The organism is Streptomyces sp. UG1 (assembly GCF_049974585.1).
Lineage (GTDB): Bacteria > Actinomycetota > Actinomycetes > Streptomycetales > Streptomycetaceae > Streptomyces.
Genome location: NZ_JBNGGG010000017.1, coordinates 112,678 through 168,764 on the forward strand (window position 1 = coordinate 112,678; position 56,087 = coordinate 168,764).

General features: G+C 70.6%; 51 protein-coding genes and 1 pseudogene (2 of these 52 only partly in view). 28 read left to right on the forward strand and 24 right to left on the reverse strand.

The window, feature by feature from the left end; genetic code table 11:
• From glpR to galU, 6 genes are all read right to left on the reverse strand, one after another.
• Positions 1–570: the beginning of a gephyrin-like molybdotransferase receptor GlpR gene (gene glpR / locus ACP4J3_RS20505; RefSeq protein ID WP_426536410.1), read on the reverse strand. It extends 735 nt beyond the left edge of the window; only the first 570 of its 1,305 coding nucleotides appear in the window; its start codon is at positions 568–570; its stop codon lies off the left edge, out of view.
• Between the two features lie 195 nt (positions 571–765).
• Positions 766–1,413 carry a GNAT family N-acetyltransferase gene (locus ACP4J3_RS20510; RefSeq protein WP_426536412.1) on the reverse strand — a complete coding sequence of 216 codons (648 nt, stop codon included), beginning with the start codon at positions 1,411–1,413 and terminating at the stop codon, positions 766–768.
• Between the two features lie 20 nt (positions 1,414–1,433).
• A complete protein-coding gene (locus ACP4J3_RS20515; protein ID WP_426536414.1) occupies positions 1,434–1,970 on the reverse strand; it encodes a MogA/MoaB family molybdenum cofactor biosynthesis protein in 537 nt (178 codons plus the stop codon).
• Positions 1,967–2,461 (reverse strand): cyclic pyranopterin monophosphate synthase MoaC, encoded by a 495-nt coding sequence (gene moaC / locus ACP4J3_RS20520; protein WP_426536416.1) that lies wholly within the window; start codon positions 2,459–2,461, stop codon positions 1,967–1,969. Before moaC ends, ACP4J3_RS20515 begins: the two co-directional genes overlap by 4 nt.
• An 86-nt stretch (positions 2,462–2,547) precedes the next feature.
• Positions 2,548–3,870, reverse strand: coding sequence for a gephyrin-like molybdotransferase Glp (glp, locus tag ACP4J3_RS20525; protein WP_426536418.1), 1,323 nt, complete (start codon positions 3,868–3,870; stop codon positions 2,548–2,550).
• Positions 3,871–3,874: 4 nt separating this feature from the next.
• On the reverse strand, positions 3,875–4,777 hold the full coding sequence (galU, locus tag ACP4J3_RS20530; protein WP_426536420.1) for a UTP--glucose-1-phosphate uridylyltransferase GalU: 903 nt from the start codon (positions 4,775–4,777) through the stop codon (positions 3,875–3,877).
• Between the two features lie 94 nt (positions 4,778–4,871).
• Between galU and ACP4J3_RS20535 the strand changes: the two genes are divergently transcribed.
• The gene (locus ACP4J3_RS20535; RefSeq protein WP_426536422.1) at positions 4,872–5,486 is read left to right on the forward strand and encodes a 5-formyltetrahydrofolate cyclo-ligase; all 615 of its coding nucleotides are present in this window, start codon (positions 4,872–4,874) and stop codon (positions 5,484–5,486) included.
• A gap of 86 nt (positions 5,487–5,572) precedes the next feature.
• Here the strand turns inward: ACP4J3_RS20535 and ACP4J3_RS20540 are convergent, their stop codons facing one another.
• Positions 5,573–8,389, reverse strand: a complete 2,817-nt coding sequence (locus ACP4J3_RS20540) for a penicillin acylase family protein (protein ID WP_426536424.1) — start codon at positions 8,387–8,389, stop codon at positions 5,573–5,575.
• A gap of 220 nt (positions 8,390–8,609) precedes the next feature.
• Here ACP4J3_RS20540 and ACP4J3_RS20545 point away from each other — a divergent pair, with 220 nt between their 5' ends.
• The 6 genes from ACP4J3_RS20545 to mscL all read left to right on the forward strand — a co-directional run bounded on the left by ACP4J3_RS20545 (position 8,610) and on the right by mscL (position 14,233).
• Positions 8,610–10,157 carry a potassium/proton antiporter gene (locus ACP4J3_RS20545; protein WP_426536426.1) on the forward strand — a complete coding sequence of 516 codons (1,548 nt, stop codon included), beginning with the start codon at positions 8,610–8,612 and terminating at the stop codon, positions 10,155–10,157.
• Between the two features lie 237 nt (positions 10,158–10,394).
• Positions 10,395–11,660, forward strand: coding sequence for an MFS transporter (locus ACP4J3_RS20550; protein ID WP_426536428.1), 1,266 nt, complete (start codon positions 10,395–10,397; stop codon positions 11,658–11,660).
• A 67-nt stretch (positions 11,661–11,727) separates the two neighbouring features.
• Positions 11,728–12,054 carry an FmdB family zinc ribbon protein gene (locus tag ACP4J3_RS20555; protein ID WP_426536430.1) on the forward strand — a complete coding sequence of 109 codons (327 nt, stop codon included), beginning with the start codon at positions 11,728–11,730 and terminating at the stop codon, positions 12,052–12,054.
• 94 nt (positions 12,055–12,148) lie between these two features.
• On the forward strand, positions 12,149–12,991 hold the full coding sequence (locus ACP4J3_RS20560) for an S-methyl-5'-thioadenosine phosphorylase (protein WP_426536432.1): 843 nt from the start codon (positions 12,149–12,151) through the stop codon (positions 12,989–12,991).
• Positions 12,992–13,132: 141 nt separating this feature from the next.
• The gene (locus tag ACP4J3_RS20565) at positions 13,133–13,687 is read left to right on the forward strand and encodes a hypothetical protein (RefSeq protein WP_426536434.1); all 555 of its coding nucleotides are present in this window, start codon (positions 13,133–13,135) and stop codon (positions 13,685–13,687) included.
• Between the two features lie 87 nt (positions 13,688–13,774).
• Complete coding sequence (mscL, locus tag ACP4J3_RS20570; protein ID WP_426536436.1) at positions 13,775–14,233, forward strand: large conductance mechanosensitive channel protein MscL; 459 nt, start codon at positions 13,775–13,777, stop codon at positions 14,231–14,233.
• Between the two features lie 4 nt (positions 14,234–14,237).
• Here the strand turns inward: mscL and ACP4J3_RS20575 are convergent, their stop codons facing one another.
• A complete protein-coding gene (locus ACP4J3_RS20575) occupies positions 14,238–14,420 on the reverse strand; it encodes a hypothetical protein (protein ID WP_426536438.1) in 183 nt (60 codons plus the stop codon).
• Positions 14,421–14,476: 56 nt separating this feature from the next.
• On the opposite strand from ACP4J3_RS20575, the gene ACP4J3_RS20580 reads away from it, so the two are divergent.
• The 4 genes from ACP4J3_RS20580 to ACP4J3_RS20595 all read left to right on the forward strand — a co-directional run bounded on the left by ACP4J3_RS20580 (position 14,477) and on the right by ACP4J3_RS20595 (position 19,144).
• On the forward strand, positions 14,477–15,715 hold the full coding sequence (locus ACP4J3_RS20580; protein WP_426536440.1) for a low temperature requirement protein A: 1,239 nt from the start codon (positions 14,477–14,479) through the stop codon (positions 15,713–15,715).
• A gap of 28 nt (positions 15,716–15,743) precedes the next feature.
• Positions 15,744–16,784, forward strand: coding sequence for a P1 family peptidase (locus ACP4J3_RS20585; RefSeq protein WP_426536442.1), 1,041 nt, complete (start codon positions 15,744–15,746; stop codon positions 16,782–16,784).
• A gap of 202 nt (positions 16,785–16,986) precedes the next feature.
• On the forward strand, positions 16,987–18,219 hold the full coding sequence (locus ACP4J3_RS20590; RefSeq protein WP_426536444.1) for a L,D-transpeptidase: 1,233 nt from the start codon (positions 16,987–16,989) through the stop codon (positions 18,217–18,219).
• Between the two features lie 178 nt (positions 18,220–18,397).
• Positions 18,398–19,144, forward strand: coding sequence for a DUF6227 family protein (locus tag ACP4J3_RS20595; protein ID WP_426536446.1), 747 nt, complete (start codon positions 18,398–18,400; stop codon positions 19,142–19,144).
• A 77-nt stretch (positions 19,145–19,221) separates the two neighbouring features.
• On the opposite strand, the gene ACP4J3_RS20600 is transcribed toward ACP4J3_RS20595, so the two are convergent.
• The 4 genes from ACP4J3_RS20600 to ACP4J3_RS20615 all read right to left on the reverse strand — a co-directional run bounded on the left by ACP4J3_RS20600 (position 19,222) and on the right by ACP4J3_RS20615 (position 24,978).
• Positions 19,222–21,273: a PTS fructose transporter subunit IIABC gene (locus ACP4J3_RS20600; RefSeq protein ID WP_426536448.1), complete on the reverse strand. Its 2,052-nt coding sequence runs from the start codon at positions 21,271–21,273 to the stop codon at positions 19,222–19,224.
• Between the two features lie 247 nt (positions 21,274–21,520).
• On the reverse strand, positions 21,521–22,468 hold the full coding sequence (gene pfkB / locus ACP4J3_RS20605; RefSeq protein ID WP_426536450.1) for a 1-phosphofructokinase: 948 nt from the start codon (positions 22,466–22,468) through the stop codon (positions 21,521–21,523).
• Positions 22,465–23,226, reverse strand: a complete 762-nt coding sequence (locus tag ACP4J3_RS20610) for a DeoR/GlpR family DNA-binding transcription regulator (protein ID WP_426536452.1) — start codon at positions 23,224–23,226, stop codon at positions 22,465–22,467. Before ACP4J3_RS20610 ends, pfkB begins: the two co-directional genes overlap by 4 nt.
• 195 nt (positions 23,227–23,421) lie before the next feature.
• Positions 23,422–24,978, reverse strand: coding sequence for an MFS transporter (locus ACP4J3_RS20615; protein ID WP_426536454.1), 1,557 nt, complete (start codon positions 24,976–24,978; stop codon positions 23,422–23,424).
• Between the two features lie 62 nt (positions 24,979–25,040).
• Here ACP4J3_RS20615 and ACP4J3_RS20620 point away from each other — a divergent pair, with 62 nt between their 5' ends.
• Positions 25,041–26,012 (forward strand): helix-turn-helix transcriptional regulator, encoded by a 972-nt coding sequence (locus ACP4J3_RS20620; protein ID WP_426536456.1) that lies wholly within the window; start codon positions 25,041–25,043, stop codon positions 26,010–26,012.
• Positions 26,013–26,436: 424 nt separating this feature from the next.
• On the opposite strand, the gene ACP4J3_RS20625 is transcribed toward ACP4J3_RS20620, so the two are convergent.
• The gene (locus ACP4J3_RS20625) at positions 26,437–27,435 is read right to left on the reverse strand and encodes a sigma-70 family RNA polymerase sigma factor (protein WP_426536458.1); all 999 of its coding nucleotides are present in this window, start codon (positions 27,433–27,435) and stop codon (positions 26,437–26,439) included.
• Positions 27,436–27,605: 170 nt separating this feature from the next.
• On the opposite strand from ACP4J3_RS20625, the gene ACP4J3_RS20630 reads away from it, so the two are divergent.
• The gene (locus ACP4J3_RS20630; RefSeq protein WP_426536460.1) at positions 27,606–28,136 is read left to right on the forward strand and encodes an N-acetyltransferase family protein; all 531 of its coding nucleotides are present in this window, start codon (positions 27,606–27,608) and stop codon (positions 28,134–28,136) included.
• A gap of 12 nt (positions 28,137–28,148) precedes the next feature.
• Here ACP4J3_RS20630 and ACP4J3_RS20635 read toward each other — a convergent pair whose 3' ends face one another.
• Positions 28,149–28,934 (reverse strand): dioxygenase, encoded by a 786-nt coding sequence (locus tag ACP4J3_RS20635; protein ID WP_426536462.1) that lies wholly within the window; start codon positions 28,932–28,934, stop codon positions 28,149–28,151.
• Positions 28,935–29,054: 120 nt separating this feature from the next.
• On the opposite strand from ACP4J3_RS20635, the gene ACP4J3_RS20640 reads away from it, so the two are divergent.
• The gene (locus tag ACP4J3_RS20640; protein ID WP_426536464.1) at positions 29,055–29,585 is read left to right on the forward strand and encodes a MarR family winged helix-turn-helix transcriptional regulator; all 531 of its coding nucleotides are present in this window, start codon (positions 29,055–29,057) and stop codon (positions 29,583–29,585) included.
• 115 nt (positions 29,586–29,700) lie between these two features.
• Here the strand turns inward: ACP4J3_RS20640 and ACP4J3_RS20645 are convergent, their stop codons facing one another.
• Positions 29,701–31,242, reverse strand: a complete 1,542-nt coding sequence (locus ACP4J3_RS20645; protein ID WP_426536466.1) for an MFS transporter — start codon at positions 31,240–31,242, stop codon at positions 29,701–29,703.
• A 167-nt stretch (positions 31,243–31,409) separates the two neighbouring features.
• A complete protein-coding gene (locus tag ACP4J3_RS20650; protein WP_426536468.1) occupies positions 31,410–32,054 on the reverse strand; it encodes a TetR/AcrR family transcriptional regulator in 645 nt (214 codons plus the stop codon).
• Positions 32,055–32,330: 276 nt separating this feature from the next.
• On the opposite strand from ACP4J3_RS20650, the gene ACP4J3_RS20655 reads away from it, so the two are divergent.
• On the forward strand, positions 32,331–33,611 hold the full coding sequence (locus tag ACP4J3_RS20655; protein WP_426536470.1) for a M6 family metalloprotease domain-containing protein: 1,281 nt from the start codon (positions 32,331–32,333) through the stop codon (positions 33,609–33,611).
• 122 nt (positions 33,612–33,733) lie between these two features.
• Positions 33,734–35,419, forward strand: coding sequence for an IclR family transcriptional regulator domain-containing protein (locus ACP4J3_RS20660; protein ID WP_426536472.1), 1,686 nt, complete (start codon positions 33,734–33,736; stop codon positions 35,417–35,419).
• Between the two features lie 46 nt (positions 35,420–35,465).
• On the opposite strand, the gene ACP4J3_RS20665 is transcribed toward ACP4J3_RS20660, so the two are convergent.
• Positions 35,466–36,053 carry an NADPH-dependent FMN reductase gene (locus tag ACP4J3_RS20665; RefSeq protein ID WP_426536474.1) on the reverse strand — a complete coding sequence of 196 codons (588 nt, stop codon included), beginning with the start codon at positions 36,051–36,053 and terminating at the stop codon, positions 35,466–35,468.
• A 186-nt stretch (positions 36,054–36,239) separates the two neighbouring features.
• Positions 36,240–37,091, reverse strand: coding sequence for an NmrA family NAD(P)-binding protein (locus ACP4J3_RS20670; RefSeq protein WP_426536476.1), 852 nt, complete (start codon positions 37,089–37,091; stop codon positions 36,240–36,242).
• A gap of 405 nt (positions 37,092–37,496) precedes the next feature.
• Here ACP4J3_RS20670 and ACP4J3_RS20675 point away from each other — a divergent pair, with 405 nt between their 5' ends.
• From ACP4J3_RS20675 to ACP4J3_RS20690, 4 genes and pseudogenes are all read left to right on the forward strand, one after another.
• Complete coding sequence (locus ACP4J3_RS20675) at positions 37,497–39,464, forward strand: sensor histidine kinase (protein WP_426536478.1); 1,968 nt, start codon at positions 37,497–37,499, stop codon at positions 39,462–39,464.
• Entirely contained in the window at positions 39,461–39,880 is a 420-nt protein-coding gene (locus ACP4J3_RS20680) for a roadblock/LC7 domain-containing protein (RefSeq protein WP_426536480.1), read from the forward strand. Before ACP4J3_RS20675 ends, ACP4J3_RS20680 begins: the two co-directional genes overlap by 4 nt.
• Before the next feature lie 1,750 nt (positions 39,881–41,630).
• Positions 41,631–41,957 (forward strand): annotated as a pseudogene (locus ACP4J3_RS20685) (helix-turn-helix domain-containing protein); the annotation flags it as partial.
• A gap of 356 nt (positions 41,958–42,313) precedes the next feature.
• Positions 42,314–42,865, forward strand: coding sequence for an ISL3 family transposase (locus ACP4J3_RS20690; protein ID WP_426536482.1), 552 nt, complete (start codon positions 42,314–42,316; stop codon positions 42,863–42,865).
• Here the strand turns inward: ACP4J3_RS20690 and ACP4J3_RS20695 are convergent.
• Positions 42,862–43,431 (reverse strand): hypothetical protein, encoded by a 570-nt coding sequence (locus tag ACP4J3_RS20695; RefSeq protein WP_426536484.1) that lies wholly within the window; start codon positions 43,429–43,431, stop codon positions 42,862–42,864. The two genes, ACP4J3_RS20690 and ACP4J3_RS20695, sit on opposite strands and share 4 nt — an antisense overlap.
• A gap of 528 nt (positions 43,432–43,959) precedes the next feature.
• On the opposite strand from ACP4J3_RS20695, the gene ACP4J3_RS20700 reads away from it, so the two are divergent.
• Both ACP4J3_RS20700 and ACP4J3_RS20705 read left to right on the forward strand, forming a co-directional pair.
• Positions 43,960–44,658 (forward strand): hypothetical protein, encoded by a 699-nt coding sequence (locus tag ACP4J3_RS20700; protein WP_426536486.1) that lies wholly within the window; start codon positions 43,960–43,962, stop codon positions 44,656–44,658.
• A gap of 49 nt (positions 44,659–44,707) precedes the next feature.
• A complete protein-coding gene (locus ACP4J3_RS20705) occupies positions 44,708–44,845 on the forward strand; it encodes a hypothetical protein (RefSeq protein ID WP_426536488.1) in 138 nt (45 codons plus the stop codon).
• A gap of 273 nt (positions 44,846–45,118) precedes the next feature.
• Here the strand turns inward: ACP4J3_RS20705 and ACP4J3_RS20710 are convergent, their stop codons facing one another.
• Positions 45,119–46,561, reverse strand: coding sequence for a HAMP domain-containing sensor histidine kinase (locus ACP4J3_RS20710; protein WP_426536490.1), 1,443 nt, complete (start codon positions 46,559–46,561; stop codon positions 45,119–45,121).
• Positions 46,558–47,181 (reverse strand): response regulator transcription factor, encoded by a 624-nt coding sequence (locus ACP4J3_RS20715; RefSeq protein WP_426536492.1) that lies wholly within the window; start codon positions 47,179–47,181, stop codon positions 46,558–46,560. Before ACP4J3_RS20715 ends, ACP4J3_RS20710 begins: the two co-directional genes overlap by 4 nt.
• A gap of 303 nt (positions 47,182–47,484) precedes the next feature.
• Here ACP4J3_RS20715 and ACP4J3_RS20720 point away from each other — a divergent pair, with 303 nt between their 5' ends.
• The 5 genes from ACP4J3_RS20720 (at position 47,485) to ACP4J3_RS20740 (ending at position 53,153) form a co-directional block, all read left to right on the forward strand.
• Positions 47,485–48,561 (forward strand): DUF3500 domain-containing protein, encoded by a 1,077-nt coding sequence (locus ACP4J3_RS20720; protein WP_426536494.1) that lies wholly within the window; start codon positions 47,485–47,487, stop codon positions 48,559–48,561.
• Between the two features lie 10 nt (positions 48,562–48,571).
• Positions 48,572–49,894, forward strand: a complete 1,323-nt coding sequence (locus ACP4J3_RS20725) for a HupE/UreJ family protein (RefSeq protein ID WP_426536496.1) — start codon at positions 48,572–48,574, stop codon at positions 49,892–49,894.
• 276 nt (positions 49,895–50,170) lie between these two features.
• Positions 50,171–50,491, forward strand: coding sequence for a hypothetical protein (locus ACP4J3_RS20730; RefSeq protein WP_426536498.1), 321 nt, complete (start codon positions 50,171–50,173; stop codon positions 50,489–50,491).
• 458 nt (positions 50,492–50,949) lie between these two features.
• Positions 50,950–51,705, forward strand: a complete 756-nt coding sequence (locus ACP4J3_RS20735; RefSeq protein WP_426536500.1) for a dienelactone hydrolase family protein — start codon at positions 50,950–50,952, stop codon at positions 51,703–51,705.
• Between the two features lie 242 nt (positions 51,706–51,947).
• On the forward strand, positions 51,948–53,153 hold the full coding sequence (locus tag ACP4J3_RS20740) for an FAD-dependent oxidoreductase (RefSeq protein WP_426536502.1): 1,206 nt from the start codon (positions 51,948–51,950) through the stop codon (positions 53,151–53,153).
• 452 nt (positions 53,154–53,605) lie between these two features.
• Here ACP4J3_RS20740 and ACP4J3_RS20745 read toward each other — a convergent pair whose 3' ends face one another.
• Positions 53,606–53,848: a transposase family protein gene (locus ACP4J3_RS20745; protein WP_426536504.1), complete on the reverse strand. Its 243-nt coding sequence runs from the start codon at positions 53,846–53,848 to the stop codon at positions 53,606–53,608.
• Positions 53,849–54,203: 355 nt separating this feature from the next.
• Between ACP4J3_RS20745 and ACP4J3_RS20750 the strand changes: the two genes are divergently transcribed.
• Entirely contained in the window at positions 54,204–54,584 is a 381-nt protein-coding gene (locus tag ACP4J3_RS20750; protein ID WP_426536506.1) for a hypothetical protein, read from the forward strand.
• Here the strand turns inward: ACP4J3_RS20750 and ACP4J3_RS20755 are convergent.
• Together ACP4J3_RS20755 and ACP4J3_RS20760 are read right to left on the reverse strand one after the other, a co-directional pair.
• Entirely contained in the window at positions 54,546–55,409 is an 864-nt protein-coding gene (locus ACP4J3_RS20755; protein WP_426536508.1) for a triphosphoribosyl-dephospho-CoA synthase, read from the reverse strand. The genes ACP4J3_RS20750 and ACP4J3_RS20755 overlap by 39 nt on opposite strands.
• A 9-nt stretch (positions 55,410–55,418) precedes the next feature.
• On the reverse strand, positions 55,419–56,087 hold the 3' portion of the coding sequence (locus ACP4J3_RS20760; protein ID WP_426536536.1) for an intradiol ring-cleavage dioxygenase. It continues 276 nt past the right edge of the window; the window shows 669 of its 945 coding nt (coding positions 277–945); its start codon lies off the right edge, out of view; it ends in the stop codon at positions 55,419–55,421.

The following is a 56,087-nucleotide window of genomic DNA, read 5'->3' on the forward strand; positions in this document are numbered from 1 at the left end:
GCCGAGGGTGAAGGCGAGGAACAGGACGACCGTCGTACGCCTGCGGCGCGCGAGCACCTTCGAGCGCCGGGCCCGCGCCGCGGCCGCTTCCCCGGAGGGGGGACGCCGGGCGGCGGGGACCCGCTTGCGTGCCTTGGCCGCCGCCGGGCCGGGGCCCGGTTCGGCCGCGGGTCCGCCGGCGCGCTCGGGCGTCGGCTTGGCCACCGGTTCGCGGGCGGGTTCACGGGCGGGTTCGCGCGCCTGCTCCGGGCGCCCGGACGCCTGCGCCTGAGCCGTCGCCTGGGCCTGCGGACGGGCCGGAGGCACGGCGAAGGCCCGGACGTCCACCGAATCGGTGGCATCGCCCGGTCCGTCTGCGCTGGGCTCCCCCTCCTCGGTGGAGCGCGCGCGCAGGTCCTTGGCGTACCGGCGCTCCATCCCCGCCCGTCCGGACAGCAACCGGATGGCTGTGCTGAAGCGTTCCGTCGGACGGGCCTCGTTCAGCTCGTCCTGCCTACGGAGCCACATCGGCACCAAGTAGGCGGCCCAGGCCCCGACAATGACTGCGTAGATGAGGCCGCTGCTGCTCACGCCTCACACGGTAGAGGGGTTTGCGTGAGGCCATCCGCCAATTGAGCCGGTGTGTCGCACGATCTGGCTGATATTTCGAACTTTTTTTGTGACCGATGCGATCAGCAGCCCGCCGAGGGCGCGAATTTAATGCCCGAGCCGGTCATCCGGCGATCAATTTCGAACACGTATTCAATTTCCGGGCCATGTCCGGTGCTATGCGGGATTCCCCTGCGGGTTCTGCCGGGTGTCCTGCGGGTTCGAGTGCGGCGTCTGCCGGGAGCGTGCCCGCTGCCAGCGGCTGAGCAACCCCTCCGGGACCTCTTCCGCCGTGAGCGCGAACACGAGATGGTCACGCCAGGCCCCGTCGATGTGAAGATATCGCGGACGCAGCCCCTCCTCGCGGAATCCGAGTTTCTCCACGACCCGGCGGCTGGGTGTGTTCTCGGGGCGAATGCAGACCTCGATGCGGTGCAGACCGACGGTCCGGAAACAGTGGTCCACGGCGAGCGCCACGGCGGTCGGCATCACCCCGCGGCCCGCCACCGCCTCGTCCACCCAGTAACCGACGTGCCCCGAGCACATCGACCCCCAGGTGATCCCGGCGACCGTCAACTGCCCGACCAGCCGCCCCTGGTACTCGATGACGAACGGCAGCATCCGGCCCGCGTTCGCCTCGGAGCGCAGGTGCCGGACCATCTGACGGTAGGTCGGCCGGTGCGCGATCGGGCCGCTGGGGGTCGGCGGCGGAATGGTCGCCTCCCAGGGGCGCAGCCAGTCCCGGTTGCGCCGGTTGACCTCGCGCCAGGCCCGCTGGTCGCGCATCTTTATCGGCCGGAGGACGACGTCGCCGTCCCCCAGCACGACGGGCCAGGATGGGCTGTTCAGCTCGCACCCCCACTGCCGGGTCTGGGGTGGTCGCCGCCGCGGAGCTGGTCGACGGCGTGGATCAGCAGGGGCTCCAGAACGGCCAGGCCGTCCTTCACCCCGCCGCTGGAGCCGGGCAGATTGACGATCAGTGTGCGCCCGGCGACTCCGGCCAGGCCCCGGGACAGCGCGGCCGTGGGCACCTTCTGGCGGCCGAACGCCCGGATGGCCTCCGCGATGCCCGGCACCTCGTGGTCGATCACCGCGCGGGTCGCCTCGGGGGTGCGGTCGGTGGGCGAGATGCCGGTGCCGCCCGTGGTCACGATGACGTCGTAGCCGGCGTCGACACCGGCGCGCAGGGCGGTCTCCACGGGGTCGCCGTCGGGCACGATCTGCGGGCCGTCGACCTCGAAGCCGAAGCCCTTGAGGCCGTCGGCGATCAGCGGGCCGCCCTTGTCCTCGTAGACCCCGGCGGCCGCCCTGTTGGAGGCGGTGACCACCAGTGCGGCATACGGTGCAACCAGCGCACCGCCCACCGAAACGTCGAGAGTCATGACCGGCTCCAGTCGCCCGACTTGCCGCCCGTCTTCTCCTCCACCCGTACGTCCGTGATGACCGCTCCCTTGTCGACCGCCTTGACCATGTCGATCACGGTGAGCGCGGCGACGGAGACCGCGGTGAGGGCCTCCATCTCGACGCCCGTGCGGTCCGTGGTCTTCACGGTGGCCACGATCTCCACGGCGTCGTCCGCGACCGACAGGTCCAGTTTCACACCCGACACCGACAACGGGTGGCACAGCGGGATCAGGTCCGGGGTGCGCTTGGCCCCCATGATGCCCGCGATGCGCGCGGTGGCCAGGGCGTCCCCCTTGGGGACCCCCTCGCCGCGCAGCAGCTCGATCACGCGGGGCGAGACGAGGACGCGTCCTGAGGCGCGGGCGGTGCGCGCGGTGACGTCCTTCTCGGAGACGTCGACCATGCGGGCCGCGCCCGCGTCGTCGATGTGCGTGAGACGGTCCTGGGTGGGTCGGTCCTGCGTGCTCATGCTGGTGTGGCGCTCCCGGTCCGGGCCCGTCGCGATGCGGCGCACGGGCCTGCTGTGCGCGACACGGTACCGCCAACCGGGGCCCCTCAGCCGAGCAGGACCACCTCGACCTCGGCACCGGGCTCGACGCTCACGGTGTCCTCGGGGACGACGATCAGCGCGTCCGCGTGCGCGAGGGCCGCGATCAGATGGGATCCGGCGCCGCCGACCGGCCGCACCTCACCGTCCGCGTACGTCCCGCGCAGGAACTGTCTGCGTCCCTTCGGGGAGGTCAGCGCCTCGTCCGCGCCGAGGGTCGCCTTCACGCGGGGCCGGTGGACGTCGGCCAGGCCCATCAGGGTGCGGATCGCGGGGCGCACGAAGATCTCGAAGGAGACGTACGACGACACCGGGTTGCCCGGCAGCGCGAGCAGCGGGGTGTGGTCGGGGCCGATGGAGCCGAAGCCCTGGGGCTTGCCGGGCTGCATGGCGAGCTTGCGGAACTCGACGCCGCTGCCGGCCTCGTCCTCGTCGCCGACGTGGGAGAGGGCTTCCTTCACGACGTCGTACGCCCCGACGCTCACACCGCCGGTGGTGACCATGAGGTCGGCGCGTACGAGCTGGTCCTCGATGGTGGAGCGGAGCGTCTCGGCGTCGTCGGCCACGGCGCCCACGCGGTAGGCGATGGCGCCGGCGTCGCGGGCGGCGGCGGTGAGGGCGAAGCTGTTGGAGTCGTAGATCTGGCCCTCGGCCAGTTCCCCGTCGGGCTGGACGAGTTCGCTGCCGGTGGAGAGCACGACCACGCGCGGGCGCGGGCGCACCCGTACCGTGCCGCGGCCGATCGCGGCGAGCAGGGCGATCTGTGACGGCCCGAGGATCGTGCCGGCTTCGAGGGCCTTGTCGCCCGCCTTGACGTCGCTGCCCCTCGCGCGCACGTGCGCGCGTGCCTCGGCGGGCCGGTAGACGTGGACCTGGCCCTGCGCGCCCTCGGGGGCGAGGCTGCGGGCGCGCATCCCGCTCACCGGGCCCTCGCCGAGGCCTCCGTCGGTCCACTCCACCGGAACGACGGTCTCGGCGCCGGGCGGCAGCGGGGCCCCGGTCATGATGCGGGCGGCCTGGCCGGGGCCCACCTGGAGCAGCTCGGCCTGGCCCGCCGCGACGTCCCCGACCACCTCCAGGGCTGCCGGATGCTCCTCGCTCGCGCCCGCGACATCCGCGACCCGTACCGCGTACCCGTCCATGGAGCTGTTGTCGAACGGTGGCAAGAAGACCGGCACCGTGACGTCGTCGACCAGGACGCAGCCCTGGGCGTCGAGCAGTTGCAGCTCGATGGGTTCGAGGGGGCGGACGGTCGTGAGGATGTCCTCCAGGTGTTCGTCCACCGACCAGAGGTGGTCCTGGCCGGTGGGGCGGGGCGCGGCGGTGCTCAACTCGCTACATCTCCTCGGCTACGTAACTGCGAAGCCAGGTCCGGAAGTCCGGGCCCAGGTCTTCACGTTCGCACGCGAGTCTGACAATGGCACGCAGATAGTCGCCGCGGTCGCCGGTGTCATAGCGGCGGCCCTTGAAGACGACGCCGTGCACCGGGCCGCCGACCTTCTCGTCCTGCGAGAGCTGCTGGAGGGCGTCGGTGAGCTGGATCTCGCCGCCGCGGCCCGGCTCGGTCTTGCGCAGGATGTCGAAGATGGCCGGGTCGAGGACGTAGCGGCCGATGATCGCGTAGTTCGACGGGGCGTCCGCGGCGGCCGGCTTCTCGACCAGGTCGTGGACCTTGACGACGTCGCCGTCCTCGGTGGGGTCTACGGCCGCACAGCCGTAGAGATGGATCTGCTCGGGCGCGACCTCCATGAGCGCGATGACGCTGCCGCCGTGCTGCTCCTGCACCTCGACCATCCGCTTGAGCAGCGGGTCGCGCGGGTCGATCAGGTCGTCGCCGAGCAGGACGGCGAAGGGCTCCTGGCCGACGTGCGGGGCGGCGCACAGGACGGCGTGGCCGAGGCCCTTGGGGTCGCCCTGGCGCACGTAGTGCATCGTGGCCAGGTCGCTGGACTCCTGCACCTTCGCGAGCCGGCCCGCGTCGCCCTTCTTCTGAAGGGCGGACTCCAGCTCGTAGTTGCGGTCGAAGTGGTCCTCGAGGGGGCGCTTGTTGCGGCCGGTGATCATGAGGACGTCATCGAGGCCTGCGGACACGGCCTCTTCGACCACGTACTGGATCGCCGGCTTGTCGACGACCGGCAGCATCTCCTTGGGAGTGGCTTTGGTGGCCGGCAGGAAGCGGGTGCCGAGACCCGCTGCAGGGATGACAGCCTTGCTGATCCGAGGGTGGGACTGAGTCATGCCCGCCACCTTATCCGTTGCCTTTGTAGGGAATCTGAGGCTCCGGTTATTTGGCTCTCATATGAGCACAATGCGAAAGGAACGGGAGCGACCCATGAGGCACACCGGGCGCCCGGCCGAGCCTGACAAGCGAACGTTGCGGCGCGAGCTCCTCACGGTGAGAAACAGGTTGCCGGAGGATGACGTGCGGGCATCGGCGACCGCGCTGGCCGGGTGGGCACTTCAGCTGCCGGAGCTGGCCGGGGCGGGCACGGTGGCGGCGTACGTCTCCGTGGGGAGCGAACCCGGCACGCTCGCGCTGCTGGACGCGCTGCGCGCGCGGGGCGTGCGGGTGCTGCTCCCGGCGCTGTTGCCCGACAACGACCTCGACTGGGGCGCGTACGCTGGCCGGGACTCCCTCGCCCGCGTCCAGCACGGCGGAAAAATGGCCCTCTTCGAGCCCGCCGGCGAGCGTCTCGGCCCGGACGCCGTGACCGGGGCCGACGTCGTGCTGCTGCCGGGTCTGGCGGTCGACGCGCGCGGGATGCGGCTGGGGCGCGGCGGGGGGTCGTACGACCGTGTCCTCGCCCGGCTGGAGAGCGCGGGCGCCCATCCCGCGCTGGTGGTGCTGCTGTACGACTCCGAGGTCGTCGAGCGTGTCCCCGAGGAGCCGCACGACCGGCCGGTGCACGCGGTGGTGACGCCGTCGGGGGTGCGGCGGTTCGGCTGACCGGGCGGCCGGAACGCGCGAGCGGCCAGATCGCGCGAGCGGCCGCCACACGCGTGTGGCGGCCGCTCGCGTCAGGGGGCCCGGGGTCAGGGCTCGAGCACCAGCGTGTCGCTCGTGCCGCCGTCGACCGCCTTCTTCGAGAACGACCAGTCGAGCAGTTCGCCTTCGGCCCACTTGTCCGTCTGGTCGGTGTAGTGGGCGTTGTAGGCGTGCCCGGAGGCGCCGGTGAGGTTGATCCACTTCGACTTGTCGAGGTTGCCGAGGTTGACCACCATCCGCATCGACGGCACCCAGACCACGCCGTAGCCGCCGGCCGCGTTCCAGCCGCTGGCGTTGACGGCGGCCTCACCGCCGCTGAGCTTCCAGGGGCCGCGGTTGAGGGCGTACTGGAGGAACCCGGGGCCCTCGGTGCCGAGGGTCTGGTTCTTCAGGAACAGGCGGTGCAGCCGGCCCCAGCTCCAGGTGTCCATGTCCTTGCCGAGCTTGGCGGTCAGCTCCCAGCGGGCGTCGATCATGGCGCGCTTGAACAGCTCGTCGCGGTTGGCGGCCGCGGGGCGGGTGCCCGACCTCGGTGTCGTCCACCAGTCGCTGTCCTCGTCGTCCATGAGGCTGCGCACGACCTCGAACCAGCGGTCGCCGCCGTCCGGCTGGGCCTGGTCGGTGTCGCGCTGACCGCACTCGCGGACCTTCTCCGTCGCGTCCGCGGGGCCGGTGGTGTTGACGGGGTCGACCCACAGGCACTGGCCCTCGACCCGCAGCTCCTTGGGCAGCTTGTTGCCGAAGGCGAGCTTGAGGATGTTGCGCCAGACCGCGTTGAAGTAGGCGGCCGCCGCCGAGTCGGCGTCCTGGGTGTAGTCCCAGCCCTCCAGGAGCTCCTGTGCCTCCCGGATGGCCTCCGGGTGCCGGACGTCCTTGTCGCTGATGTCGATCTTCAGCAGCTTGGGAACCAGCAGCTTGGCGATCTCGCTGCTGTTGTCGAGCTGCATCTGGCGCATGTCGTCGGTGGAGATCTTGCCGCCGTCGTCGATCTTCGACTGGATCAGATCGGTGATGCGCTGGCTGCGGGCGCCGTAGCCCCAGTCGGTGGTGAGCGTGTAGGGGTAGCCGGCCCTGGTCTTGTCGATCACGGCCTGGTTGGCGGTGACGATGTAGCCGCGGGACGGGTTGTACTCGTACGGCAGCTCGTCCTCGTCGATGTAGCCGGTCCAGCGGGACTTGCGGTCCCAGCCCGGCGCCGGGACGGAGCCGTCGTAGCCCTCCGCGCGCGTGGGGATCTTGCCGGGCAGCGTGTAGCCGATGTGGTCCTCGGTGTCGGCGTAGATCAGGTTCTGCGAGGGCACGTCGAACAGGGCGGCGGCGGCGCGGAAGTCGCTCCAGTCCTTGGCCTTGTCCATGGCGAAGACGGCGTCCATGGTGGTGCCCGGGTCCAGCGCGGTCCAGCGCAGCGCGATGGCGTAGCCGTCGCCGCGGTCGGGGGCGGCGGCGTCGACGGTGGCCTTCCTGCCGACCTTGACGAGTTCGCTGCTGCGATCGGACAGCAGCGGCATCCCGGGCAGCGTCTTCCCGTCCTCGGTCTTCTCTGGCTGGGTCTCGCGGATGACGATCTTCTTGGAGGCGCCGCCGGCGACCTTGATGGTCTCCTCGCGCGTGTTGAAGGGCACCGTCTTGTCGCCGTACTGGTAGCCGTCGCCGGAGAGTTTCTCCAGGTAGAGGTCGGTGACGTCGACTCCGGAGTTGGTCATGCCCCAGGCGATGTTCTGGTTGTGGCCGATGATCACGCCGGGCATGCCCGCGAAGGTGTAGCCGCTGACGTCGTACTGGCAGCTGCTGGAGACCGAGCGGCAGTGCAGGCCCATCTGGTACCAGACGGACGGCAGCGAGGCCGACAGGTGCGGGTCGTTGGCCAGCAGCGGCTTGCCGTTGACGGTGTACTTCCCGGAGACCACCCAGGAGTTGGAGCCGATGCCGTGGCCGTTCACGCCGACGGCCGTGGGCAGGTCCTCCAGGACCTTCTGCAGGCCCGCCAGCTGGCTCTGCAGGCCGGAGGTGCCGGAGGAGGAGGCCGTGCCCGCCGTGCCGGTGCCCGTGGACGAGCCCGCGGCGGACGAGGAGCCCGACTGCTCGAACGTTTTGGTGACGTCGTCGTACCGGCCGCTCTGGACGATGGTCCGGTTCCGGCTGTAGGGGTACTGCGGGTACAGGTCCTGGATCTGCTTGGGGCCCAGGCGGCTGGTCATCAGGGCGCGGTCGATCTCGTCCTGCATGTTGCCGCGCAGGTCCCAGGCCATCGCCTTCAGCCAGGAGACCGAGTCAACCGGGGTCCACTGCGCGGGCTTGTAGTCGTTGGTGAAGCCGAGGGCGGCGTACTCCAGGGAGATGTCCTTGCCCTCCTTGCCGTCCAGATAGGCGTTGACGCCCTTGGCGTAGGCCTGGAGGTACTTCTTGGTGGAGGCCGACAGCGTCTTGTCGTACTCCTCCTTCGCGACCCGGTCCCAGCCGAGCGTGCGCAGGAACTCGTCGTTGTCGACCTGGCTCTTGCCGAACATCTCCGACAGCCTGCCGGAGGTCATGTGGCGGCGTACGTCCATCTCCCAGAACCGGTCCTGGGCCTGGACGTAGCCCTGGGCCATGAACAGGTCCTCGTCGGAGGAGGCGTAGATCTGCGGGATGCCGTAGTCGTCGCGCTTGACCTCGACCCGGCCGGACAGGCCCTTGAGCGTGAGGGAGCCCTCGGTCTGCGGGAACGAGGCACGGACGGTGCTGATGGACCAGTACGCCCCGCCGGCGACGCCCGCCACGACGGCCAGTACCAGCACGAGGACGAGCAGGCGGGCTCTGCGCCCCTTCTTCCTGCCGGACTTGCCGGGCTGCTGACCCGTGGAGGCGGTGGTGTTGGGGGGCATCGCTGTCCTTGCTGTCCTAACGCGAGGGAGGCGGGCGGTCCTTTTGAATGAGCGCTGGAGCAACCATAGGCGCAGGGCCCTGTCCAACTTGACGCGGAGTAGGGAACCAGCACGGACGGACGTTCGATCATGCACCGCGGAGCGTCAAGAAATCGTCAAGAGTTAGGTAAGGTAACGAAGTAGATAGGTGCGGAGAACCGCCACTTCGTGTCCTATGTACATGAGCCCGCGCGCGCGTGCGTGCGCGCAGGCCAGGGAAAGGGAACGGCCGCTGACTGTCCACGACCTCAACCAGCTCCTGCTCGTCTGCTCGCTCGTCCTGCTCGTCGCCGTCGCAGCGGTCCGGATCTCCTCGCGCAGCGGGCTCCCCAGCCTGCTCGTTTACCTGGGCATCGGTGTGCTCATGGGCCAGGACGGCATCGGTGGCATCCGCTTCGACGACGCCGAGCTGACGCAGGTCATCGGCTACGCGGCGCTGGTCGTGATCCTGGCCGAAGGTGGTCTGGGCACCAAGTGGAAGGAGATCAGGCCGGCCCTGCCGGCCGCCTCCGCGCTGGCGCTGGCCGGGGTCGCGGTGAGCGTCGGGGTCACGGCGGCGGCCGCGCACTACCTGGTCGGCCTCGAGTGGCGGCAGGCGCTGATCATCGGGGCGGTCGTCTCCTCGACGGACGCGGCCGCGGTGTTCTCCGTGCTGCGCAAGATCCCGCTCCCCCCGCGCGTGACGGGCACCCTGGAGGCGGAGTCCGGCTTCAACGACGCCCCCGTGGTCATCCTGGTCGTCGCCTTCTCCGTGGACGGCCCGGTCGAGCCCTGGTACCTGCTGGCCGGCGAGATAGCTCAGGAGCTGGCCATCGGCGCCGCCATCGGCCTCGCGGTGGGCTGGCTGGGCGCCTGGGGCCTCAGACACGTGGCGCTGCCCGCCTCCGGCCTCTATCCGATCGCCGTCATGGCCATCGCCGTCACCGCCTACGCGGCCGGCGCGATGGCGCACGGCAGCGGCTTCCTGGCCGTCTACCTCGCTTCGATGGTGCTGGGCAACGCCAAGCTGCCGCACTGGCCGGCCACGCGCGGGTTCGCCGACGGGGTCGGCTGGATCGCCCAGATCGGCATGTTCGTCCTGCTCGGCCTGCTGGTCACACCGCACGAGCTGGGCGACGACATCGTGCCCGCGCTCGTCATCGGGCTGGTGCTGACCATGGTGGCGCGGCCGCTGAGCGTCGTGGCGTGCCTGACGCCGTTCCGGGTCGCCTGGCGCGAGCAGGCACTGATGTCCTGGGCGGGGCTGCGCGGCGCCGTGCCCATCGTGCTGGCGACGATCCCCATGGTGGGCGGGGTCGAGGGCAGCCGCTCCATCTTCAACATGGTCTTCGTCCTGGTCGTCGTCTACACGCTGGTCCAGGGGCCGACCCTGCCCTGGCTCGCCCGCAAGCTGGACCTCGGCCAGGGCCCCGAGGCCGCCGACCTCGGCATCGAGTCGGCGCCGCTGGAGCGGCTGCGCGGGCATCTGCTGTCCTTCGCGATCCCCAAGGGCTCCAAGATGCACGGCGTCGAGATCAGCGAGCTGCGGCTGCCCGCCGGGGCCGCCGTCACCCTCGTCGTCCGGGACGGGAAATCGTTCGTTCCGCTGCCGACGACGGTGCTGCGACTCGGCGACGAACTGCTCGTGGTGGCCACCGACCCGGTCCGGGACGCCGCCGAGCGCCGGCTGCGCGCGGTGGGCGCCGGAGGAAAGCTGGCCGGGTGGCTGGGGACCAACGGGGCAAGCTAATCGCAGGTGAAGCACGGTACGGTGCTCAGTTTCACAGGACTGGCAGGCCTGGACCCCTGTACTATGCAGGCGTCACCCAGATCAAACCAACTCTGCCTGACGCAGAGCTGGCGCGACCGTATGGCGGCCGAGACGTCCCTGAACAGCGATCTTCGGCATCTACCGCAGTCCGCGCAAGAGGACAGCTCTCGGCGCCCCCGCACAGGCGCGCTACCAGGCGGCAGAAAGGCACGGGCCGTGGCATCCACGGTCACCTCCTCCCGCCCCGGATACGGACAGCTGCTGCGCACCCGCGGCGCCTGGACGTTCCTGCTTCCCGGCTTCGCGGCACGCCAGCCGTTCGCGATGCTGACTCTCTCCATCGTGCTGCTGGTCCAGCACACCACCGGCTCCTACGGCGCGGCGGGCGCCGCCGCGGCCGTCACCGGCGTCTCCATGGCGCTGTTCGCGCCCTACAGCGGCCGCCTCGCCGACCGCTACGGCCAGCGCGCCGTCCTCGTCCCCGGCGTCCTCGTGCACGCCCTGTCGGGACTGGCCCTGACCGGGCTCGCCCTGGCCCACGCACCCCTGTGGGCGCTGTTCGTGGCGGCCGTGCCGACCGGTGCCTCGGTGCCGCAGATCGGGCCCATGGTGCGGGCCCGCTGGGGCGTCAGGCTCCAGGACTCGCCCCTGATGCCGACGGCGGCGGCCTTCGAGTCGGTCACCGACGAGCTGACCTTCGTCGTCGGCCCGCTGCTGGCCACCGCCCTGTGCACCGCCGTCGACCCGGCCGCGGGCCTGGTGACCGAGGCCGCGCTCACACTGCTCGGCGGTCTGCTGTTCGCCGCGCAGAAGAGCACCCAGCCCTCGGTCGCCGCCGGCGGGCACGCGCGCGTGGAGCACGCTTCGGCGCTGCGCGTTCCCGGGGTGCGGGTACTGATCGTGACCTTCCTCGGCATCGGCTCCGTCTTCGGCGGCATGCAGGTCTCGCTGGCCGCCTTCACCGAGTCCATCGGCGAACCGGGACTCAATGGCGTGCTCTACGGCACCTTCGCCGCGGGCAACATGCTCTCCGGCATCGCCTGCGGCGCCATCGCCTGGAAGGCGGCCCCGCAGCGCCGCCTCCTCGTCGGCTACGCCGCCCTCGCGCTGGCCGCGTCCGGGCTGTGGGCCGCGCACTCGGTGCTGGTCCTGGCGGGCCTCGGCCTGCTCGTCGGCATGTGCATCGCGCCCGCGCTGATCACCGGGTACACGCTGGTCGAGGGCCTGGTCCCGGCCGGTGCCCGGACCGAGGCCTTCACCTGGCTCACGGGCGCGGTGGCGCTCGGCCAGGCCGCGGCCGTGACGGTCGCCGGGCAACTGGAGGACCGCCTGTGGGGCGGCGCCGGGTTCCTGGTGCCGATGGGCGGGACGCTGCTCGCGCTCGTGACCCTGGTGGCGCTGCGCTCGAGGCTGGCGACACGGCCCCGCGGCCGTACCGTCGCACGTGGCGTCGGTCACCGCGTGCCGGTGGCAGTGGACTGAGCGGCTGGAATACGTCACACTTGACCGTCGTTAGCACTCATCGAGTGAGAGTGCCAGGAGGAAGACAGTGCCGACCTACCAGTACCAGTGCACCGAGTGCGGCGAGGGCCTCGAGGCGGTGCAGAAGTTCACCGACGACGCCCTGACCGAGTGCCCCGGCTGCCAGGGCCGCCTCAAGAAGGTGTTCTCCGCGGTCGGCATCGTCTTCAAGGGCTCCGGCTTCTACCGCAACGACAGCCGCAGCTCCTCGTCGAGCAGCTCGCCGGCGTCGTCGAAGCCGTCGGCGTCCTCCTCGTCGTCGGACTCGTCCTCGTCGACCTCGACGTCCTCCTCGTCGTCCTCGGACTCGAAGGCGTCGAGCACCGGCACTTCCTCCAGCAGCACCGCCGCGTAAGGACCCGTTTCTTACGGGACCCATTTCTTACGAGACCCTGTCGCCGTCCGGCGACGGGGTCCTCGGCGTTTCGGGGTGCGGTTAGGGTGCGGGCATGGCGAACAAGGCGAACGTCGAACTCGGCGTGATCGGCGGCTCCGGTTTCTACTCGTTCCTCGACGACGTGACCGAGATACAGGTGGACACCCCCTACGGGGCGCCCAGCGACTCCCTCTTCCTCGGCGAGATCGCCGGCCGACGGGTCGCCTTCCTGCCCCGGCACGGCCGCGGCCACCATCTGCCGCCGCACCGGATCAACTACCGGGCCAATTTGTGGGCGCTGCGCTCGCTCGGCGCGCGCCAGGTCCTCGGCCCGTGTGCGGTGGGTGGCCTGCGCCCCGAGTACGGTCCGGGCACGCTGCTGGTGCCGGACCAGCTCGTCGACCGCACGAAGTCCCGGACCGGGACGTACTTCGACGGGCTGCCGCTGCCCGACGGCACCGTGCCGAACGTGGTGCACGTGTCACTGGCCGACCCGTACTGCCCCACCGGCCGGGCGGTCGCGCTGAAGGCGGCGCGCGGGCGGGACTGGGAGCCGGTGGACGGCGGCACGCTGGTCGTCATCGAGGGGCCCCGCTTCTCGACCCGCGCCGAATCGCTGTGGCACCAGGCGCAGGGCTGGTCGGTGGTGGGCATGACCGGCCACCCCGAGGCGGCGCTGGCCCGTGAACTGGAGCTGTGCTACACGTCGTTGACGCTGGTCACCGACCTGGACGCGGGCGCGGAGACGGGTGAGGGCGTCTCCCACGACGAGGTGCTGCGGGTGTTCGCGGCGAACGTGGACCGGCTGCGGGGGGTGCTCTTCGACGCGGTGGCCGCGCTGCCGGTGAATGAGGAGCGGGACTGTCTGTGCACCGGGGCGCTGGGCGGGATGGATCCGGGGTTCGAGCTGCCGTAGAGGGATTACGGGGGGCGGAACTCCCCGTTCGGGTGGGGGAGTTTTCCACAACCGGTCGGTAGTCCACGGGCTCCGGCGAGCGGCGGCGCGATGGTTCATCGTGGGCTGACAGCCGTTCCGTCGTCGCAGGTGGTGGTCCCCATGTCCGTTGCTCCGCCGTCCCCTTCCCCTTCCTCTTCCTTTCCGCGTGCTCCGCTGCCGCTGGGCACGGACGCCCCGGCGACCTGCGAGGTGCCGCACTTCGCCCCGGTCCGGGTGCGCGGCGGGCGGTATCGATCACGCCGGCTGGTACGGCACCGAAGGCGGGCCCTGGCAGCCGGACTCGCCGTGACCGCGGCGGCGCTCGTGGCGGCGGGCCCTCGGGAGGCCGACCGGTCGCGTGGGCATCCGGTGGCGGAGCCGGTTCGCCAGCACCGGGCCGTCGAGCGGGTGTCCGCGCCGGTGCGGATCGCCGACGGGGCCACCGTACGGCTGCTGCGGCCCGGTGACCGGGTCGATGTGATCGCCGCGGCGGACACCGCGACGGGCGGCGACGCCCGGGTGGTCGCGCGCGGGGCGCGGGTGTCGAAGGTGCCGGAGCCGCTGGACGCCTCGGCCGACAGCGGGGCGCTGGTCGTGCTGTCGGTGCCGCGTGCCACGGCGGCGCACCTGGCGGGCGCGAGCGCCACGGCCCGGCTGGCGGTGACGGTGTGCTGAGCCGCGATTGGACAGGATGGCGTAGCCCTGACGTAGGTTGCGGAGCGGTCTGTTCCACAAGCCGTGTGTACGAGGGGTGGCTGCGAAGTGAGCGAGAACAAGGAACCGGGCATCTGGGAGGGCTTCAAGGCCTTCCTGATGCGCGGAAACGTCGTCGATCTGGCGGTGGCGGTGGTGATCGGTGCCGCGTTCACCAACATCGTGAACGCGGTGGTGAAGGGCATCATCAATCCGCTGGTCGGAGCGATCGGCACCAAGAACCTCGATCACTACAGCACGTGCCTGAGCGAGCCGTGCGAGGGCGAGCAGGGGATCGAGATCATGTGGGGCTCGGTGCTGGGTGCCACGCTCAGCTTCGTGATCACCGCGGCCGTCGTCTACTTCCTGATGGTGCTGCCCATGGCGAAGTACCTGGCCCGGGTGGAGGCCCGCCGCAAGGCGAAGGAGGGGGCGCAGGAGGTCATCGAGGTGACCGAGCTGGAGGTGCTCAAGGAGATCCGCGACGAACTGGTCGCCCAGCGCGGCTCGGGGCCGAGCCGGCGGTAACGGCTCAGATGTGGTGGGGCGGCTTCTCGTCGAGGAAGCGCTTGAGGTCGGCCGCGCTGTCCCTGTCGCCGCCCGGCCGCTCGCCCCACCCACGGTCCGTGTCGTCCGAGGACTGCTGGTCCAGCGGGTCGTCGAAGATCAGCGCGGCCTTGGGCTCGCGCGGCTCGGGGGCGGGGGGCGTGCTCATGCGTCCAGGGTACGGTCCTCGAGAAAATCCACCCGCCATCTGCTGTGCTTGACCCCATGACGTCCAGTTCCCCTCCCGCGCCGGACTCTCCCCGCCCGCCCGCGCACCGCAGCCCGCTGCGCAGGCTCACGGCCCGTGGCCGCGGTGAGACGCACCGGTCCGCCACTCCGCTTGAGCTCTTCTTCGACCTGTGCTTCGTCGTGGCCATCGCCCAGGCGGGCATCCAGTTGGTGCACGCGGTCGCCGAGGGCCATGCGGGCGAGGGCATCCTCAACTACGCGATGGTGTTCTTCGCCATCTGGTGGGCGTGGATGAACTTCACGTGGTTCGCCTCGGCCTACGACAACGACGACGTGCTCTACCGGGTCGTCACCCTGATCCAGATCGCCGGTGTGCTGGTGCTGGCGGCCGGGGTCTCCCGGGCCTTCGAGGACCACGAGTACCGGACGGTGGTGGTTGGCTATGTGATCATGCGGCTCGCCCTGGTGTCGCAGTGGTTGCGGGTGGCCGGGTCGAGTCAGGGCCAGGAGCGCAGGATGGCCCTGCGGTACGCCGTCGGGGTGCTGCTGTGCCAGATCGGGTGGGTGGGCCTCGTGGTCCTGCCCGAGGACACCCGGGTCGCGGTGTTCGTCGTGATGGCGGTCCTCGAGATGTGCGTGCCGGTGTTCGCGGAGAAGGTCCACCCCACGGCCTGGCACCCGCACCACATCGCCGAGCGGTACGGGCTGTTCACGATCATCGTGCTCGGCGAGACCATCGCGGCGGCCACGGTCGCCGTGAAGACGGGCATTGGCGAGGAGGACGCGCTGGGTGACCTGCTGCCGATCGCCGCGGGCGGGCTGCTGATCATCTTCGCCGCGTGGTGGATCTACTTCGTGGTGCCGATCCACGGTCATCTCAGATCCAACAAGCAGGCGTTCCTGTGGGGTTACGGCCACTACGTCGTCTTCGGCTCGGCGGCCGCGATCGGTGCGGGTCTGGAGGTGGCGGTCGAGCAGTCCGTGGGCAAGGCGCACATCTCGACGCTGTCCGCGTCGGCGGCGGTGACCCTGCCGACGGCGCTGTATCTGCTCACCGTCTGGGCGCTGCACTCACGGCACTTCAAGGTGGGCATCGCCCAGCAGCTCGTGCTGCCGACCGGGGCCCTGCTGGTGATCTGCTGCACGTTCCTGGGCGAGTGGGCGGTGCTCTCGGCCGGCCTGGTCTCGGCGCTGACGGTGGCGACCGGCGAGACACTGACGGCGCGCAGGACGGCCCGGGGTCGCGAGACGGTGGCGCGAACGCCGGTCGCCTGACCGGCCGGGTCCGGACGAGACTGGCCCCATGACAGTTGACGCTCTGACAGATGTCGCGGGGCTGCGGGTGGGGCACGCGACGCGTACCGGCGACGGTTGGCTCACCGGCACCACGGTGGTGCTGGCACCCGAGGGCGGTGCCGTCGCCGCGGTGGACGTGCGCGGCGGCGGGCCCGGCACCAAGGAGACCGACGCGCTCGATCCGCGCAACCTGGTGCAGAAGGTCGAGGCGATCGTGCTGACCGGCGGCAGCGCGTACGGGCTCGACGCGGCGTCCGGGGTGATGGCCTGGCTGGAGGAACAGCGGCGCGGGGTGCGGGTGGGGGAGGATCCGGCGCATGTGGTGCCGGTGGTGCCCGCCGCCTGTGTCTTCGACCTCGGCCGCGGCGGCGACTTCCGGGCCAGGCCGGACGCGGCGACCGGACGGGCGGCGGTCGAGGCGGCCGCGGCGAGCGAGGTGGGCGCCGCGGTGCCGGAGGGCTGTGTGGGTGCCGGTACGGGAGCCACCGTGGGGCCGGTCAAGGGCGGGATCGGCACCGCGAGCACGGTGCTCGACTCGGGGGTCACGGTGGCCGCGCTGGTGGTGGCCAACGCGGTGGGGTCGGCCGTGGAGCCCGGGACCGGGGCGCTGTACGGGGAGTTGTCGCAGGGGCAGGTGAGCTGTCCGTCGGAGGACGTCCATCGGGCCGCGCGCCTGCGGCTGGCCGAGACCACGGCGAAGAACGCACCGCCCCCGCTGAACACCACGCTCGCCGTGGTCGCCACCGACGCGGAGTTGTCGAAGGCGCAGGCGCAGAAGCTGGCCGGCACCGCGCACGACGGCATCGCGCGCGCCGTGCGGCCGGTGCACCTGCTCCACGACGGCGACACGGTGTTCGCGCTGGCCACCGGAGACCGCCCGCTCGACACCGAGAACCCCCTGGCGCTGAACGGCATTCTCGCGGCCGGCGCGGACGCGGTGACGCGGGCGATCGTACGGGCCGTGCGCGCGGCCGGGTCGGTGGACGGGCCGGGCGGGGTGTGGCCGTCGTACGGGGAGCTGTACGGGGAGGCGCAGCGGGCGAGTTGAGGGCAGGTGTCTGCTCCGTGGAGCGGGCGAGTTGGGGCGCGGACGTCTGCTCCGTGCGACGGGCGAATTGAGGCGCGGACGTCTGCTCGTGCGGCGATTGTCGCGGTTCTGTCACGCGATGGCATCCACCGCGAACGCCGGGAACCCGGTCCGGCGGCGGTGGCCTCTTCCACCGTGGAACGGAACGGATCCCGCAGACCGCATGAAGATGGAGCAGCTCGTGACAACGCCGAACATGACAGCGCGGCGCGCACTGGGGGCCTGTGCCGCCCTGATGGTCGGCGCCCTGACGCTCACCGCCTGCGGTGGCAGCGCCAGTGCCGACAACGGCGACAAGGGCGGCGACTCCGCCAGGACGTCCGCCGCGAAGATAGCGATCTCGGCGAAGGACGGCTCGACCGGGGCGTCGATCAACACGACCGGCGTGAAGGTCAGCGGCGGCAAGCTGACCGAGGTGACGATGAAGGTGGCGGACAGCGGGCAGGAAGTGCCCGGTTCGCTGTCCGCCGACGGGACCGACTGGAAGCCGAAGGAACAGCTCGAGCGGGGGACGAAGTACGCGATATCGGCCACCGCGAAGGACGGGGACGGGCGCACCACCGCCGCCGACTCCACCTTCACCACGGTCTCCCCGGCCAACAGCTTCATCGGGACGTACACGCCCGACGGCGGCACCACGGTCGGCGTCGGGATGCCGGTGTCGTTCAGCTTCGACAAGGCGATCAGCGACAAGAAGGCCGTGCAGTCGCACATCACGGTCACCTCCAGCAGCGGGCAGAAGGTGGTCGGGCACTGGTTCGGCGAGCAGCGGCTCGACTTCCGGCCCGAGGAGTACTGGAAGGCCGGCTCCAAGGTCACGATGAAGATCGACCTGGACGGTGTCGAGGGCGCGAACGGCGTCTACGGCGTGCAGAAGAAGACGGTCACCTTCACCGTGGGGCGCTCGCAGGTCTCCACGGTCGACGTCAACACGCAGACGATGACGGTCGTGCGGGACGGCGAGACGGTCAAGTCGGTGCCGATCTCGGCGGGCAGCGCGGAGTTCACCACGTACAACGGGCAGATGGTGATCTCCGAGAAGTTCACGAAGCTGCGGATGGACAGCAGGACCGTCGGCCTCGCCAACGCCTACGACATCCCCGATGTGCCGCACGCGATGCGGCTGACGCAGTCGGGCACCTTCATCCACGGCAACTACTGGTACAACAAGGGCAATCCGCCCTTCGGCCGACAGGGCACCAGCCACGGCTGCGTCGGTCTGCAGGATGTCCGGGGCGGGCAGGGGGACACGCCCTCCAAGTGGTTCTACGACAACTCGATCCTCGGCGACGTGGTGATCGTCAAGAACTCCCCCGACAAGACCGTGACGCCGGACAACGGGCTCAACGGCTGGAACATGGCGTGGAGCCAGTGGGTCGCCGGGAGTGCCGTCTGATCCTCTGAAGTACCGTACGGGCAGGGAATCTTGACAGTTCGTCGGGCCGCGCGGGAACTTCTCGCGCGGCCCGCGCGTTTTACCGGACGTACGTTTTCTCGGTTCCCGGACATGATGTCCGACCGAGGGGCTACGGTATGCACCCACAAGGTGACATGCAGCAACGCCGGGAGAAACCTTGAGCGTTCCGTACGAGACGGCAGCGTACGAACTACCCGAGTCGCCGGAGTCTCCGGAGGAGCACCTCGCGCGACTCCTCGGCCGCGCCCTGAACTCCTTCGAGCTGCCCGACGAGGCGATACGGCGGCTCGACTGTGCGCTGGCTCATGACAGCTCGCTGCACTCCGCGCACCACAGCGCGGGGCTGCACCGCGAGACGTATCGGCACACCTGGCTGCTCGCCGACGGCTCGGCGCTCACGCTGTGGGAGCTCGTGCACAACACCGCGCGCGGCCGCGAACCGCAGCACGAGGTGTACGCCGACGACGAGGAGCTGCGCGCCGCGACCGCGCGGCTGCCCCTGCCGCCGGACGCGCCGGACTTCGAGCTGCCGGTGACGGTGCACCTGTCGCCGATACCCACGCCCCGGCACGCGTATGTGCCGGACGACTCGCCGGACCATGCGCGCCGGCTGCTGCGCCGGGCGGAGAACGCCGACCGGCCGGACCGGGAAACGGCCGCGTTACTGGCCACGGCGTGCGCGCACCAGATCACGCAGGCGTTCGGGCGCCCGTGCCGTGCGGGCCGCGCCGGGCTGTGCTTCGCGCTCTACGAGCACGCCTTCCTGCTGGGCGACGGCGAGGAGGTCTCCCTCTGGGAGGTCGAGCACACGGCGACGCCCGACGGACGGCACATGTGCGAGGTGTACGTCAGCGAGGACGCGGCGCGCGATGCGATGGAGCGGCGGGCGGCGCAGGTGCCGTAACCGTAGGACATCACGCATCACGGTCCGGGCCCCATGGCCCGGACCGTGATGTCTCTCGCAGGTGACCGCCGGAGGCCTTACGCCGCCACCGGCTGCTTGGCCTCCGCGCCCGCGACCGCCGGGGACTTGGCGGCCGCCGCGCCCTCGGGCGCCGTCTTGCGCATGCCCTTCAGCAGGATGACCAGGCCCGCCGTGACCGCCGTACCGACCGCGATGGCCAGCAGGTAGAGGAACGGGTTGCCGATCAGGAAGGTGACCCAGATGCCGCCGTGCGGGGCGCGCAGGGTCGAGCCGAAGGACATGGTGAGCGCGCCGGTGACCGCGCCGCCCGCCATGGAGGCGGGGATCACGCGCAGCGGGTCGGCCGCGGCGAACGGGATCGCGCCCTCGGAGATGAAGGAGGCGCCCAGGACCACGGCGGCCTTGCCGTTCTCGCGCTCGGCGGTGGTGAACAGGCGCTTGCGGACGAAGGTCGCGAGGGCCATGCCCAGCGGCGGGACCATGCCGGCGGCCATGACGGCGGCCATGATCTTCATCGCGGAGTCGCTGGGGGCCGCGACCGAGATGCCGGCCGTCGCGAAGGTGTAGGCCACCTTGTTGACCGGGCCGCCGAGGTCGAAGCACATCATCAGGCCGAGCAGGACGCCGAGCAGGATGGCGTTGGTGCCGGAGAGGCCGTTCAGCCAGTCGGTCAGGCCCTTCTGCGCCTCGGAGATCGGCTTGCCGATCACCACGAACATCAGGAAGCCGACGACCGCCGAGGAGACCAGCGGGATCACCACCACCGGCATGATGCCGCGCAGCACCGGTGGGATGTTGATGCGCTGGATGCCGAGGACCACACCACCGGCGATCAGACCGGCGACCAGACCGCCGAGGAAGCCCGCGCCGATCGTGACGGAGATCGCGCCGCCGACGAAGCCGGGCACGAGTCCTGGCCGGTCGGCCATGCCGTAGGCGATGTATCCGGCGAGGACCGGGACGAGGAAGCCGAAGGCCGCGGCGCCGATCTGGAACAGCAGCGCACCCCAGCTGTCGACCTGGCCCCAGTCGAAGTGCTCGGTGACCGACTTGGCCTCGTTGATCTGGTAGCCGCCGATCGCGAAGCCGAGGGCGATCAGCAGACCGCCGGCCGCGACGAACGGGACCATGTAGCTCACGCCGGACATCAGCCACTTGCGCAGCTTGGTGCCGTAGCCCTCGCCGGGCTCGCCGGCGCGCTCCACCGGGGTGCCGGGGCGGGCGGCGGCGGTGACCTCGCCGCGGGCCGCCTTCTCGCGGACCTCGGTGATGAGGGCGGCGGGGCGGTTGATGGCCGCCTTCACGCCGGTGTCGACGGTCGGCTTCCCGGCGAACCGGTCCTTCTCCCGTACGGCCACGTCGTGGGCGAAGATCACGCCGTCCGCCGCCGCGATGACGGCCGGGTCGAGCCGGGTGAAGCCTGCCGAGCCCTGGGTCTCGACGACGACCTCGACCCCCGCCTCACGGCCCGCGTTCTCCAGCGACTCGGCCGCCATGTAGGTGTGGGCGATGCCGGTCGGGCAGGAGGTGACGGCGACGATACGGAAGGGACGCTCGCCGGACGTCTCGTCGGCGGCGTCGGTGGTGGTTCCCGTGGCGTCGTCGGAGGAGGCCGCCACCGACGACGCCACGGAGTCTGCGGGTTCTTCCGAGGCGGCGGCCGGGGGCTCCTCGCCCCGGATCAGCGCCGCCGCCGACGCCGCGTCGCCCGCCGAGCGCAGCGCGTCGGTGAACTCGGCGTTCATGAGCTGCCTGGCCAGTGACGACAGGATCGTCAGATGGGCGTCGTCCGCGCCCGCCGGGGCCGCGATCAGGAAGATCAGGTCGGCGGGGCCGTCCGCCGCGCCGAAGTCGATGCCCGCGGCGCTGCGCCCGAAGGCGAGCGTCGGCTCGGTGACGTGCTCGCTGCGGCAGTGCGGGATGCCGATGCCGCCGTCGAGGCCGGTCGGCATCTGTGCCTCGCGGGCGGCCACGTCGGCGAGGAAGCCGTCCAGGTCGGTCACCCGGCCCAGGGCCACCATGCGCTCGGCGAGGGCGCGCGCCGCCGCATCCTTGGTGTCGGCGGACAGGTCGAGATCGACCAGGTCCGCGGTGATCATGTCGCTCATCGCGGGCTCCTTCGCACGCGTATCGCCCGGGGAGTCTGGTGGGCGGTGAAGGGGACGGGGGTGCCATGGGGGGTGGCGGGACTGCTGTGGGGGGTGGGGGTGGAGGAGGCGGGGTCGGGGAAATCCCGCCTCCTCCGGGCGGCAGAGCGGCTCAGGAGGCCCTGCCGTCCGCCTGTGGTCGTGAGTAACAGCGAGCTTCGCCGCTCGACGAGCCGATCGGCAAGAACTGTGACAACCGCGACATTCCTCATGAAGCCGGCTCCTTCAGTACGCGATCCACCGGCACCTCGGCCGTGACCGTCACCGCCGCCAGGTCCAGCTCGGCCGGCGAGGGCATCACACTGCCGGGGAGCTGTACGGCCGCCGCGCCGTGGGCGACGGCGGAGGCCAGCGCCTCGGGCCCGCTGCCCCCGGCGATCAGGAAGCCGGCGAGGGAGGAGTCCCCGGCGCCGACATTGCTGCGTACGGCGTCCACGCGGGCGCTGCCGAACCAGGCGCCCGCGTCGTCCACGAGGAGCTGCCCGTCGGCGCCCAGGCTCGCGAGCACGGCGCGGGCGCCCATCGCGCGCAACTCCTCGGCCGCCTTCACCGCGTCGCCCACGGTGGCCAGGGGGCGCCCGACCGCTTCCGCGAGCTCCTCGGCGTTCGGCTTCACCACGTCGGGGCGGGCGCGCAGGGCTTCGAGGAGGGCGCGTCCGGAGGTGTCCAGCGCGATCCGCGCGCCGCCCGCGTGCGCCCGCGCCACCACGTCGGCGTACCAGGAGGGGGCCAGCCCGCGCGGCAGGCTGCCGCAGCAGGCGATCCAGTCCGCGTCGTGCGACTGCTCGCGCACGGTCTCCAGGAGCAGTTCCTGCTCGGCCGCGGTCAGCTCGGGCCCGGGCGCGTTGATCTTCGTCAGAACCCCGTCCGACTCCGCGAGCGCGATGTTGGAGCGGGTGGCCCCGGCGACCGGTACCGGCGCCACCTCGATGCCCTGCGCGTCGAGCAGGTCGGCGACGAGCGCGCCGGGCGCGCCGCCCAGGGGCAGGACCGCGACCGTGCGCTGTCCGGCGGCCGTCACCGCGCGCGAGACGTTCACGCCCTTGCCGCCCGGGTCCATGCGCTCGCCGGTGGCGCGGATGACCTCGCCGCGGTCGAGGGAGGGCACCTCGTAGGTGCGGTCCAGGGACGGGTTCGGGGTGACGGTGAGGATCATGCGCGCACTACTTCCATGCCGCCGCGCTCCAGGGCGGTGGCGTCTTCGGGGCTCAGCCCGCTGTCGGTGATCAGCAGGTCCACATCGCTCAGGTCGCCGAAGCGGGCGAAGTGCTCCTGGCCGTGCTTGGTGGAGTCGGCGAGCAGCACCACGCGGCGGGCCGCGGCCACGGCCGCGCGCTTGACCGCGGCCTCGGCGAGGTCGGGGGTGGTCAGACCGTGCTCGGCGGAGAAGCCGTTGGCCGCGACGAACAGCACGTCGGCGCGGATCTCGCCGTACGCGCGCAGCGCCCAGGCGTCCACGGCGGCGCGCGTACGGTGCCGTACCCGCCCCCCGATCAGATGGAGCTGGATGCCGGGGTGGTCCGCGAGGCGGGCCGCGATGGGCAGGCTGTGGGTGACGACGGTGAGGGACGCCTCCAGCGGCAGCGCGCCGGCGAGGCGGGCCACCGTCGTACCGGCGTCGAGGATCATCGTGCCCTCGGTGGGCAGCTCGGCGAGGGCCGCCTTGGCGATCCGGTCCTTCTCGTCGGCCGCCGTCGACTCCCGCTCGGTGAGGTCCGGCTCGAAGTCCAGGCGCCCGACCGGGATCGCACCGCCGTGCACCCGGCGCACGAGCCCGGCGCGGTCGAGGGCCTTCAGGTCCCGGCGGATCGTCTCCGCCGTCACCTGGAACTCCTCGGCCAGCGACAGGACGTCCACTCGGCCGCCGTCACGGGCGAGCCGGAGGATCTCCTGCTGCCGCTCCGGTGCGTACATGTCCGTTCACCTCCGAACTGTGCCCGAACTTGTGGTTTCGCCAGGAGGCTACGCCCGGATTTCCGGAAAGTAAACAGGTTCGGGCTCAATCGGGCATGATCGAGATTCAATGTGGGCATGAACGGGCGTCTCGGCCCATGAGAAAGGGCCCGGTGGCCCTGGTGATCCAGGGTCCGGGCCCGTTCCGGTGCCGGCTCAGGACACGAGCGCGGGCTCCTTCTCCTCCTCCCGCACAGCGGTCCCGGTCTCCGGCGCGGCCCCCTCCACGTGCTGCGCGGGCCGTTTCGGCAGCGCGAACATCAGCAGGAAGATGACGCACATCACCGCGGCCACCCAGCCCAGCGCGTTCTGGAAGGCGTCCACGAAAGCGGGGCCCACCTGCTCCGGCCGCAGATGATCGGCGATCGAGCCGAAGAACACCACCGAGACCAGGCCGAGGCCGAGGGCGTTGCCCATCTGCTGGACGGTGTTGATCAGGCCCGACGCGGAACCGGCGTGCTCGCGCGGCACCTCGGAGAGGATCGCGTCCGTCAGCGGGGCCACGATCAGACCCATGCCGACGCCCATCACGACCAGGGGCAGGGCCATCTGCCACGGCTCGATGGTCAGACCGTAGCGGCCCGCCTCCCACAGGTAGATCAGGACGCCCAACGCCATCACCAGCGCGCCCGCCTGGAGCACCCCTCGGCCGAAGCGCGGGACCAGCTTCTGCACGGACAGGCCGGCCGCCGTCGAGACGGCGATCGAGAACGGGATGCCGGTCAGACCGGCCTTCAACGGGCGCCAGCCCAGGCCGAACTGCATGTACAGCGTCCAGACCAGGAAGAAGATGCCGAGCGCCACACCGAAGACGGTCTGTACGGCGATGCCGGCCGCGAAGCTCTTCACCTTGAACAGGGGAAGCTCGATCAGGGGGGAGCCGTCGCGGGTGGCCTTGCGCCTCTCGTACGCCACCAGCGCCCCGAGGACGACGAGCGCGCCCGCCATCGACCCGTACCCCCACAGCGGCCAGCCCAGCTCACGGCCGCGGGTCAGCGGGTAGAGCAGCATCAGCAGGCCGAGGGTGACCAGCGCGACGCCGACCAGGTCCAGTTTCAGCGCCCGCGGCGCCTTGGACTCGGTGATGTAGCGGCTGCCGAGGAGCAGGCCCGCGATGCCCACGGGGAGGTTGATCAGGAAGATCGGGCGCCATTGGAGGCCGAAGAGGTTCCACTCCGTCAGGAGCGCGCCGAGCAGCGGGCCGGTGACCGCGCCGAGCCCCACCACCGCGCCGAACAGGCCGAAGACCTTGCCGCGTTCGTGGGCCGGGAACGTGGCGTGCACGATCGACAGCACCTGCGGGACCATCAGCGCCGCCGTCGCGCCCTGCAGGATGCGGGAGGCGACCAGCATCTCGGGGTTCGCGGCGAAGCCGCACAGGGCGGAGGCGAGGGTGAAGCCGCCGATGCCGATGAGGAACAGCCGCTTGCGGCCGTGTATGTCGCCGAGTCGTCCACCGGTGATCAGGCCCGCGGCGAAGGCGAGCGCGTAACCGGCGGTGATCCACTGGATCTGGCTGAAGGTCGCGCCGGCCTCGCGCTGGATCGACGGGATGGCGATGTTGACGATCGTGACGTCCACGAGGTCCATGAAGGCCGCGGTCATCACGATGGCCAGGGCGAACCAGCGGCGGCGGTCGCCCGGGGCGGGCTCGGGCGCCGTTCGGGCGGTGGGGCCGGGGGTGGGGCTGGGGACTGTCTCGGCTGAGGTCATGGCTTGAAGCTATGGCAGCAATAGGTCAGATCATGTCCTAGTTCTGCGGCATGCTCGGATTCATGACGACGGATACTCCGGCACGGCTGCTGACGCTTCTCTCGCTTCTTCAGACACCCCGCGAATGGCCCGGCGGCGAGCTCGCCGATCGGCTCGGGGTCTCCCGGCGCACGGTTCGGCGGGACGTCGAGCGGTTGCGGGAACTGGGATACCCCGTGCAGGCGACCAAGGGCGCCGACGGGGGGTACCGGCTCGTCGCGGGCAAGGCGATGCCGCCGCTGGTGCTGGACGACGAGGAGGCCGTGGCGATCGCGGTCGGGCTGCGGGCCGGCGCGGGGCACGCGGTCGAGGGCATCGACGAGGCGTCGGTTCGGGCGCTGGCCAAACTGGAGCAGGTGCTGCCGTCGCGGCTACGGCATCGGGTGAGCACGCTCCAGGCCGCGACCACGCCGTTGACCAGCGGGGACGGGGCGAGTATCGCGCCCGAGACGCTGACCGTGATGGCGTCGACCGTGGCGGGGCGGGAGCGGTTGCGGTTCGCGTACCGGGCGAAGGACGGGACTCAGTCGCGACGCCTGACCGAGCCGCATCGGCTGGTGTCGACGGGACGGCGCTGGTATCTCGTCGCCTACGACCTCGATCGGGGCGACTGGCGTACGTTCCGGGTCGACCGGGTGAGCGAGCCCTTTGCGACCGGGGCGCGGTTCGCTCCGCGGGAGTTGCCCACGGGGAGTGCCGCGGAGTATCTGCGGCAGTCGATCCGGCCGCGGCAGGAGACGTACGAGTTCGTGGTCACGTTCGCCGCGGAGGCCGATGTGGTGAGTGCGCGGTTGCCTCGGTGGCTGGGGGTGCCGGAGGCGCTGGGCGAGGGGCGTTGCCGGGTGCGGGCGGCCGCGAGTGAGCCGGTGGAGTGGCTGGCCGTGCGGTTGGCGATGGTGGGGTGCGAGTTCGTGGTGGAGGCGCCGGGGGAACTGGTGTGGTGTGTGCGGGAGTTGGGTGGGCGGTTGTCGCGGTCGGGGGCCTCTGGCGGTTGAGCCGGGGATGCCTGCGTTGACGCCCGCCGCTGCGGGCGGACACCCCCCGGCACGGCCCCTTGCCGCCGTACGCGGCTGCGGGTGCGTGCCATATCCAGGCCCGGGCCATGTGGCACAATCTGCCGGTCGGGCGGGTCACCCCGTGGTTCAGGTACGGGGTGACCCGCCCGTTCTGGCGTGCGAAAGGAGCCGGGCTTCGGCACCCAGGGGGGATGGGCGCCGAAGCCCGGCTCGGGGAAGTCCCGGCGCCGGGGGGAGTGCGTCGGGACTTGGTCCGGTGGTGGGTGGGACGGACACGGGAGGCCAACTCCCCTGCCCGCAGGTCTTGTTCCCGGTGGCTCTTGGGTTGAAGCGGCGTAACATCGCCATGTTTGCGCGGTCTTTGGCCACCCGGCGTACGCCCCCGCCCCGGAGGGCGGAGGGGTTACGCGGCCGCGTCGAAGCCGGTGCTGCGCGCCAGCTTCTTCAGTTCCAGCAGGGCGTGCTTCTCGATCTGGCGGATGCGTTCGCGGGTCAGGCCGTGCTCCTTGCCGACCTCGGTCAGGGTGCGTTCCCGGCCGTCCTCGATGCCGTAGCGCATCTTGATGATGGACGCCGTGCGCTGGTCCAGGCGGCCGATCAGGCCGTCCAGTTCCTCGCTGCGCAGGAGGGTGAGGACGGACTGCTCGGGGGAGACCGCCGAGGTGTCCTCCAGCAGGTCGCCGAACTGGGTCTCGCCCTCGTCGTCCACCGACATGTTGAGGGACACCGGGTCGCGGGCCCAGTCCAGGACGTCCGCGACGCGCTCGGGGGTCGAGCCGAGTTCGGCGGCGATCTCGGCGTGCTCGGGGTCACGGCCGTGCTCGCGGTTGAACTCGCGCTGGACGCGGCGGATCCGGCCCAGCTCCTCCACCAGGTGGACGGGCAGCCGGATGGTGCGGGACTGGTCGGCGATCGAGCGGGTGATGGCCTGGCGGATCCACCAAGTGGCGTACGTGGAGAACTTGAAGCCCTTGCGGTAGTCGAACTTCTCCACCGCGCGCACCAGGCCCGCGTTGCCCTCCTGGATCAGGTCGAGCAGGGGCAGGCCGCTGCGCGGGTAGCGGCGGGCCACCGCGACGACCAGACGGAGGTTGGAGCGGATGAAGATGTCCTTGGCCCGCTCGGCGTCGGCGACGAGCGCCTCGAGTTCCTCACGGGTGGCGTCCGCCCGGGACTCCTCGTAACCGTCGAGGACCTGCCTTGCGAACACGCCCGCCTCGATGATCTGCGACAGCTCGACCTCTTTGGCTGCGTCGAGAAGCGGCGTGCGCGCGATCTCGTCGAGGTACATGCCGACCAGGTCGCGGTCCGCGATCTCGCCGCCATGGGCGCGAACACTGCTTGCCGCGCCGGCGGTCTCGCCGGTGGCGGACTGACGACGGGCGACGGCACGGGTTGCCATGCGTGCTCCCTTGCGATGTGGGGCGGGCGGGTGGTTCGTGAACGCTTGGGACTCTTCTCGAGTGCCCGCCGTTCGATGGAAACAACGACTGGAATCAGGACAGAATTCCCAAGCCGACCCCCTATTTTTCTGATCTTGCAGTACCCTGTCCGGCCACACGAGGAGGACCGATGCCGTCGGAACGTACAGAGGTGCAGGTCAGACCGGGAGTCGAGGGCGACCTCGAGGCCCTCACCGACATCTACAACCACTATGTACGTGAGACGCCCATCACATTCGATACCGCGGTCTTCACGCCGGAAGAGCGCCGCCCTTGGCTGCTCTCCCACCCTGAAGACGGCCCGCACCGCCTGATGGTTGCCGCGGAGGTTGGTCCGGGGCGCGGCTCACAGCGGATTCTCGGCTACGCCACATCCAGCGCCTTCCGGCCGAAGCCCGCCTACGAGACCTCCGTGGAGGTCACGGTCTATCTCGCTCCGGACGCCGGGCGCCGGGGCATCGGCACCCTCCTCTACAAGGCCCTGTTCGAGGCCCTGGCCGAGGAGGACGTGCACCGCGCCTACGCCGGCATCGCCCAGCCGAACGAGGCGTCCACGCGGCTGCACGAGCGGTTCGGCTTCCGGTACGTCGGCACGTACCGGGAGGTGGGCCGCAAGTTCGGCCGCTACTGGGACGTGGCCTGGTACGAGAAGGAGCTGTGAGGCCCGGCCGGCTCAGCCGAACTGGACCGAGCGCTTCGCCAGCCCCATCCAGAACCCGTCGATCACGGACCGCTGGGCATCCAGCTCGCCGGCCGCCTCCGCCGCGCCCATCGTCACGAACAGCGGGGCGAAGTGCTCGGTGCGCGGGTGGGCGTAGCGGCCGGCCGGGGACTTGTCGAGGAAGTCCAGCAGGGCGTCCCAGTCGCGGTTCTCCAGCGACCGGCGGCCCCAGTCGTCGAACTCCACGGACCAGGCGGGTATTCCGCCCTGCCGCAGCGCGGCCAGGTTGTGGGTGAAGAAGCCGGAGCCGACGATCAGCACGCCCTCGTCGCGCAGCGGCGCCAGCTTGCGGCCGATCTCCATCAGCCGCACCGGGTCGAGGGTGGGCATGGAGATCTGCAGGACAGGGATGTCGGCGTCGGGGTACATCTCGACGAGCGGGACGTAGGCGCCGTGGTCGAGGCCGCGGTCCGGGATGTCCTGCACCGGTGTGCCCGGGGCGCGCAGCAGCTTCCGTACGGACTCGGCGAGCTTCGGGGCGCCGGGAGCCGTATAGGTGACCTGGTAGTAGTGCTCGGGGAATCCCCAGAAGTCGTAGACGAGAGGAACGGTCGTGGTGGCACCGATGGCGAGCGGGGCCTCCTCCCAGTGGGCGGAGACCATGAGGATCGCCTTAGGGCGTGGCAGGCCGGCGGACCAGGCGGCGAGCTCGCCGGGCCAGACCGGGTCGTCCGCGAGCGGCGGGGCGCCGTGGCTGAGGTAGAGAGCGGGCATGCGCTCCTGCGTGGCGGCGGACATGGCGACGGCTCCCTCCGGAGACCCGGGGTCTCATTTGCTTTAAATCTTAAGCTTCCTTGTGGGAAAACCGTACGTCGCAGTAATTAAAAATTCAAGGAGACCTCTCGTACAGTGGAGTACATGAATACGGCATCGACTTCCGCGCCACCCGCATCCACACCCGGACAGGAACCGCGCTGGCTCACCGACGATCAGCAGCGTGTGTGGCGCACCTACCTTGACGCGGTCACCCTGCTCGAGGATCACCTGGACCGCCAGCTCCAGCGTGACGCGGGTATGCCGCACATCTACTACGGCCTCCTGGTCAAGCTCGCCGAGTCCCCGCGCCGCCGCCTGCGCATGACCGAGCTCGCGATGTACGCGAAGATCACCCGCTCCCGCCTCTCGCACGCCGTCGCCCGGCTGGAGAAGAACGGCTGGGTGCGGCGCGAGGACTGCCCCGACGACAAGCGGGGCCAGCTCGCGGTGCTCACCGACGCGGGCTACCAGGTGCTGCGCGAGACCGCGCCGGGCCATGTGGAGACCGTGCGCCAGGCGATGTTCGACCGGCTCACCGAGGAACAGCAGCAGGCCCTCGGCGAGATCATGCGGATCATCGCCGAGGGCCTGCAGCCGACGGAAGCGGGTGCGGACCTGCCCTGGCTGCGCTGAACCGCTCGGGCCGGCGAACCGGGGCAGGTCCTTCAAGGCCGTACGTACGGAGCGTCCCCATCCCCGTGCGTACGCCTGGTCCCGAAGGGGTGTGACCGGACGGTCGTCGCCAGGCTCAGTGCGCGACGACCGGCACCGGCACCTCGTCCTCGGCGCCCTGCTCGGAGGACGCCACCGTCGCGGAGCCCGGGCGGCCGGCGTTGACGAAGGTCAGGGCGATGGCCGCGGCCACCACCAGGATGCCGACGGCGAACCAGATGGCGCTGGTGTAGCCCTGCACCATGCCCTCCAGCTGGACCAGCTGCTGCTGGGTCCGGCTGCTCGCACCGCCGATGTGGTCGGCGATGTAGGACGTGGTCGCCGAGGCGGCGATCGTGTTCAGCAGGGCCGTGCCGATCGCGCCGCCCACCTGCTGCGAGGTGTTGACCATCGCGGAGGCGACACCGGCGTCCTGCGGCTTGACGCCCTGCGTGGACAGGGACATGGCCGGCATGAACGCGGTACCCATGCCGAGGCCGAGCAGCAGCATCGCGGGCAGCAGGAGCGCGGCGTACGAGGAGCCGATCTCGAGCTGGGTCAGCAGCAGCATGCCGAGCGCGGCGACCAGGAAGCCGGGGCCCATCAGCAGCCGCGGCGCGACCCGGGTCATCAGCCGGGTGCCGATCTGGGTGGACCCGGTGATCATGCCCGCGATCATCGGCAGGAAGGCGAAGCCGGTCTTCACCGGCGAGTAGCCCTTGACGATCTGCAGGTAGTAGGTGAGGAACAGGAACAGGCCGAACATCGCGATGATCGCGAGGCCGAGGGAGAGGTAGACACCGCCGCGGTTGCGCTCGGTGACCACGCGCAGCGGCAGCAGCGGGGCCTTGACCTTCGACTCGACGACGACGAAGGCCAGCAGCAGCACGCCGGAGGCGACGAACATGCCGACGGTCAGCGAGTCGCCCCAGCCGTCGGACTCGGCGCGGGTGAAGCCGTAGACCAGCGCGACCAGGCCCAGGGTGGACAGGATGACGCCGGGGATGTCGAGCGGGGAGCGGTTGCGGCCGCCCTCGGGCTCACGGATGACGAAGTAGGCGCCGGCCGCGGCGAGCACGGCGAACGGGATGTTGACGAAGAACGTCCAGCGCCAGTCCAGGTACTCGGTGAGGAATCCGCCGAGGATCAGACCGACAGCACCGCCACCACCGGCGATGGCGCCGTAGATGCCGAACGCCTTGGCGCGTTCCTTGGCGTCGGTGAACATCACCGCGAGCAACGAGAGCGCGGCCGGGGCGAGCAGCGCGCCGAACGCACCCTGCAGGGCGCGGGCGCCGAACATCATGGCCTCGTTGGTGGCCGCGCCGCCCAGCGCGGAGGCGGCGGCGAAGCCGCCCAGGCCGATGACGAAGGCCCGCTTGCGGCCCCAGAGGTCGGCGATCCGGCCGCCGAACAGCAGCAGACCGCCGAAGGCGAGGGCGTAGGCCGTGACGACCCACTGCCGGTTGCCGTCGGAGATGCCCAGGTCCTGCTGGGCGGAGGGCAGGGCGATGTTCACGATGGTCGCGTCGAGGACGACCATGAGCTGGGCTATCGCGATGAACGCGAGGGCTTTCCAGCGGTTGGGATCGACGGCGCCGAGGGCGCTGCCGGTAGCCTTTGCGGCCGTTTCAGACATGGAGGTACCCACTTCGGAACTTCGTGACGGAAAAAGACTGTTCAGTCGGAAAAGGACTGAAAAGGACCGACTGAAGGGGACGGCGGCTCGTCGGCGGTGACGGCCGGTGAGATTCGGTGTAGTGACTGCTGTTGCGCTCTGAACTAATCGGTCAGAGAACTAATCGGTCAGGCCTTGCGCAGGTCCTCCATGGTCAGCGCCGCACCCGGCAGGACCGAAGGGGCCGGGGCCCGCAGTCCGTCCAGGAACAGCTGAAGGTGGCGGTGGACGAAGCGGTCGGCGATCCGGCACCCGGTTCCGGCCGGCGGCCGGCTGAGCTGGGACACGGCGAGCATGAGGTCCCCGACGTCCACGTCGGAGCGGAGCTGTCCGGCCGCCTTGGCGCGGTCCATGATCGCCCCGACGAGCTGCTCGGTCCGCTCCCGCGACGCCTCCAGATCCGGGTGGTTCTTGTCGAACGTGCTCTGGACCATCGGGCACAGCGCGCCGATCCGCTCGTCGGCGGCGGTGTGCACAAAGCGCTCCAGGGCCCCGAAGGCGTCCCCGGTCTCCGCGAGCGCGAGCTCGGCGGCCGCCGCCGTACGGTCCATGACGGAGCAGACGACCTCGCGGACGAGCGCGTCGCGGTCGGGGAAGTTGCGGTACACCGTGGCGTTGCCGACGCCGGCCCGGCGGGCGATCTCGTCGAGCGGCACGTCCGGGCCGAACTCGACGAACATCTCCCGGGCGGCGCTGACGATCCGCTCCCGGTTGCGCAGGGCGTCGGCGCGCGGCCGGGGCGCCTTGCGCGGTACGGGGGTCACGGTCTGCACGGTTACTCCTGATGCTGCTGAATGATGACTGTATGCCGACGGGTGGCGATCCGGGGAAGGTGTCCCCGTTTCGCTCGGACACATGGCTAAACGGGGAGAGGGTCCCCGGTTATTTCCCCGTCCGGAAAATATTCCGCGTGGCCTAGATCACACCCTTCTCGCCGAAGAACCCACGTTCGGTCTCTTCCAGCGCGCGCCCGCCCACCCCTCGACACAGGGTGATCGAGAGGGCGCAGCGCGCAGTCCGGCGGCTGCCATGGACTGAAGGGCCCATGCATGCAGCCGAAACGCCGGATACGCCCCCGCCGTGTGGCCGCCCTCGCCTCCGTGGCCGTCCTGACCCTGGCGGTCAGCACCTCGGCAGGCACCGGGCACCTCACGGCGGGCACCTCGACAGTGGCCGGAGCCGGCCCGGTCTCCCCGGAGCACCCCTCGGCCCTGCGCCCCTGCATGATCAGCGGCCGCTCGACCGTCCAGATGTCCGAGGGCATACCCACGGTCCGCGGCTACGCCCGCTCCACCGGCACCGTCCGCGGCCTCACCCTGATGGTCGACTTCCCCGACACACCCGGCCGCGGCCGGGCCCTCGACCGCTTCGCCGAGTTCTTCCCGCAGACCCGGGACTGGTACCGCACCAGCTCGTACGGCCGCCTCGACTACCGCCCCGAGACCCCCATCCGCGACTGGCTGCGCATGCCCAAGTCCTTCCGGGCGTACGGCATAGAGCGCGGCGCGCCCTTCGACCCCGGGTACCGGAAGCTGGTCCAGGACATCGTGGTCGCCGCCGATCCCAAGGTGGACTTCCGGTCGTACGACTTCCTGAACGTGCTGGTGACACCGAACGCCGGGCCCTCCGCCCTGGACACGGTCCTGTCCGTGACCTTCGCCGGCAACGCCGAGGCCCCGGTCGCCGACGGCGTCTCGGTGGCCAACGCGTCCTTCGTCTACTCCCGCCAGGACGACGGCTCCGGCACCTACCACCGCACCGGCTACCGGGTCCTCCCGCACGAGAACGGCCATGTCTTCGGCCTGCCCGACCTGTACACCGCCGAGGGCGGCGGCGCGGTCGGCCACTGGGACATCATGAGCGAGGACTGGGGGGCCAACAACGACCTGCTGGCCTGGCACAAGTGGAAGCTGTCCTGGCTGGACGACGCACAGGTACGGTGCGCGGCCGCCCGCGGCACGGCCGAGTACACGCTGACGCCGCTGGCCCGCGAGGGCGGCCCCAAGCTGGTCTTCGTCCCGCTGAACCGCCGCACCGGCTACGCCGTCGAACTGCGCACCCGCGAGGGCAACGACGAGGCCGTGTGCCGCCCCGGCGTCCTCATCTACAAGGTCGACGCGGACGTGGACACCGGGATGGGCCCCGTGAAGGTGATCGACTCCCACGAGGACAGCGGAGGCTGCACCCGCAGCCCGAACGTCCACGCCGAACTGTCGGACGCCACGTTCGGGCCCGGGGAGGAGTTCGTGGACAAGAAGCGGGGGGTGCGGGTGGCGGTGGTCGGGGTGGATCTGACGGGCGCGTACCGGGTGCGGGTGAGTCGGGGGTGAGCAAGGAGTGAGCAAGGAGTGAGCCGGGAGCAGGGGGGTGCGCGGACGGGCGCCTGGATCGCCGTACGCGCGCGTGGATCGCATTACGGTTAGGGCTGCCGCGAACGCCGTACGGAGAGCCGATGCCCGCGAAGACGACCCTGGACGACGACCGTGCCGTACCGGCGGAGGCGGTCACACCGCTGATCCGGGGGGTGGCGGTGCTGCGGCGGCTGACGGAGGCCGACGGCGCGCTGAGCGCGAGCGCGCTGGAGCGGAGCACCGGTCTGGCGCGCTCGACGGTGGACCGCATCGCGTCCACGCTCGCCCGCATGGGGTACGTCCGCTTCGACGGCCGCGACATCGTCCTGGCGCCGCGCGTCATGGAACTGGGCAACGCCTACCTGGCCGCCCTCGGCCTGCCGGACCTCCTCTCCTCCCCCGCGGACGCGCTCGCCGACGAGCTGGACGAGTCGGTGTCGCTGGCGGTCGCCGACCGCGACGGCATCCGCTTCATCCACCAGGCGACCCGCCGCCGCGCGATGTCCCTCAGCTTCCGCATCGGCGACCTGCTCCCCGCCGAACGCACCGCGCCGGGCCCGCTGTTCGCGACGGAGTGGACGGACGCGCAGTGGCGGGCGTGGCGCGAGCGCCGGGCGGCCGATCCGGACGACCGGGGCTTTCCGGCCGTACCGTGGCAGGTGCACCACCCGTCCTCCGACGCGGAGTTCGAGCACCGGGTGGCGCGGGCGCGGGGCGACCACTGGGCGCTGGACGACCAGCTCATCGAGCCGGGGCTGGTCGCGGTGTCCGTACCGGTGCGGGATCCCCGGGCGGGCGGCCGTATCGCGTGTGTGGCGAACGTGGTGAGCCACACCAGCCGGCACACCGCCGCGGACCTGCGCGAGACGCTTCTGCCCCGCCTGCGCACGGCGGTGGCGGAGATGGAACGCACACTGCGCGAGGCCCCGGTCCCGAGCCCCGGCCCGCCCCCGGCGGGTCTCGCCACCTGGACCGGCGCCTCGAAGCAGGAACTGGGCCGGGAGTTCGTGGAGTCGCTGGCGCGCGGACTGACCGTACTGACCGCCTTCGGCGAGGGCCGGTCGGAGCTGACGCTGACGGACGTGTCCCGCGCGACCGGACTGGCCCGCGCGACCGCCCGCAGGGCCCTCATCACCTACGAGCACCTGGGCCTGGTGACCCAGTCGGGCAGCCGCACCTTCACCCTGACCCCCCGCGTACTGTCCCTCGGCTACCCGCCCCTGTCCCGCACGCCCCTCGACCGGATCGCCACCCCCCACCTGGCCGAACTGGCCGACCGCGTCCACGAGTCGGCGTCCCTTGCGGTACTGACCCCCTCGGGCGAGGAGATCCAGTACCTCGCCCGGGCCGCCACCACCCGCGTGATGAGCGTGAACGTCACCGTCGGCACACGGCTGCCGGCGTACGCGACATCGCTGGGGCGGGTGCTCCTGGCGGATCTCCGGGGCGAGGACGGCGGGTTGACGCCGCCGGGCCTCGAGCTACGCCCGCTGACCGCACGCACGCTCACGGACCCGGCGGCCCTGGCGACGACCCTGGCGGACGTCCGGGACCGCGGATACGCCCTGGTGGACGAGGAGTTGGAGGCGGGCCTGCGGTCGGTGGCGGTGCCGGTACGGGACCGGACGGGCCGGGTGGTCGCCGCGATGAACGTGGCGATGCACGCGGCTCGGCGGTCTGTGGAGGAGTGCGTGCGGGAGGTACTGCCGGAGCTGATGGAGACGGCGGGGCGGGTGGAGGCCGAGTTGCGGGTGGTGGGGCGGTTCGGCCGGGTTGCGGTGGGGTGATGTGAGGGGGCGGGGCGCGGTGGGGTGGTGGGGAGGGGGCGAGGCGTCAACCGTCGTACGGCCTGGCGGCGCGCCCCTCGCGCAGGGTCGTCCCCCACCAGGCGAGCTGGTCCAGCAGTACGGCGGCGGCCTTGGCGGTGCCGTCGCGGTCGTACGGTCGGCCCTCGTCGTCGAACTGCTCCCAGGCCATGTGAAAGCTGACGGTGTCGCGCAGGGTGACGGCGTGCAGCTCGGCGAAAACCTGACGGAGCTGCTCCACGGCACGCTGTCCACCGGCCATACCGCCGTAGGAGACGAAGCCGACCGGCTTGGCCCGCCACTCCCGGTAGACGTAGTCGATGGCCAGCTTGAGGACGGCCGGGTAGCCGTGGTTGTACTCGGGAGTGACGACGACGAACCCGTCGAGCCCGCCGATGCGCTGCGCCAGGGCCGGGGCGTCACCCGGGCCGCCGGAGCGCTCCAGGGTGAGCTTGAGCTCCTCCGCGAGGGCGGGCTCGGACAGGTCGATGATGTGCGTCTCCATGTCGTCGCGGCGCCCGGCCTCGGCCACGAACCACCGGGCCACCTTGTCGGCGAACCGCCCGGGGCGGACGCTGCCGATGAGGACGCCGATCTTGAGCGGGGGCAGGGACATGGGAGTACCTCGTTCCATAGGTCGGGAAGATCCGCGATCTGGCGATCTGGCTATCTGGCGATCTGGCCTATCTGGCTATCTGGCGGTCCGGCCCTGGGTGGGCCCGCGCAAGCAACGTAAAATCTCAAGTTAACTTGAGGTCAAGGGCGGGCCGGAGGCAGCGGAAAGCGGGAAACGACCGGGCGCTCAGGACAGACCGATGTCAGTCAGCCACTGGCTCGCGGTCCGCGGGGTGATGCCCAGCAGCTTCTGGGCGGACCGCTCGGGCTCGATCGAACGGTCCGGCAGCGCGCGCATGGCCGTGTAGCCGGCCGCCACTTCAGCGGCGGCACCCGCGCCGATCACCGGCGTGGCGGCCGTGCGGAAGGCGTCGGGGGTGATCGCCTCGTAGCGCACGTCCTGCCCCAGCCCGGCACTGAACGCCTCGGCCAGCTCCTGCCCGTTGATCGCCGGATACTGCCCGACGGAGACCACCCCGTCGACGCCCGGGAGTGCGAACAGCGCGGCGGCGACATCGGCGATGTCCAGGTGGGAGGACCACGAGACACGGAAGTCGGCGGGCAGCGGATAGCGCAGCACGCCCTGCTCGCGTACGGCGCCGGCCACGAACGGCAGGAGCAGGTTCTCGAAGTACAGCCGGGGCTCGATCACCGCGTGGGACACCCCGCTGTCCGCCAGACCGGCGACCAGCGTCGCCACCGCGCTGCCGTCGTCGCCGGGGGCGCCGACGACGGTCCCGCTGGTGGAGAACACCACGCGGGCGGGGCGGGCCGCGCGGACGGCGTCGACGATGTTGCGTGCGTAGCCCCGGCGGTCGTCTTCCGAGGTCACGGGCAGGTGGACGAACACTCCCTCGGCGTCGCGGTAGGCCCGGGTCAGGTCATCGGTGCAGGAGTGGTCGGCGGCCACCACCCGCGCGCCGGGGACATCGGCGGCCGCGTTGCGGGTGAGGGCGACAACGGACTTGCCCGCGGCGGCGAGGGCGGCGACGACAGGGGCTCCTTGGGCGCCGGTGGCGCCGTGAATCACGTAGGTCATGGGGCTATTAGTGCATGGGGGGCACCGGTTACATCAACTGCACTAATGGCCGGGGAGCGGGGGCGGGGAGCGAAAACGGTGGCACGCGGTCGAGGGAGGACCGTGACCGTCACAGCCTCCCGGCCCTGTCACAGCCTCTCGGCCCCGTCACAGCCTCCCGGCCCTCGGTGTGAGAGCAGCGCAACCGAACTTCCCACGCGCCTAACAGCGGGGAAACCGCTCGGCGGGGCGGCCGGGCTAGCTTCGTGACGTATGAGGGTGTGGGAGCTGGTACGGCCGCTGCTCAGCAGACTTGGCGCAATCGGCGAGGGCCGGTTAGGAAAGGGCGGCTGCGTGCGCCGGCGCGGTGGCCGTGCGGCCCCCGACCGTCGCCCGGTGCCTGGATGGCGCAGTATCAGGGGCCGGGTGGCGGTGGTCATCACGGTCCCGATCTGCCTGCTGCTGGCGGTGGCCGGTCTCGCCGTACAGGGCCGAGCCGAGGCCTTCGACGCCGCCCGGACGACGCGCACCGAGGTCGGCCTCAGCCTGCGGGTCCAGTCCCTGGTGCATCAGCTCCAACGCGAACGCGGCCTGACCAACGGCCTGTTGGGCGGGGAGAAGCGGTTCCGCACACCGCTGTCCGGCACACGCAGTCGCGTGGACGCGGCGCTGCGCGGCATGCGCGACGACAGCGCCGTCAAGGACGTCATCCGGCGCCACCTGGGACGCCTCACCCACATCCGCACCACTGCCGACCGCGGCACCGCCGACCGGTCCGCGACCCTCGCCTTCTACACCACCGTCATCAACGCCCTCAATGCCGTCGACCCGGTGGCGGAGACGGCGATGCGCACCGACCGCCGGCTGAGCGACGGGCTCGCGGCGCTGAGGGAACTCGCCGCGGCCAAGGAATCCGTCGCCCTCGAACGCGGGCTGCTCAACGGCGTGTTCGCCGAGGGTGCCTTCCAGGGCCGCGAGTACCTCGCCTTCACCGAGGTGCGCGCCACTCGCGTCGCCGCCCTGGCCCGCTTCCGGCAGGTCGCCACCCCACCCCAGCGCACGGCCCTGTCGCACGCCTTCGAGACCGCGGACGCGGGGCGCGCCACCGCCTACGAGAACCGGGCGGAGGACGCCGCCGACGGTTCCGCGCTGGGTGTGGACGCCGGCACCTGGTGGGATGCGATGACCGTACTCGTCGACGACCTGTACGCCGTCCAGCAGTCGGTCGGTGCCGATGTGCGCAGCCGGGCCGACCGGCTCAGCCGCGACGCCGGGACGGGCCTCGCCGCCTACCTCGCCGCGGGAATGCTCGTGGCCGCCCTCCTCGCCGGCCTGGCGGCCTTCGCCTCCCGCTCCCTCACCCGCCCGCTCGGCGCACTCGCCAAGGCCGCCCACGACGTGGCACAGCACCGGCTGCCCCAGGCCGTCGCCCGTATCCAGCAGTCCCCACCGGACCAGGTGGAGCACCTGCCGGCCACGGGCGCCCCGGATGCCCGGCTGCGGGGCGGCGCGGCCGAGATCACCGAGGTCGCGGAGTCCCTGCACCAGGTGGAACACACCGCCCTGCACCTCGCCGCCCAGCAGGCCGGCCTGCGCCGCACCACCACCGAATCGCTCGCCAACCTCGGCCGCCGCAACCAGAACCTCGTGCGGCGCCAGCTCGGGCTCATCACCCGCCTGGAGCGCCAGGAACTCGACCCGGACGCCCTCGCCGAACTCTTCGAACTCGACCACCTCGCCACCCGGATGCGCCGCAACGCCGAGAACCTGCTGGTGCTGGCCGGGCACAACCAGCCGCGCCCCACGGCAGCGCCGGCCGACGCCCTGGAGGTCGCCCAGTCCGCCGTCGCCGAGGTCGAGCAGTACCGACGGGTGCTGATCGCGACCGTGGAACCGGTGCGGGTGCGCGGGCACGCCGTCGCCGATGTCGCCCACCTCCTGGCCGAGCTCATCGAGAACGGCCTGACCTTCTCGCCCCCGACCGAACCGGTCGAGGTGCACGGCTGGTACGACGCCGAGGACGACACGTACTGCTTCGCCGTCGTCGACCACGGCGTCGGCATGTCCGCGGCCGACAAGGAACGAGCCCACGCCCGCTTCTCCGACTCCGGGGACCAGGCTCTCCTCGCCGCACCCGCCCGATACCTCGGCCACTTGGTCGTCGGCCGACTCTCCCACCGCCTCGGCGACGGCACCCACGTCCAGCTCTTCGACACCCCCGGCGGCGGCCTGTCCGCCCTCCTGGCCCTCCCCGGACGTCTCCTCGCCCCCACCGAGGACCCCACCACCGCCTCACTCCCACCCACCCGGCCCGCTGTCTCCTCCCTTCTCAACGGCTTCCGCGCAGGTGTCGCTCGTGCCGAGGCCCGAACCACTCAAGGAGCGTCATCGTGACCACCCCTGTGCAGAGTTTCGGCTGGCTCATATCGGAGTTCGTACGCACCACCGACGGGGTCACCGACGCCGTCGCGGTCTCCTCCGACGGCCTGCTCATGGCTTCCTCCGACACCCTCGGCCGAGACCGCGCCGACCATCTGGCCGCCGTCGTCTCCGGCATCACCAGCCTCGCCGAGAACGCGGCGACGGCACACGGCTTCCGCGGCATGAAACTCGTCATGATCGAAATGCTCGGCGGCTTCTTCATGGTCGGCCGCATCCGCGACGGAAGCTGCCTGGGCGTCCTGGCCGCGGACGGCTGCGACATCGGCCTGGTCGGCTACGAAATGTCCGTCCTCGCCGACCGCGCCGGCGAACTCCTCACCCCACAACTGGTCCACGAACTCCACTCCGCGCCTGTGGGCGCACGGTAGCGGTCACCCGCTTCCTGGCCCACTGGAGGGGTCAACTGCCAGGCAACTCACGGAAGTTGACCTCCGGAAGGCGCGACACTCTGTCGAGTGCGGGCCCACCCCCTCAGGCGCCTGATGCGCCTGCTCTCGACCACGTCCGTCCCCTACTCCTACCACCCCTACCCGACCACTCGCACCCCCAGGCAGACCCATGACCTGCGGAAACGCGAACTCCGGAACACAAACTCGCCACTTCGGGAAGCGCTTAGCTGATCGCTGCAGGTCAGGGCCTGTCCTCAGATCACGTCGGTGGCTGTTACATCGTCACGGGCTGGACACAGGGACAGCTGGATCTCACTTCAGTGAATCACCGGATTGTTGTCGGCTTCATTCCTCTTCTACTCAGCGGAGGCGTGGGTATCGGTTCTGACGGACGCTCAAGGCATGATGAGTGCATTCCGAAAGAATTCGCCTTGCAATGTGTTGGCCGCGATCGACCGCCAAGAACGTATGCTGCTGTGCAGAGTTCACGGCGAGTCTTCTTGGCGGCCGGTCACTGGTTCCTCGCACGCACTTCGGTAGTCGGAAGATTCAACCCACCACCGGAGCGAGGCGGTCTGGATGAATCGACACATATCTTCGTCGTCCGTCACAACAGAGTGAGGTCGATCAGTCTCCGCGTCAGCGCCCGCTCCGTTACGGCCGACTATGCCTGGCATCCGCTGCCGGACGTCGAGGACGCAGATTTTGATGTACATCCACGCGAACTCGGTCCATTTCTACGTGGGTATCTCGAGGGCTGGATTCCTGACGGCGTCATCACTCTCGTCGAATGACCACTCATTCCTGACCGATGAGCATGCCCCGTGACAAGTGCTCAGCATCGACGCCAACCTCCAAGTCGTGGTCCATTGAGGCTGGAGGTCCGGACGCTTCTAGCAGCCGCCGGACTACCCGAAGCGGACAACGACGACCGCTACCGCGCCCACAGTGTTGTGGTTACTGATCGCGGCGAATCAGTCGACGTGGAGTGGTTCGTCTCTCGTAGTCTGCGTCGCGCCGCAGCCGACGAACAGCTGCGAGGCTGGCCCATGGGCGCGGCGGAACGTGCGCAGGAGGCCGCTCGACGTCATCTGCACGCGGCCCTGTTCGGCATCCTGTCGGAAGTGGGTTACCTGGTGGAGGCTGATCCGGCTGACACTCCGGGTGCTCTCTCCGTTCGAGTCGGCCGGGTCTCCACACCCGCGACGCTGGCCGAGGACATCGGGCGGATGCCTGCAGACCTACGTGGCGCTGCGGACAGCTCCGAGGGGTCTGGCCTGTCGCCGTGAGCGGAAAATCCGCACGTGGATCCGCCGGCCAGTTCCTCACCTCCCGCGGCTGACGTGCTGCGTGCCCGGTACGCGCGCCGTTTGACGAGCTCGCTCAAGGATCTGGCCGGTCCTGTGCACGGTCGCATCGAGTTGCCACTGCGTGTCGTGTGGTTGGGCCTGCGCGCCTACGACCTCGACCGACCCCGGCAGCGCATGGGCCTTTACCGGGTCTTCGAACTTGAGCGGTGCGTCTCGTCAGGCGCGCTGACTGTTCGTCACGGTGGGCAATGTGCATGGCGGGGCCCCGGACGCAGGACGCCCGTGGGTGATCATTTCTGTTCTCTACGCAGAAGGATCATTGGGGAGCCACGGGCTTGGTCAACGATACGACGTTGCTGCTCGACCTCGACGGGGTATCCGTCGTGCGGGTCGAGTCACTGGCCGACGGGACGCGTCGGGTGCACCTGATCACGGCGGACGAGGCGGCGCGGGCCTGCCCGTCCTGCGGGGTCATCGCCTCCCGGGTGAAGGGTCCGGCGGTGACCCGGCCGCGTAATCTGCCGTATGGGGAACGAGGGTTGGAGTTCTTCTGGCACAAGCGCCGCTGGTGGTGCCGCGAGCCGAAGTGCCCAAGAAAGTCGTTCACCGAGACCGTTGCCCAGATACCGGCCGGGGCACGGATCACGGCCCGGCTGCGTGAGGCGGCCGGGCGTCGGGTGCGCGATGCCGGCTCCACGGTCATCCAGGCCGCCCGCGACCTGCATCTGTCCTGGCCGACGGTGATGCGCGCCTTCCGTACATCGGCGCGCGAGGTCGTCGACGCCCCGCTGCCCGAGGTGAAGGTGCTAGGCATCGACGAGACCCGGCGGGGCAAGACGAAGTGGGAGCAGGACCCCGACAGCGGCAAGTGGCGTCTGACCCGGGACCGGTGGCACACCGGGCTCGTCGACGCGCTGGGCCACGGCGGGCTGCTCGGCCAGGTCGAGGGCCGCACCGTCGCCGACGTCCTGGCCTGGCTGTCCACCACCCCGCTGACCTGGCGCAAGAACATCCGCCACGTCGCGATCGACATGTCGGCCACTTACCGGCCGCGATCCGCACCGGCCTGCCCGACGCCACCGTCGTGGTCGACCACTTCCACGTGGTCCAGCTCGCCAACAAGATGCTCTCCATGGTCCGGCGCCGCACCACCGCCGAGGTCCGCGGACGTCGCGGACGCGCCAGTGACCCGGAGTGGAAGGCGAGGCGGTGCCTGCTGCGCAAGCGCGAGGACCTCGCCGATGAGCAGTTCGCGAAGATGTGGAACCCGCTGCTGGCCGAGGGGAAGATCGGCCGCATCCTGCTGACGGCGTGGATCGCCAAGGAGTCCCTGCGCAACCTCCTCGCTCTGGCCCGCACCGGTGCTGACCGCCACCGCATCGGCCACGCGCGGTGGAGGTTCCTCACCCGGTGCGCGGACTCCGACATTCCCGAAGTCTGCCAGCTCACCACCACCGTCGACCGCTGGTGGAGCGAGATCGAAGCGTTCATCGACACCGGCCACAGCAACGCCAAGAGCGAAGGGATCAACCGCGTGATCAGACTTGTCGCCCGCGCCGCCTTCGGGTTCCGCAACGCCGACAACCAACGCCTACGAACTCGCTACCTCTTCGCTGTTTCGCTCTGTGGCTCGGGTCGTCGCGTTTTCGGTTAGTGCACGTCGAACTCGTAGCCGTGCCGGATGTCCACGGGGCAGCTGAACACCCGGAGGTCTCCCCATCTGCCCACGGTGATACGTGTGGTGTGGTCGCTGGCCACGGTGAACAGGAGTCTCATGGGGGTGTCACACTCACGGCAGCGAAACTCCCACGGTTCAGTGAGGTGCCAGGTGGGCCAGCCGCCGAACTTGCATCCCGCCACGCGTGTGATGACGTCGCCCCCGTCCTCGCCGGAGGTCTCCTCCACCAGCCGTTCCACGTCATCCGCGACGTCGTCCGGCAGTTCCCCCGGGTAGGGAAAATCTGTCAGCGGCACGGGGGTCAGCAGGCACGGCCGGGGCGAGAAGCCGTAGTCCTCTTCTTCCTGCCGCACGGGCGCGGGTGCCAGAAAGGGCTCCTGCGGCAGGTCGGCTGCCCGCCGCCAGCGGATCTCCACGACCGGGCTTCCGTCCGCGTGCGGAGCCGGGGGGTCCCAGTGCGGGTTCGGGCACCACAGCAGCTGGAACACATCGGCGCCCTGCGGCCACCAGTCTCCCGGCGCATCCCGTCGCAAGACTTGCACCACCGGAACCATTGCCACGGGCGGCAGCCCGGACGGCTCCTGTTCGTCCGGCACGGAGCAGTGCGGCCACGGCTCGTGTGCCGGCCAGAGCATCGGCCCGGCGATGGAGCTGTCCTGGTGCCCCGGTTTCCCTGGCGTCGGATGTAGGACGACCGCGGGCCGGGCGTAGGGAGCGAGAGTGGGGACGGCGGCGAGAATGGCCTCGGCGGACGGTCTGTTCGAGTACGGCAGCACGATCGAACGGTACCCGGGGCAGTGGTGGAGCCCGCTAAAAGGCATCAACCGCATGATCAAGCTCACCGCCCGCAACGCGTTCGGCTTCCGCAACACCAACAACCAGCGACTACGGACACACTGCGTCACCACCCGCCGAGCCCGCGGACACCTCCGCACCGCTCAACTTCGAAGACCCCCTTTACCGCACCGTTCTGACAGAGGGACAGCGCGACGACCTCATAGCCTTCCTCAGTCACGACCTGCTGCTCGCCGAGTGGCCCGACCTACGCACGCTGATCAGCAGACACATTCGTGCGCCGGGTCGACCCGGCGGCGCGTCTGTACTACGAGAACGGCGAGCAGGAGAAACGAGTCGCCCGCGGCACGAAGTGGTTCTTCGCATCCGGTCGGGACGACGGCTACTGGCGGCGGGTCATCCTCTGTTTCCGGCATGTCGCCGGGGGCGAATACGAGGATGAGGCCGTTGTTGCAGTGCGCGCCTTCACCGGCCTCCGACCTGAGCTGCCCGGCTGCATGGGAGTCGTCTACGACGGCGCGTTCCGCGGCGTCCATCGCGACGCCCTCGCCCGCCTCGGGCTGCTGGTGATCAACAAGCAGCACGCCTCCGTCAAACCCCGGGCGTACGAGCTGCTACGCCCCGGACGAGCCGGCACGACCTGTGGTGCGACCAAGGCCGCATCGCCGAACGTATCCTCCTCGACGACGGCACCAGCGTCCTTGCCCCCGTGCCGGTCACCCGACTCGAAGCACCGCGAAGGCCGCGACAAGAGCCGCTGGTACCACCTGCTGCGCATTCCGTGCCGTCACGGCGACCACGCTCACCGTGTCCAGGTCGGCATCACCACCCCCGACGACCGCGGCGTCTGGGACGACTCAACTGGCAAGCGGCGACCAAGTGACATCGAGCGCGGCATCCATCGGGCCGAGTACCTTCAGCAGATCCCCAAAGCCACGCTCGCCCCACCAACTCGTCTACCCCCACCGCAGTGACGCGGAGTCCATCCACAACCAGCTCGATCAGAGCCTGTGGAACAACCGCATGATCTCCTACGGCCTCGACCGGCAGAAGGTCTTCATCCTGGGCTTCGCCCTCTCCCAGAACGCCACCAGCCACCGCGTCCATCTCGAACGGCATGCCCCACGTGAGGACCAATCCTTGCTGCCCGGAGTCAACTGACGGTAACGGGAACTCTCCTGCAGGCCCGCGGCCGCAGTGCTGTACCTGCTGCCGCCGAGCGGGCGGTCGTCCCCCTGGTCCGGCGGATGGAGAGGACCGGGCGCAGGGCGGAATCGGAGGAATTCATCAGCAGTTTCTCCATGGTGGCCCGGGGGCCGACGGGCGGCTCGGCCTTGGCCAACCGCCTGTCCGCGGACGTGACCGTGCGCCGGAGCGGCTCGCGCGGTCCTGCGGCGGCATGGGACGGGTCGGTGCTTGTTCATGCCGCGGCTCTCAGTCCGGATGCCGCCCGGCGCGACGCTCGGGCAACTGCTCGTCCTGTGACCCCGCGAGATCCGGTTCCGGGGACGGCAGGAGCCGGGAGGGGCCCACGGTGAACCCCACGGCCGCCCCGCCGCCGGATCGTGATCGCGCGAACACGGTGCCGTCGTGCATCTCCGCCACCTCTCGGACGATGGCCAGGCCGAGCCCGGACCCGGGCACGCCGTGGGCGGTGTCGGCCCGGTAGAACCGGTCGAACACGCGCTCCGCGTCCTCCACGGCGATGCCCGGTCCCCTGTCGGAAACGGTGAGGGTGCCTCGACGGATGTGCACCTCGATGGGATCCTCGCCGTCACCATCGAACTTGGCGGCGTTCTCCAGCAGGTTGCTCACGGCCCGTTCCAGTGCCTGGCGGCGTCCGCGGACCAAGCAGTCGTCGGAGTCGAGCAGGACGATCCGGCCGGTGCGCCGGTGCAGCCGCCGTGCGGCCCGGCCGGCCACCTCGGTCAGTTCCACGGGCTGTTCGGCGTCGTCGCGGCTCCGGGAGAGGGCCAGCTCGACCAGCTCGTCGACCAGGTGACCGAGCTCGCGCGTCTCGTCCTCGACGTCGTCGAGGAGCCGGTCACGGTCGTCCGGGGCTAGCTCGGTGGCGTAGCGCAGCACGCCCGCGTTGGTGGTCAGGCTGGTCAGCGGGGTGCGGACTTCGTGGGCGGCGTCCTGCACCAGCCTCTCCCGCACAGCCCGGGAGGCGGCGAGCCGGCGGATCATCGTGTTGAACGACGCCGAGAGCCGGGCGACTTCGTCGCGCCCGTCCACCGGTACCTCGCGGTCGACGTGGCCGTCGGCACTGATCTCCTCGGCAGCCCCGGCCAGCCGCACCAGAGGCCGGGTGATACGCCGCGCGAGCAGCCAGCCCGCGCCCGCCGCGGCACACATGACAGCGAGGGCGGCTTCCGTGATCTCCATGGCCATACCGCCCAGCACGCCGAGTGTCGGGGCGAGCGGGATGGCCGCCTGCAGGGCCCCTTGGCCCTCGCCCAGGGCAATGGTGAGCTGGCAGTAGGTGGCACCGCCCACGTCGATCATGGTGGCCTCCTCCTGTCCGGGCGCGCCGGAGGCGGCGAGGGCGCGCCCGGTGTCGGACACCGGCAACTCCATGTCCGGGCCGCCGAGATGGGTGACCGTACCGTCGGGAGCCACAGACTGCACGATCGCCGGCTGCTCCCCGTCGTCGCCCGTGCCCGGGTTGCCGTCCGAGCGCCGCGTGACCGCGTCCGGGCGGGCATGCGCCGTGTCCCGGTCCTCGGCCACGGCCAGTGCGACCATGCGGACCGTCCGGTTGGCCCCCTCGACGACGCGGTCGGAGGCGGCGCGGAAGCTCAGCACACCGACGAGGACCGCCACCAGGGCTCCGACGGCGGTGAAGGCGAGGGTGAAACGCAGACGCAGGCTCATGGCCGCCGCACTCCGTAACCCACGGCACGCACCGTGTGGATCAGGTCGGGCGCGCCGACGTCGGCCAGCTTGCGCCGCAGATAGCTGATGTAGCACGCCAGATTGTTCGTGTGCGGCCCGCAGTGGTAGCCCCATATTCGGTGCGAGATCGTCGAATGGGACAGCACGATCCCCTCGTTGCGCACCATCAGCTCCAACAGGTCGAACTCGGTCTTCGACAGCTGCAGTTCCTTGTCCGCCCACCAGGCCCGGCGGGCGTCCGGGTCCATGTGCAGGGAGGCGATGCGCAGGCCGGCCGGTTCGTCCCCCTGAGCGCGCGGTGGAAGCGCGGCCCGGCGTTGCAGCGCACGCAGGCGAGCGAGCAGTTCGGGGACCTGGAAGGGTTTGGGCTGATAGTCGTCGGCGCCCGCGTCCAGCCCGGCGACCCGGTCCGACGTGGCGCCGCGCGCGGTGAGCATCAACACCGGAGTTCCATCACCGTCGGCGCGCAACACTCGGCACACCGCCACGCCGTCGACGTACGGCATCATCACGTCGATCACCAGGGCGTCGAACGACTCCCGACGGGCTCGGGTCAGCGTCTCCACCCCGTCAGCGGCGATGAGGACACGGTTCGGCACCCCACATGATGGCGCAAAACCGCCGGTCGTCCAGCAGCCGTTACCCCAGGAAACCAGTTTCCCCCCGGGCCACTCCGAACGCATTCGCCCCTGCCCGGCAGGGACCCGGACTTTGCCCAATTCACAAGCGGCTCCCATGGAAGTCCCATACGGCTCGCCCACGATGGGAGCCCTTGCACGCACCACTCCAGGAGTCCCATGTCCACCGTGCCCCATTCCCCCACCGCCTCTTCCCCGACGGCTTCCCCCGCACACGGATCACTGCCGCGCGGAGTAAGACGAAGACGGGCACTCGTTCGCGGCATGGCCCTCGCCACCTGCATCGGCCTCGGCGTCGCCGGCTGCGGCTCCGACGACTCCTCGTCCACGTCGTCCGAGGCATCTTCGAGCCAGAGTTCCTCCACGACGTCGAGCACGGGCGCCGGGAAGGCGAACACCGCCGAGGTCGTTGCCGCCGCCAACGCGTTCCTCAAGACGCTCTCCGACGACGAGAAGGACACCGCCCTCTACGACTTCGACGACGAGGCCAAGGCCAAGGGCTGGTCGAACTTCCCGATCTCGCTCGCCGCGCGCAACGGCATCCAGTTCGCCGACCTCGACGACGACCAGAAGGCCGCGGCGCTGAAGGTCATGGAGGCCGCCCTCAGCGAGCAGGGTTACAAGGAGCTGGAGGATATCCGCATCGCGGACGAGTACCTCAGCGAAGTGGGGTCGTCGGGCAGCGGGGGCGGCCCCGGCGGGGGCGACGACTACGGCGCGGACAAGTACTACCTGGCCCTCTTCGGCGAGCCCAGCGAGACCGAGCAGTTCACGGTCCAGTTCAACGGCCACCACGCCGGGTACAACATCACCTACTACAAGGACGACGTCAGCCTCTCCCCCACGCTGACCGCCATCGAGCCGTCGAAGTTCGAGACGGACGGCACGTCGTACGCCCCGCTCCAGGACAAGCGGGACACCACCATCGCGGCCATCGGATCGCTCAGCGACAGCGAACTGGAGAAGGCCGAGATCGACGGCAGCTTCGACGACCTGCTGCTCGGCCCCGGCAAGGACGGTCCCTTCCCCGACCCCGAAGGCGTCGTGGTCGGCGACCTCAGCGAGAAGCAGCAGGACAAGGTCACCGCGATGATCCGCACATGGGTCGACGACCTGGACGAGGAGGCCGCCGAGGCGCTCATCGCCAAGTACGTCTCCGAGTACGACGAGACGTATCTGGGCTGGAGCGGCGCGACGACCATCGACAACAAGGAGACCTACGTACGGGTCGACGGCCCGTCGGTTTGGATCGAGTTCTCCAACCAGGGCGGCATCGTGGTCGACGGAGTGCACCAGCACACGATCTTCCGCGACCAGACCGCCGACTACGGATGGAGCTGAGGGTTCCACGGTGCGCCGTCTCCTGCCCGCACGTCCGTCGGCGGCTCGTCTGCTGCCGACGTTCCTGCTCGCGGCCCTCATGCTGGTCGGCGGCCTCGCGTCGCCGGCCGGCGCCCATCCGATGAGCACCTCGGCCGTCCTCCTCGATGTCCGCGACGACCGGGTCGAGGGGGAGGTGCAGCTGCCCGTCGACCGCCTGGCCGTCGCCGTGGACCGGGACCTCACCCGGGAGACCGTGCTCGGCGCCGAGCGGGCGTTCCTCAAGCGGTACACAGCCGAGCACATCACGGCCGTCGGCGAAGACGACCGGCCCTGGACCGTCAGGCTCGGCACCGGTTCAGTCCGCACGATCGACGAGGTGGCGCACCTCGTCTACCCCCTCGAACTCCGCCCGCCCGACGGCCGGGTCACCACCTTCGACCTGGCCTACGACGTCATCGTCGAGGAACTGCTCACCCACAAGGTCATCGCCACCGTCCGCTACGACTTCGACCGCGGCATCCTCAAGACCGACGACGCCGAGACCCTCGGAGTCTTCGACTTCGACACCAAGAGCCTGAAGGTCCCCGCAGGCGAAGGCTCTTGGATCCGAGGCTTCGCCACCACCGCCGGCCTGGGTATCGAGCACGTCGGCGAGGGCGCGGATCACCTGCTGTTCCTCCTCATGCTGCTCATCCCGGCCCCGCTGGTGGCCGCAGAGGGCCGATGGCGCCCGGCCCCTTCACCGCGTCGCGGCATCGTCCGGGTCGTCCACGTCGTCACCGCGTTCGCCATCGGCCACTCGCTCACCCTGGCCCTGGCGGCCACCGGGGTGATCAACCTGCCGACCCGCCCGGTCGAGACCCTGATCGCCTTCTCGATAGCCGTGTCCGCGGTGCACGCTCTACGCCCTCTGGTGGCCCGCGGAGAGATCCTCATCGCCGCCGGTTTCGGTCTCGTCCACGGACTGGCGTTCGCCTCCCTCATCGGCGACCTCGGCCTCGACCGCGGCTCGCTCATGACCACCTTGCTGGGCTTCAACCTGGGCATCGAACTGACCCAACTGCTCGTCGTCGCCCTGATGATGCCCTCCCTGATCGTCCTGGCCCGCACCGCCTTCTACCCCGCGTTCCGCATCGGGGTCGCCCTCCTCGGCCTGCTGTTCTCCGTCTCCTGGATGCTCGAGCGCGCCACCCTCACATCGACCGACCCCTTCGAGGGCGTCCAGACGTGGCTGGTCGGCCACCCGCTGCTCGTCGCCGTGACGGTCGCGGCGCTGGCCGTCGTCGCCCGGCGCACCGCGCCACGGACGCCGTTCGACGGCGACGGAGCGCTTCGATCCGGAGCCCACTGACAGCGTTCATGCCTGCCCGGCCGCTGCGGCAGCCGTGCCCAGGGGGCACCCCCGGGACGAACCCCTCGTACACGATGCTGTCCTACGTGGGCACCTTCCCCATCCGACCGCCTCCGATCTGGCGGAGAGGTACGGCCTGGAGAAGTCCACCGTCAGCCGTCAGCTGTCCCAGCTGGAGGCGGACGGGGGAAATCAGCTCCCTGCGTATGCCCTACATGACCCTGGCCTACCTGGCCGCCCATACCTCCGGTGCGACTGGGCTCTGTGGTCACTGGGGTGACGTACCGTCACCCCGAACTACTCGCCTCGGTCGCCACTACGCTCGACGTGCTGTCCGGCGGCCGGGCCACCCTGGGGCATCGGCGCGGCCTGGTACGACCGCGAGCACCACGGCCTGGGCGCAGCTCGGAAAGCCGACCGCCCGGGGCGGCCGGCCCACGCGCCGTCCTACGGCTGGCCGAGGTCCGCCTGGACGGGCGCGAGCCACGTACTGACCACCGTCCGCGACCCGGCCTGACGGCCGCGCCGGTGTGGTCCGGGGCTTCGACCACTGTTGGGCGGGCGGATGAGGCGTATGGCGCACCCCACCATGCATGACTGACGCAAGTTCTCCGTAAGCACGGATGGCGGTTTTCCACGATCCTGCAGCGAATACTTGGTCACCGAACACTTGGGGACGGAAATTAACAGAGCCGGTACGGGCGCCTTCCGCGGGGACGGGACGGCACCCCGCGCGAGACCCGGGACCACGTACTCCCCCCTCGGGTCCGGGTCTCGCCGCGAGACAGGCATGGGGCCGGGAACGCCCGCCTCAGCACCGAGCCTTGGAGCAGGTTCCCTTCCGTCAGACCGAGCATTACGCTGACCAGGTTTTCCATGCTTCGTCAAGCCGCTGAAAGTGGGTGAAGCATCACCTGCGGCACGGGCGCCACCGAAGCTGCGTGGCGGAATAGAATGAATCGCCGCGATCAAATCGAAACCAGTCATAATGCCGAGCCCTTCCTCTTGGATATCTCGACCAAATTGTGCACCAATGAAAGGAGGGGATGATGCAGATGACCGCTGTGCGTGGAATACCGGTGGATATTCCCACACAGGACGGCAGTGCGGACGCCTACCTGGCGCATCCGGACGGCACCGGCCCGTTCCCCGCTGTCCTGCTCTACATGGACGCCTTCGGGCTGCGCCCGCACCTGAAGAAGATGGCCGACCGTCTGGCCTCGTCCGGGTACACCGTCTTGGCACCCAACGTCTTCTACCGCCACGGACGGGCGCCGGTGATCGACCTGCCCGACTTCGTCGACCCGGCCGCACGCCCGGAGCTCTTCCAGCGGATCGGACCGATCATCCAGTCCCTGACGCCTCAGGCGGCGATGCGGGACGCCGACGCCTACCTGCACTGGCTGGCCGAATGCCCGATGACCAGGGGCGGGCCGGTCGGCGTCACCGGCTACTGCACGGGCGCCGGCCTGGCGTTGCGCACGGCCGGCAGCTACCCGGACCGAGTGGCCGCCGCGGACGGCTTCCACGGCGCGAACCTCGCCTCCACCGCGCCGGACAGCCCGCACCTGCTCGCCGACCGCATCACCGCGGAGCTGTACTTCGGCCATGCCGACCAGGACCGCGCACTGCCCTCCGAGCAGATCGAGCGCCTGAACAGGGCCCTGGCCGAGGCGGGCGTACGCCACCGCTGCGAGGTGTACGCGGGGGCGCGTCACGGATTCACCCAGGCCGATACCGCCACCTACGACCGGGAAGCCGCGGAACGCCACTGGGCGGCACTGCTGGACCTTCTCTCGCGCACACGCTGACCTGCTGAACCAAAAGAAGCGCTGCACGCCACAAAACCGGTCCGGCCCGCACCGGCAGAATGCCGGTGTACAATTCTGTAGCGCACGAATTCTGTAGCACACGAAATTGCATCCCGGTTGGTAGTCCGGGGCGCAGGCCACTGGCGATTACGCCTGGCTGCGCCAATCGTCCTCTCCCTGGGAGAGGCCCGGTGTGCTCCCGAGTACGAGAACTATTTGCACTGGGAGTACTTTTGTCTGGGATGCGTATTGTCATCGTCGGCGGCGGGCTTGCCGGGCTGACGCTGGCCCACTACCTGAACCGGCACGGCCTGGACGTGGCCGTCTACGAGCGCGACACGAGCATCGGCGCCCGCGAGGCCGGCTACCGGATCCACATCAACTCCACCGGCACCTCCGCCCTCTACGCGGCCCTGGAGCCCGAGCTGTGGGAGCTGTTCCTGGCGACCTCCGGGATGCCCAACGACGACATGCTGCTGTTCGACGAGCGGCTCAACCCCCGCCCGGGCCGGGACAAGTCCGCCACCGAAGGCATCGGGGTGCCCACCGACATCCCGGAGCACCTGGTGGTGTGCCGCTCGACACTGCGCCGGATCCTCCACCTCGGCCTGGAAAAGACCGTCCACTTCGGCGCCAAGGCCACCGGGTACCGCTCCAACCCGGACCGCACCGTCACCGTGCTCCTCGACACCGGGGAAACGGTCGAGGCCGACGTGCTGATCGCCGCCGACGGCATCAACTCCGCCCTGCGGGCCCAGAGGCTGCCGCAGGTGAAGGTCGCCGACCTTGCCGCGCGCCACATAGCCGCGAAGGTCCCGATCACCGAGGAGACCAAGGCCAAGCTGCCGGCGCAGCTGTTCAACACCTTCTCGCTGGCCTACGACTCCGACCACACCGGGCTCACCCTGGGCCCGCTGGAGCGCAGCAATCCCGACTCGCCGCTGGTCAAGGAACAGGACCAGGACTTCCAGGACGAAGCCACCAAGAACTACGCGCTGAGCATCTTCAACTCCCGCGTCGAACTCATGATGCCCGACGCCGAGTTGTTCGCCGCCACGCCTGAGCGGCTGAAGGCGTACGCGCTGGAGCGCGTGGCCTCCTGGGATCCCGCCCTGGTGGAGACCGTCCGGCTGTGGGACGTCACCACGGTGCAGCCACTGACCCTGCGCAGTTGCGTGCCGGTGACCGCCTGGGAGCCCTCGAACGTGACCGTCATGGGCGACTCCATCCACGCCATGAGCCCGGCGTTGGGCATCGGCGCCAACACCGCGCTGCGCGACGCGCACGTCCTCGGCGGTGAACTGCTCGTCGTCGCGCGGGGCGACAAGGCGCTCCTGGACGGCATCGGCGCCTACGAAGAAGCCATGCGCGGCTACGGCTACCGGGCTCTCCGGATGTCCGCGGCCGTTGGCGAGAAGGTGATCGGTCACCTCCCACTGCCCGAGTAGGCTCACACGTCAGCGTCCACGAACCCGGGATGTCCCGGCTCCGGCCCCGCCGGGGCCGGGACACCCGGCATCCGTGTCCCGGACTTCTCCTCCCCGCAGCCGCCCCGCCACGACCACACCGCCCTTCAGCCACGCCAGGCGGAGAACATGTCGCCCCCCTGGCCTTTGTCACCGGCGCCTCGTCCGGCATCGGCGCCACCTACGCCCGGCTCCTCGCCACCACGTGCGATTTCACCCGTCGCCCGGCGCGTCGACCGGTTGGACCACCTGGCCGACGAACTACGCGAGGCCGACGCGGCCGTCGAGGTCCCACCCGCCGGCCTCGGCCTACGCTCCGACCTGGCCACTGAGCCTTCACCAACTTCGAATCCGCAGGTCATCGGAGCTGGTGTGGGTCAGCGATCTCGTACTCGTGCTGGTCGTGGGCGGTTGCCTGCTTGCAAGATCGTCTGTCACAGGAGCGCGGTCGCGTAACGGGGAGACAGTCGCAGCTTGGTGATGATGCGCCAGTTCTTCAAATGGACGAACGCGTGCTCGCAGACCGCACGGACGGACACGATCAGCTTGTTGACCTGCTTCTTCGCCGACGTGAGCGGTTCGGTGCGGGCGGCCTTGTAGCCGGTGATGACCACCGGATTGTCCGTATCGTCGTCCAGGCCGGTGAAGCCGAGGTCGCCGATCCGTGCCCAGCTCATGGGCCCGCAGGCGCTCGACGAGCTTGTTGTAGCGGGCAGTGGTGATCTCCGAGGAGTGTCCCGGGCGGGCCGCGGAAAGCCACAGCAGCCGGCCCTTGTCGTCGGTGAGCGCGAGGAAGAGCAGGCCGTGGGTCTTATGTTTCCCGCTGTAGTTGCGGCGGTTGTCCGCGCCGGTGCGGCGCCGGGCAGTTCTATCACCTCCAGCACCCAACGGCGCACCGTCGTGGCCGCCTGACTGGTCTCCGCGCTGTTCGTACTCAACACCGGGGCGGTGATGGTCTTCTAGGTGCGGATGGCGCGCGGGATCACGGGGCTCGCGTCGGCTACGCGCGCGGTGTGGCGGTCGGGCTGAGTCATGCTGGCGGCGTGCGCGGTGTTCGCCCTGTCGGCGGGGGCGTCGCCGTACATGGCCGTCGGTGCGCTGGTCGTCGGGGCGGTGCTGCAAGTCGTCGCGGAGATGGGGCAGTCGGCCGGTTCCTGGCAGCTGTCCCTCGACCTGGCCCCGGCTGACTGCATCGGGCGAGTACCAGGGCTCTTCGGGCCCGGCGTGACCGTGGCCCGCACCCTGGGCCCGCTGGTCCTGACCTCGCTGCTGCTCGGGTGGGGGACGGCGGGGTGGCTGCTGATGGGAGGGGCGACGCTGGTGGCGTCGTACGCGATGGGCCCGGCGACGCGCCGGGCCCACGAGCGACGGCTCTCAGGCAGCTCGTACTCGCGAACTGATGCCGGTGCCTGACCTCGAACCGACGGTCACCGGAAGCGAGTCCAGGAACAACGCCCCCGCCAGCAGCCCCGCGCTCCCCCTCGGGCTCCACGCGCGCGCGTGCAGGTCGGCGTCGAGGGCGTGCAGAGCCACGCGGCCGGCCTCCGTCGCCGTACCGCTGGCGTCGAGGACCCCGCGGGCGCCGGCCTGGACGTGCCGGAGGCCGATGGGGCCCGCGGTGTGCAAGAGTTCGGTGTCCTGGAGGGTGGACATGACGGTGAGCAGGGCATCCAGGCGGGCCTCGTTCTCGTCGGCGCCGGCCGAACGGGCGGCGGCGAGGGCGTCCAACGCCCGCCGTATGTGCGGGAATCCGGCCCGTGCCTCGCCCCGCGCCCCGGCGGCGCCGTACTTCGCCGAGATCGACGAGCCGCGCGAGGGCCGTCGCTGGACCCGTCGGTCGGGGTGGGCGGCGATGCACTTGGCGGCCACGGCCACGTCCTTCGCCTCGGCATGCGGGTCGAGGGCGGCCGCGGCGACCAGCAGGCCGAGCGCCCACAGGGCGCCGCGGTGGCCGCCGCCGGCCAGGCCCACCGAGTGCTCGGTGCAGCGGCCGATCGCCCCGAGTTCCGTACGGAGCTGGGAAGTGGGCTCGCCCGTGCGGCGGGCCGCTGCGGCCATCGCCGCGAGGCCGGGCGCGAGCGCCTTGGCAGACCAGCGCAGAGCGGTGTGGTCCACCCGGGTCGTACGGGCGCCCAGGTCGCGCGGATCGGGCAGGCCGGGCTTGGGAGCGAGCGCCAGTTGTCCGGTCAGCGCGGTCACGGCGGCCTGCGCCAATGCTTCGTCCTCGCGGCTGATCATGGCCGTACCTTAGGAGGACGCCGAGGCCGACGGGGAGGCACTGTCGCTCGGCGGCGTGCCCGTGGGGGCGTCGCTCGGGGGCGTACCGCCCTCGCCGCCACCGCCGCTGCCCGCACCGGTGTTCTCCGCGTCGGGGTCGACGCCAAGGGTGAGGGAGCCCTTGTAGCCCTTGGACGGGTTCTTCTTGTGCACGGCCTTGAGGGTGAGCAGACCGCTGGAGGCACCGCCGCCGTCGTACACCATGTCGTTGTCGAGGGTGGTGTAGCTGCCGGAGTGCTGAGAGTAGGGCTCCAATGTGAAGATCTCCTCGGCGATGTCGTCGGCGAAGAACAGCTGGCCGGTGTAGTTGACCTTGCCACCCTCGTAGGTGCCGTCCTCCTTCTGGCCACCGGTGTGCACCTTGAGGTGGATGTGGCAGGTGCGCGGGGTGTACCAGCCCGGGAAGATCGTCTCGAACTTGACGACCCCGTTGGCGTTGGCGATCTGGTAGCCGCGCAGGTAGGTCTGGTCGTTGGCGGTCGAGCCGTCCTCGCTCTCCGCGGGCGCGGAGCCGCCGGGGTTGGCGGTGGTGTAGCCGGAGTAGTAGCCCCAGGCGTCGCAGTGCCAGATCTCGACGGCGGCTCCCTTGACCGGGGTGCAGCCGTCGGTGGCGTCGACGACGGTGAGACGCAGCGTCAG

What these genes read in the sequence shown, in the direction of transcription:
- ACP4J3_RS20640 (WP_426536464.1), top strand. Translation starts at nt 29,055, where the DNA reads ATGAATACGGCATCGACTTCCGCGCCACCCGCATCCACACCCGGACAG.
- moaC (WP_426536416.1), bottom strand. Translation starts at nt 2,461, where the DNA reads ATGAGCACGCAGGACCGACCCACCCAGGACCGTCTCACGCACATCGAC.
- ACP4J3_RS20620 (WP_426536456.1), top strand. Translation starts at nt 25,041, where the DNA reads ATGACGACGGATACTCCGGCACGGCTGCTGACGCTTCTCTCGCTTCTT.
- ACP4J3_RS20625 (WP_426536458.1), bottom strand. Translation starts at nt 27,435, where the DNA reads ATGGCAACCCGTGCCGTCGCCCGTCGTCAGTCCGCCACCGGCGAGACC.
- ACP4J3_RS20670 (WP_426536476.1), bottom strand. Translation starts at nt 37,091, where the DNA reads ATGACCTACGTGATTCACGGCGCCACCGGCGCCCAAGGAGCCCCTGTC.
- ACP4J3_RS20740 (WP_426536502.1), top strand. Translation starts at nt 51,948, where the DNA reads ATGCGTATTGTCATCGTCGGCGGCGGGCTTGCCGGGCTGACGCTGGCC.
- ACP4J3_RS20665 (WP_426536474.1), bottom strand. Translation starts at nt 36,053, where the DNA reads ATGTCCCTGCCCCCGCTCAAGATCGGCGTCCTCATCGGCAGCGTCCGC.
- ACP4J3_RS20535 (WP_426536422.1), top strand. Translation starts at nt 4,872, where the DNA reads ATGAGGCACACCGGGCGCCCGGCCGAGCCTGACAAGCGAACGTTGCGG.
- ACP4J3_RS20515 (WP_426536414.1), bottom strand. Translation starts at nt 1,970, where the DNA reads ATGACTCTCGACGTTTCGGTGGGCGGTGCGCTGGTTGCACCGTATGCC.
- ACP4J3_RS20655 (WP_426536470.1), top strand. Translation starts at nt 32,331, where the DNA reads ATGCAGCCGAAACGCCGGATACGCCCCCGCCGTGTGGCCGCCCTCGCC.
- ACP4J3_RS20635 (WP_426536462.1), bottom strand. Translation starts at nt 28,934, where the DNA reads ATGTCCGCCGCCACGCAGGAGCGCATGCCCGCTCTCTACCTCAGCCAC.
- ACP4J3_RS20580 (WP_426536440.1), top strand. Translation starts at nt 14,477, where the DNA reads ATGACGTCCAGTTCCCCTCCCGCGCCGGACTCTCCCCGCCCGCCCGCG.
- ACP4J3_RS20720 (WP_426536494.1), top strand. Translation starts at nt 47,485, where the DNA reads ATGGCCCTCGCCACCTGCATCGGCCTCGGCGTCGCCGGCTGCGGCTCC.
- ACP4J3_RS20615 (WP_426536454.1), bottom strand. Translation starts at nt 24,978, where the DNA reads ATGACCTCAGCCGAGACAGTCCCCAGCCCCACCCCCGGCCCCACCGCC.
- ACP4J3_RS20755 (WP_426536508.1), bottom strand. Translation starts at nt 55,409, where the DNA reads ATGATCAGCCGCGAGGACGAAGCATTGGCGCAGGCCGCCGTGACCGCG.
- ACP4J3_RS20710 (WP_426536490.1), bottom strand. Translation starts at nt 46,561, where the DNA reads ATGAGCCTGCGTCTGCGTTTCACCCTCGCCTTCACCGCCGTCGGAGCC.
- ACP4J3_RS20590 (WP_426536444.1), top strand. Translation starts at nt 16,987, where the DNA reads ATGAAGATGGAGCAGCTCGTGACAACGCCGAACATGACAGCGCGGCGC.
- galU (WP_426536420.1), bottom strand. Translation starts at nt 4,777, where the DNA reads ATGACTCAGTCCCACCCTCGGATCAGCAAGGCTGTCATCCCTGCAGCG.
- ACP4J3_RS20600 (WP_426536448.1), bottom strand. Translation starts at nt 21,273, where the DNA reads ATGAGCGACATGATCACCGCGGACCTGGTCGATCTCGACCTGTCCGCC.
- ACP4J3_RS20660 (WP_426536472.1), top strand. Translation starts at nt 33,734, where the DNA reads ATGCCCGCGAAGACGACCCTGGACGACGACCGTGCCGTACCGGCGGAG.
- ACP4J3_RS20565 (WP_426536434.1), top strand. Translation starts at nt 13,133, where the DNA reads ATGTCCGTTGCTCCGCCGTCCCCTTCCCCTTCCTCTTCCTTTCCGCGT.
- ACP4J3_RS20645 (WP_426536466.1), bottom strand. Translation starts at nt 31,242, where the DNA reads ATGTCTGAAACGGCCGCAAAGGCTACCGGCAGCGCCCTCGGCGCCGTC.
- ACP4J3_RS20630 (WP_426536460.1), top strand. Translation starts at nt 27,606, where the DNA reads ATGCCGTCGGAACGTACAGAGGTGCAGGTCAGACCGGGAGTCGAGGGC.
- ACP4J3_RS20575 (WP_426536438.1), bottom strand. Translation starts at nt 14,420, where the DNA reads ATGAGCACGCCCCCCGCCCCCGAGCCGCGCGAGCCCAAGGCCGCGCTG.
- ACP4J3_RS20545 (WP_426536426.1), top strand. Translation starts at nt 8,610, where the DNA reads ATGAGCCCGCGCGCGCGTGCGTGCGCGCAGGCCAGGGAAAGGGAACGG.
- ACP4J3_RS20610 (WP_426536452.1), bottom strand. Translation starts at nt 23,226, where the DNA reads ATGTACGCACCGGAGCGGCAGCAGGAGATCCTCCGGCTCGCCCGTGAC.
- ACP4J3_RS20705 (WP_426536488.1), top strand. Translation starts at nt 44,708, where the DNA reads ATGATCTCCTACGGCCTCGACCGGCAGAAGGTCTTCATCCTGGGCTTC.
- ACP4J3_RS20585 (WP_426536442.1), top strand. Translation starts at nt 15,744, where the DNA reads ATGACAGTTGACGCTCTGACAGATGTCGCGGGGCTGCGGGTGGGGCAC.
- ACP4J3_RS20745 (WP_426536504.1), bottom strand. Translation starts at nt 53,848, where the DNA reads ATGAGCTGGGCACGGATCGGCGACCTCGGCTTCACCGGCCTGGACGAC.
- ACP4J3_RS20540 (WP_426536424.1), bottom strand. Translation starts at nt 8,389, where the DNA reads ATGCCCCCCAACACCACCGCCTCCACGGGTCAGCAGCCCGGCAAGTCC.
- pfkB (WP_426536450.1), bottom strand. Translation starts at nt 22,468, where the DNA reads ATGATCCTCACCGTCACCCCGAACCCGTCCCTGGACCGCACCTACGAG.
- ACP4J3_RS20750 (WP_426536506.1), top strand. Translation starts at nt 54,204, where the DNA reads ATGCTGGCGGCGTGCGCGGTGTTCGCCCTGTCGGCGGGGGCGTCGCCG.
- ACP4J3_RS20735 (WP_426536500.1), top strand. Translation starts at nt 50,950, where the DNA reads ATGACCGCTGTGCGTGGAATACCGGTGGATATTCCCACACAGGACGGC.
- ACP4J3_RS20560 (WP_426536432.1), top strand. Translation starts at nt 12,149, where the DNA reads ATGGCGAACAAGGCGAACGTCGAACTCGGCGTGATCGGCGGCTCCGGT.